The organism is Amycolatopsis sp. lyj-108 (assembly GCF_046549005.1).
Lineage (GTDB): Bacteria > Actinomycetota > Actinomycetes > Mycobacteriales > Pseudonocardiaceae > Amycolatopsis.
The window spans coordinates 1-57,537 of sequence record NZ_JAJPWQ010000019.1 but is presented as its reverse complement, the minus strand read 5'-3'; the positions used below and the strand labels follow the sequence as shown (position 1 = coordinate 57,537).

Sequence of the window (57,537 nt, the reverse complement as noted above, 5' to 3'; positions counted from 1 at the left end):
GTCGCGGATCAGCCGGTTGAGCAAGGCCTTGTCGCGCACGAGGTTCGTCACGACCATGTGCTTGAGGTCGAGCACGTCCTCGATGTTCTCGGCGATCTCGCCCATGATCTTCGTGATCGCGCGCGGCGCCTCGGCCTGCACACGTTTGAGCAGCAGGTGCTGGGCGGTGTTCGGCAGCACTTCCCACAGTCTGGGCTGGTACTGCTCCATGACCTCGCGGGTGACGTCCTCGACGACGCGGAGCAGCGGCTGTTCGATCTCCTTCGCCACCTGGGCCGGGTCGAGCCTGGCGAAGATCTCCTTCGGATCGACGAGGTTGCTCGTCAGCATCTCGGTGGCGGTGGCCGCCATCCGCTCGGCGTTCGCCGGCAGCACTCCCTGCCAGCCGAGGAACGGCTTGATCCCGACGAACTCCACCGGTTTGAACATCATCTCGATGGCGACGCGTTTGGTGACGTAACCGATCAGCGCCGCGATGAACGGCATGGTGACGTACACCGGCCAGTGCTCGCCGAGGTCGGCGATGACGGCGTCCACTTGAAGCCCCTCCCGCGTCTCGCTTGAGGGGAACCTAGCCGCCTGTCCTCAGTGGAGGAGTAGCAGGACCTGAAGTTCACCCACGAGCCCGCCGATCACCGCGCCGACCGCGATGAGCTTCCATTCGTCCTGCTGGAAGGCGGGCCGGAGGATCCCTTCGAACTCGAGCGGGGTCAGCTGCTGCATCTTCGTGACGATGGTGTTGCGGACGTCGAGCGCGTCAGTGGCGTAGCTCTCCACGTGTTTCACCGTTTCGGGGAGATACGCGATCGCCTTCTCGGCCGCGGCCTTCTTCATCTCCTGGTACTGCACGCCGCCGACGGTCAGCGCCACCAACGGTTTCGCGATGCTCGCCTGCGCGTCGATGGTCCGCTGCACCTCGCGGGTGATCATCGCGAACAGCTTGTCCGACTTGGGCCCGGTGAGTACGGCCTCCATCACGTTCCGCACGGTGAGGACCTCGTCCGCGATCAGCGCGCCGTAGTCCTTGGCGACCGCCTGGCGGCGTTTCTGGAACATGCCCTGCCAGCTGAAGAACAGGAACCGGCGCGGCTCACGGGGGTAGAAGATCATCTTCAGGGCCAGCCAGTCCGTGACGAAGCCGGTGACGAAACCGAAGATCGGCATGATCAACGGCTGTTTCGTCAGCGCCCACGCGACGAACTGGATCAGGCCGATGGCGAAGCCGAACCAGATGCCGGACCGGGCGATGAAGCGGAGCTCCGGGGTCGCGACCTCCTTGATCAGGCGGCAGGTCAGCGATTTGTCGCGGACCATCGCGTTGATCAGCATCTCGTTGACGTCGAGGACCTCGTCGATGTTCGTCGACACCTCGCGCATCAGCCGCGCGACGACCTTCGGGGCCTGCGCCCGCACCTGATCGACCAGCATGCGCTGCGCCCGGGCCGGCAGCAGTTCCCACAGTCTGGGCTGGTACTGCTCCATCACTTCGCGGGTGACGTCCTCGACGGCCTTGAGGAGCGGCTCTTCCAGTTCCTTGACGACCTCGTCGGGATCGAGCCGGGAGAAGATCTCCTGCGGATCGACGAGGTTCTTGGTCAGCAGGTCGACGGCGGTGGTCGCCATCCGGCGCGAGTTGGCCGGGATGACCCCCTGCCAGCCGAGGAAGGGTTTGATCCCGACGAACTCCAGCGGCCGGAACATCATCTCGATGGCGACGCGTTTCGTGATGTAGCCGATGAGCGCGGCGATGAAGGGCATCGTGGCGTAGACGTGCCAGTGCTCACGGATGTCTTCGAGGATCGCCGAGATGTCCAACCGGGCCTCCCCTGCTTACGACCTGTCAACAATGCAGGATGCCATGTGATCGCCCCGTCGCACTCCGAGTGCAGCCGTTTGGCGGTACTGCCTGACGGGCCCCTGCTCATTAAGGTGGCCGCCATGGTCGCTCCTGAGAAGACGGCGCCTCAGGCGCCCTCAGCGAAATCGCCCCAATTCGCGGGCTCCGTGCGTGGCTACGACAAGCGACAGGTCGACGAGCGGCTCGCCGAACTGTCGACCGAACTCAAGCAGCTCTCGCGCAACCGCGACGAGGCCGTCGTGACCGCCGCCGAACTCACCAAGGCGCTCGGCCACGCCCAGAAGGAACTGGACGAGACCAAGGCCGCGCTCGTGCGGATGAGCGCGAGCCCGTCCGGCGCCGGCGCGATGGCCGAACGCGTCCGCATGATGATGCAGCTCGCCGAGGAGGAGATCGCCGACCTCAAGGCCGCCGCGGTGGCCGACGCCAAGTCGACACGGGCCGAAGCGGACAAGTACGCCCACGAGACGCAGCGCGCGAGCGACAAGGCGGCCAAGGACGCGCAGGCGGAACGCGAGAAGCTGCTCGCGGACGCCAAGGCCGAGATCGAGCGGCTGAACTCCGAGGCGGCGCAGAAGCGCAAGGAGCTGGACCTGGAGAGCGTCCGCACCCGCGCCGCGGCGGACAAGAAGGCCGAGGAGGCTTCGGCGGCTCGTCGCGCGGAGGCGGAGAAGGCGTCCGCGGACAAGATCGCGGAAGCCGACCGGGTGTCGGCGGAAAAGCGTGCCGAAGCCGAGCGGATCTCCGCCGAGAAGATCGCCAAGGCGGAGAAGTCTTCGGCGGAGGACATCGCCGCGAAGCAGGAGCAGGTCGCGGAGGCGCTCACCGACGCGAAGACCCAGCAGGCCGACGCTCAGCAGGCTCGGAAGCTCTCGCTGGAACTCCGGTCGAAGGTCGCCGAGCGGCTTTCCGCCACGGACATCGCCGTCCAGGAGGCCATCCGGCTGCTGTCTCCCGCCCCCGAGACCACTGCTGCGCCCGAGGCCGCGAAGCCGGAAGCCGTCAAACCCGCGGCGTCCACGCCGAAGCCGGCTCCCAACAAGACCAATGGACCACGTCCTTCCTGATCTCTCAACGCCGGACGACGGCGAACAGTTCGTCGTCGATCCAGCCCCTGGTGTGCAGTTCGGTGCAGAACCTCAGGTAGGACTCGGCGAGCGCGGCACTTTCGCGCTCGTCGGGTTCGACCAGTGTTCCCTTGCCGAGCCCTTCGGACGCCTCGGTGAGCCCGCCCGGCAGGATTCCCGCCGCGGCGAGCAGGGCGGCGCCGTAACCCGTTTCGGCCTGCGGTGACACCCGCAGGCCGAGCCCGGTGACGGTCGCCCTGATCCGCGTCCACAAAGGACTCTTGCTGCCGCCGCCCGCCGCCAGCAGCGGTTCGGAGATCGTGACGCCGAGACGGCGCAGATGGTCCAGCGCCAGCCGCTCGAGGAAGGCGACTCCCTCCAGCCTGGCCCGGTGCAGCTCCACCTCGCCGACCTCGCCGGTTACGAAACCCTCGGCGTCCGCGCTGGCGAACGGGAAGCGCTCGCCCTTGCGCCGCAACGGATACGCGACCACCTTCGCCGGGCCCGCCGCGGCCGCCGCCGCGTCGAGTCCGGGTAGGCGGCCCTGCCCGGCGACGGCCTCGCCACCGGTGTTCGACGCGCCGCCGGGCAGCCACCAGCCGTCCGGATGGCGGTGGCTGTACATCGCCCCCGTCGGATCCGGCACCAGGTCTTCGGTGACTCCCTTGAGCACGTACGTCGTGCCGAGGATCCCGACGAAACTCCCGGGCGTGACCGCCCCGGCCGCGAGCTGGCCAGCGCAGCCGTCCGTCATCCCGGCCACGACCGGGCAGCCTGCCGGGAGCCCGGCGACCGGACGGGCCACCTTGCCCAGCACGGTGGCCGGCGCGACCACCGAGGGGAGCAAGCTCTCCGGTACCCGCAAGGCATCGAAGACCTCGTCCGGCCACTCCAGGGCGAGCGGGTCGTAACCGCTCTTCAAGGCATGCGACCAGTCGCTCGCCACCGGCCCGCCGGTGAGTTCTTCGGCGATCAGGTCGGGCGTGTGCCGGATCCCGGCGACGCCGGGGACGTGCTCGGCCAGCCAGGCGATGCGGCCGAGCGCGGCCGTGGCGGACACGCCGAAGCCGAGCCGCCGCCAGCGATCCGCGCCGAGTTCGGTGGCCTCGTTGTTGAGCTCGGCACCGCGCCTGTCGTCGTACATCAGCGCGGGCGTGACCGGCTCGCCCGAGCCGTCGACCCCGACGATCGTCCCCGACGTCGCGGCGACGGCCACCGCGGCGACCTCGCCGCCCCTGCCCGGCAGCTCGCCGGTGACCTTCGCCAGCACCGTCTTCACCGCGGGCCACCAGGACCGGGCGTCCTGCTCGCTGCGCCCGCGACCGTCGCGGACGGGCGCGGGCAGCGGCGCGGAGGCCGAAGCGAGGACGGTGCCGCCGCGCACCGCGAGGGCACGGACCCCCGCGGTGGCGACGTCGATGCCGATCGTGACGGGTTGGTTCACGTGGTGACGACCTTCTCTCCGACTTCTTGCAGACTCTTGTCCTCTTCGATCGCCTTCGCCGTCTCCTCGGGCAATTTCAGGTAGCGCACCATGACCGCCGCGACCAGGTACAGCGCGGCGAAGACGATCACCACTCCGGCCGCGCCCAGCGGACCGAGGAACAAGCTGACGATCGCCGGCCCGACGAACGCCGCCGCGCCCGCGCCCAGGTTCAGCAGGGCCATCGCGCCGCCCTTGTTCTCCGGGGCGAGGGAGGGGAGCAGCGCCGAGATCGGCACGAACCCGGCGAGCGTGGCGCCGTACAGCGCGCCGACGAGCAACGCGAGCCAGTAGTACTCCGCACCCATGGCGACCGGGACGAAGTAGAGCAGCAGGATCGAGATCGCACAGCCGATCGCGCCGAACCAGAAGATCGTGGTGCGCCAGCCGATCCGGTCGCTCAGCACGCCGAAGATCAGGTTGAAGAAGATGTTCGTGCCGTAGATGACCGAGACCAGCAGCAGCCAGCGGCTCTCCCCGAACCCGATGCCCTCGATGAAGATCGTCGGGAAGAACACCAGCATCCCGAACTCGGGGGCGGTGTTGATGACCCGGACGAGCATTCCGACCCCGACGCGGGGCTTCTTCCAGGCGATCGACACGCTGGAAACCAGGCTCTGCACCGGTTTCACGTCCGGAGGCGCGAGCCGCGTGTACCCCGTCCGCTGCCGGACGCCGAAGATCGCCAGCAATCCACCGAGCGCGAGCAGCACCACCGACACCCAAAGCGTGCCGTACTGGCCGAGAACCGGGTTCGTGAAGCTCGCGACCAGCGCACCCAGCGTCGGCAACCCGCCGGTGAAGGCGAAGTAGAACCAGCCGACGGCCGCGCCGAGCCTGGCGACCGGCGCCACCGCGGTGATCCAGACCAGGAAACCGAACGCGAACATCGGATAGCCGAAACCGCGAAGGCCGTAGAACACCAGCATCAACGGGTAGTTCTCACCGGAGACCGCGACCGCGAGGAACAGCACGTCGAACACCAGCCAGATGGCCAGGCCGATCATCATCACGCGACGCGGACCCCACAGGTCCGACAGCGCGCCCGACAGCCACGACGCCAGCATCACGGCGACGCCGTACACCGTGATCACGTACGAGGCCTTGATCTCGGTGCCCGCGCCGTTGTCCGCCATGAACGGAGCGATGAAGCCCGATTCGACCCCGTCGCCGATCATGAACAGCAGCAGGCCGGCATAGCCGAGGAACAGCGGAGCCGGTAGGCCCCAGCGGTTCAGTACGCGGGCGAACCCGCTCCCGGATCGCGATAACGGCGATGTTACCTGGTTCATGCACGCCTCCATGACGTCGTGTTCAGCGTATCATGGATCGTGTTAACTTAACTTTCAAGATGTTACATCGGTGGATTTTCGTGTTAGCCTCGCGCGCCCGGGTGGGGTCGTGGGGTGCCTTGGAGCGGCCTGTTCCGGCGCTGACGATGGAGGAATCGGGACGTTGAGTGTCCCGATTCCTCCATCGTCACGGGTCCTCCTGGCTCATCGGACACCTCGGTACTCGCCACCGGTCCCGTGGCTCGTGAGCCTTCCGGTCGCGGCCCAGGCCCGACGAGCCCCTCAGAGCTCCGCGATGTCCACTTCCACCTGGCTCCGCATCTCCTCGGCCAGGTGCTCCTCCACCCCGTCGTCGACGATCAGCACGTCGAAGTCGCTCAACGGCGCCAGCCGGTGCAGCGCCGCGCGTTCGGTCTTGCTGTGGTCCATCAGCAGCACCTTCGTCCGCGCGCTGGCCAGCATGGCGCGCTTCAGCATCACGATCTCCGGCTCCTGGTGGAAGGTCATCCGTGTGTTCATCGCCGAGGTCGAGACGAAGGTCGCGTCGACGTTGATCCGCTCGATCGCCTCGAGGCTCTGCATGCCGAGGAACGAGTCGTGGGTCGCCGAGTAGTCGCCGCCGATGCAGATGAGCCGCAGGTCGGGCACGCCTTTGAGGAGTTCGATGGCGCCGAGGTAGTTCGTCGCGACGGTCAGCGGCGTGACGCGGTGCAGCATCTTCGCCAGCGCGAGCGCGCTCGTGGAGTCGTCGAGCAGGATCGACATCCCCGGTTCGACGCGGGCGAGCGCGTGCGCGGCGATCGCCAGCTTCTCCTCGGAGTGCACGTTCATCCGGTAGTCGGCGTTGCTTTCGAAGACGGTCGACGGCATGGCCGACACGCCTCCCCGGTATTTCCGCAGCAGGCCGCGCCGGACCAGTTCGTCGACGTCCCGGTGCACGGTCATGGTGCTGACGCCGGTCAGTTCCACCAGGTCGGCGATGGTGGCGGAGCCGGATTCGAAGACGTGTTCGGTGATCTGCCGCTGACGCGTGTTACGAGAGTGTGCGCTGGCACCGGCCGTCTTCTCATCGCTCATGGTGTCCAGTATCGCGTGCGCGCCGGCTGATTGAGACGCAGCAGGCCGGTGCGCGTGCCGTCGATCGCGATCTCGGTGATGGCCGCGTTGTCGAGTCGCGGGAACACCGTGCGGTAGGTCTCGAGCGGGATGCCGAGCAGTTCGCACAGTGTCAGTCTGATCAGCGTGTTGTGCGCGACGACCAGCACCGTCTCGCCCGGGACCTCGGCGGCGATGCCGCGCAGTGCCCTCGCCCCGCGGGCGGCCGCTTCCCCCGGCGGCTCCGAGCCGGGGAAGGCGCCGGTCACCGGATCGGCGAGAAACCGCGCGACCACATCGGGATCCGAGGCGGCGAGCTCGTCGCGGGTGCGTCCTTCCATCAGTCCGAAGTGGACTTCACGCAGTTCGTCGACCACGCGCAAGGGGAGGTCCAGCGCCTCGGCCGACGGCTCCGCCGTACGACGCGCCCGGCTCTGCGGCGAGCAGAACACCGCGGACGGTTCGACCGCCGCGGCGAACCCGGCGAGTTCGCCCGCTTGCCTGACTCCCTCCTCGGTCAGCGCGACGTCGCTGCTGCCCGCGTACCGGTTCTCGGCGTGCCATTCGGTCTGGCCGTGCCGTGCCAATAACAACCGTGCGACCACGGGATCCCTCCTCAGGGCTTGTCCAGATCACATCTTCGATGTTAACTTAACAGCATCGATGTGAAAGGAGATGCCGGATGGCACTCGCCGCGGTGGTGTTCGACCTGGACGGTGTCCTCGTCGACAGTGAACACCTTTGGGAGGAGAACTGGGTGGCGTACGCCGCCCGGCACCGGACCGAATGGACCGCTGAGGACACCGCGTCCGTGCAGGGGATGAGCGCGCCCGAATGGGCCGCGTACCTCGCGAAGCGGTCCGGCACGACGGAAAGCGCGGTCGAGGTCGAGCGTGCCGTGGTGGACGGCATGATCGCCGCGATCGAAGCGGGAGAGGCGCCCCTGCTTCCCGGAGCGGGCGAGATGGTCCGTGAGGTGAGCGCGAAGGTGCCGGTCGCGCTGGCGTCGTCGGCCGCCCGCCGGGTGATCGACGCGGTACTCGACAAGCACGGTCTCACCGGCGAGTTCGCCGCGACCGTCTCCAGCGCCGAGGTCGCCAGGGGCAAGCCGAGTCCCGATGTCTATCTCGAAGCCGCGGCCAGGCTCGGCCGGTCCGGCGAGGAATGCCTTGGCGTCGAAGATTCCAGCAACGGTATCCGTGCCGCCGCCGCGGCCGGGCTCACCGTGATCGCGCTGCCGAACCCGGTGTACCCGCCGAAGCCGGACGCGCTCGAGCTGGCCGCCGAGGTGGCGGAGAACAACGACGACGTACGCCGCAAGCTGCTCGCGTACCTGTCCGGTGAACTCGCGGAAGCGAGCGGGCGATGACGGTCCTGGGTGCCGCGGAGACGTTCAAACGCGATTGGCTCGACGGGTTCGTCACCGCCTACGGGCGTTCGGTGCGCAAGGTCCCCGGCGCCTATGGCGTGCTGCGCCGGGAGGAATCCGAACCCAAGGTGGCGGTGGTGATCGGCGGCGGCTGCGGGCATTATCCCGCGTTCGCCGGGCTGGTCGGTCCCGGTCTCGCCGACGGTGCCGTGGTGGGCGACGTGTTCACCAGCCCGAGTGCCGAGCAGGTCTATCGCACGGCGAGGGCCGCGGAGAGCGGTGCCGGCGTCCTCTTCGGCTACGGCAATTACCAAGGCGACGTGCTGCACTTCGGGCTCGCCGCGCGCAGGCTGGCGGCCGAGGGCGTCGAGAGCCGCACGATCCTGGTCACCGACGACATCGCCAGCGGTCCCGCGGACGCGCCGGAACGGCGTCGCGGCGTGGCGGGCGACTTCCTGGTCTTCAAGATCGCCGGTGCCGCCGCCGAACGCGGTGACGACCTCGCCGCCGTGCACGCGGTGGCGGAGAAGGCGAACGCCGGCACCCGGACGTTCGGGGTGGCGTTCGGCGGGTGCACCCTGCCCGGCGCCTCCGCCCCGCTGTTCACCGTCGGCGAGAGCGAGATGGAGCTGGGGCTCGGCATCCACGGCGAGCCCGGCGTACGCACGGTCGGCAGGCTGAGCGCACGGGAACTGGCCGACGAACTGGTCGACGGTCTCCTCCCGGAACTGCCGGAGGGCGACGGTCGTGTGGTCGTCCTGCTGAACGGGCTGGGCCGCACCAAATACGAGGAGATGTTCGCGACCTACACCCGGGTCCACGAACGGCTCGCCGCGGCGGGGCTCAGCCCGCTGCACACCGAGGTCGGCGAGTTCGTCACGTCACTCGACATGGCGGGTGTCTCGCTGTCGATCCTGGTGCTCGACGACGAACTCGCCGAGCTCTACGCCGCCCCCTGCGACACCCCGGGTTACCGGAGCACCGGTGCCGCGCTGGCACAGGTTCCACTGGAGTCCACAGTGGACTCGCTGCTGGCGGAGACCGAACCGGGCGAGGGCATCGTGGACCGCGCGTTGACGGCGGCCCTCCAGGACATCGAGGCCAACGAAGCCGAACTCGGCAGGCTGGACGCGGTCGCGGCGGACGGCGACCATGGGCTGGGCATGACCAGAGGTATGCGGGCCGCGGTGGCCGCCGCGCGGCGCGACGGAGACTCGCCATCCACCGCCCTCCTGGCCGCCGGCACGGCGTTCGCGGACGCGGCGGGTGGTGCTTCCGGGGCGTTGTACGGGGTCCTTCTGGCCGAGACCGGCGCGGGTTTGCAAGGCCGGTCCGGAGATGAGGTCACCTCGGCGGTCCTCGCGGACGCCGTGGACGGAGCCGTGGCGGCCTTCGTCGAGCTGGGCAAGGCCGAGCCCGGTGAAAAGACCATGCTCGACGCCATCGAGCCGTTCCGGCTGGCGTTGCGCGAACAGGCCGAGACCGGCGCGGACGTGCCGCAGGCCTGGCAGAAGGCGGCCCAGGTCGCGGTGAGCGCGGCCGAGGCCACGGCGGACCTGCTGCCCGCCAAGGGACGGGCGGCGCGGTTGGCGCAGCGGAGCAAAGGGCACCCCGATCCCGGGGCCACCTCGTTCGCGCTGCTCGTCACCGCGGTCGGCCAGGCGCTGGGAAAGGAAGACTGAATGCGGATCGTGGTGGCGGCGGACAACGCCGGGGTGGCGCTCAAGGATCAGCTGCGTGACCTGCTCCTCGCCGACGCGAGGGTGGACGAGGTCACCGACCTCGGCGTGGCCGACGGATCGGACGACAAGGCATACCCGTTGCTCGGCCTCGCGGCGGCGGAGACGATCGCACGAGGCGAGGCGGATCGCGGCGTACTGGTCTGCGGGACCGGGATCGGCATGGCCATCTCGGCGAACAAGGTCCCGGGTGTCCGGGCCACGGTCGCGCACGACTCGTACTCCGCCGAGCGTTCGGTCAAGTCGAACGACTGCCAGGTGATCACCTTCGGCGCGCGGGCGATCGGCCCGGAGCTGGCGAAGAAGATCGTCGCCGAATGGGTCGGCTACCGCTTCGACCCGGCCTCGGCCAGCGCGAGCAAGGTCGCGCACATCACCGAATACGAGAAAGCCCACTGAACCGGCGTCGTTGCGTTCGCGGATTCACCGACAGACACTGAGAAGCGCCCGATGCGGGCACGGAGAGAGGACGCAGAGTTGCGGATACTCGCTGCGGGAGACCATTTCGTCGGCACCGGCCTGCTGGCCGAGGCCGTCCGTGCCGAGATCGGCGACGGGCACGAGTTCTCGGAACTGACCCTGCCGTGGCCGGTGGAGCCGTTCGGCCCGGTCGCGAACGTGCACGAGGCCAGCGGCACCGAGGAGCAGGTGATCGAGGCCTTGGCGGGAGCCGAGGTCGCGGTGACCCAGATGGCGCCGTTCACCAAGCAGGTGTTCGCCGCCGCGCCCGGCCTCAAGCTCGTGTCGGTGTGCCGAGGAGGCCCGGTCAACGTGGACCTCGCCGCGGCCACCGAGGCGGGTGTCGCGGTGACGTACGCGCCCGGCCGCAACGCCGGTGCCGCCGCCGAATTCGCGGTGGGGATGATCCTGGCCGCGATGCGCCGGATCTCGACGTCCTCGGCCGAATTGCTGGGCGGCACCTGGCGTGGCGACTACTACGCCTACGACCAGACCGGTCTCGAACTCGACGGGACCACCGTCGGCCTGGTCGGCTACGGCGCGATCGGCGGGCGGGTGGCCAAGGTCCTCGTCGCGTTCGGGGCGAAGGTGCTGGTGGCGGATCCGTTCGCCGACCCCGCCAAGATCAGCGCCGACGGCGCGGAGCCCGTCGAACTGGACGATCTGCTGCGCCGCAGTTTCGTGGTGAGCCTGCACGCCCGGCTCACCGAGGAGACCCGGCATCTGATCGACGCCGCCAAACTCGCCCTGCTGCCGGAAGGCGCCGTACTGGTCAACACCGCGCGCGGTGGCCTCCTGGACTACTCCCCGCTGCCGGAAGCCCTGCGCTCGGGACGGCTCGGCGCGCTCGCGCTGGACGTGTACGACGTCGAGCCGCCGCCCGCGGACTGGGCACTGCGGGACGCGCCGAACGTCATCGCGACCCCGCATCTCGCCGGAGCCAGCAGGCAGACGGCGGAGCGGGCGGCGAACATCGTCGCCGCCGAAGTCGGCCGGTACGCGCGCGGGGAGACGCTCGCGAATCTGGCGAACCCCGAGGTCCTGCGGCCATGATCATCGGCGTCGACATCGGCACGTCACTGACGAAGGCGGTCGTCTTCGACAAGGCCGGGATGTCCGTGGCGAGCGCCTGCACCACCTCCGAGGTGCACCACTTGCCGGGCGGGCTGGTCGAACAAGACCTCGACCAGGTGCTCGGCACCGTGGCGACGGTGGTGCGCGAGGTCGCCGCCGGGCTCGACGGCCCGGTCACCGCACTCGCCCTCACCGGTCAGGGCGACGGGTTGTGGCTGCGCGACGAATCCGGCGAGGCCGTGCGACCGGCGATCTCGTGGCTCGACGGACGGGCGAACTCGCTGCTCGCCAAATGGCAGGCCGACGGAGTGACCAGGGAAGTGTTCCGCCGTACCGCGTCGGGAATGTTCCCCGGCTGCGCCGCGGCGATCATGTCCTTTTTGGACACTCATGAACCGGAGTCGCTGGACAGGGCGGCGGTGGCGGGTTACTGCGTCGACGCGGTGCTCCAGCGGCTGACCGGCGAGATCACCGTCGACGCGTCCGATGCTTCGCTGCCTTTCCTGAATCCGGCCACCCGGCAGTACGACGAAGACGCCATCGCGGCCGTCGGGCTCTCTCACCGACGAAGCCTGTTCGTGGAGCCGGCGGCGCCGAAGACCGTGTTCCGCTTGGACGAGCGCGGGGCCGGGCTGCTCGGTCTTCCCGTCGGGCTGCCGGTCACCGCGGGGCCGTTCGACCTGCCCGCGAGCGCCATCGGCGCCGGAGTGCGACGTGCGGGCGACGGCATCCTCACCGCCGGCACCACACTCGCCTGCCAGGTCCTGACGGATTCGGCGGAGTTCGATCCGGAGGGCGAGCCCGCGGGCATGTTCCTCTGCACGCCGGAGGAAGGCGAGTTCCTGCGGGCGATGCCGGCGATGGTCGGCACCGCGGGAATCGACTGGGTGTGCCGCCTGTTCGGAATCGCGGTGGAGGAGATCGGCTCGTTGCTCGACTCGAGCAGGCCCGGCGCGGGCGGCGTTCGTGCGCTGCCGTTCCTCTCCGCGTCCGGTGAGCGGGCGCCGTTCGTCGACGCTTCGGCCAGGGCGCAGTTCTCCGGACTGAGCCTGGAGAGCGAGCGCGGCGACATCGTCCGGGCGCTGTGCGAGTCGATCGCTTACGCGGCAAGACATTGCTTCGAGGCGGCCGGACTGACCGGCACGTTGTACGCCTGCGGCGGCGGGGTCCGCTCGCTCGAGTGGACACGGGTTTTCGCCGACGTTCTCGGACGGCCCATCGTGATCCCCGGCGATCCCGGGGTCGGCGCTCGCGGCGCGGTGATCGTCGCCGCGGACGCCCTCGGCGAACCGGTCGACAGGGAGCTCTGGGCGGAGAGCGCACGCGTCGTCGAGGTCCGCCCCGAGAACGTAGGGTTCTACGAGCAGGGCTACGCCGACTACCAGGCCTCACTGGCCGCGGCCCGCGGACTTTGGAGGTTGTGACGGTGATCCTGGCCGAAGAACGCGCGGCGGTCTGCGAATTCGCCCGCCGGATGACCACCGACGGACTCGTGGTCGGCACCTCCGGGAACGTCTCCGCGAGGCAGGGCGAGCTGATCGCGGTGACCCCGACGGGCGTCGACTACGCCGGGCTGCGGCCGGAAGACGTGCCTGTGGTCGGCCTGGACGGTGAGGTCGTCGACGGCTCGCTCAAACCGACCAGCGAACTCCCGATGCACCTCACCGTGTACCGGCAGGCGACGGATCCGGACGGCAAACCGGTGTCGGCCGTGGTGCACACGCATTCCGTGCACGCCACGGCCGTTTCCACCCTCGTCACCGAGGTGCCGCCGATCCACTACATGCTCGCCGCGATCGGCCCGACGGCCCGCGTCGCGCCCTACGCGACGTACGGCACCGAGGAGCTCGCCAAGGCCATGCTGGAGGCCCTGGACGGCCGCCGAGGCTGTCTGCTGGCGAACCATGGCACCACCACCTACGGCGACAGCCTCGGCTCCGCGTACAGCCGGGCGCAGCAGCTCGAGTGGGTCTGCCAGGTCTGGCTGACTGCACGGTCGGCGGGAACGCCGAATCTCCTCCCGCCCGCCGAGATCGAGCACGTCGTGGAGAAACTCCGCGGTTACGGCCAGCGCTGACGGCGGATAGCGAACCAAACGGCAAGCAGCAGGCCCACATGAGCCTAGGAAGCGGCGGGCTCGGCTTCGAAATCCGTGGCATCGACGGCGTGCACCGCGTCGAGAAGCTCGACGACCGTCGGATCGTCGACGGCTTCCTTGATGCACTGCCACAACTGGAGATTCGCCAACGCCCATCGGGAGTAGTTCTCCGCGGCCTTGGGGTTGTAGAAGTAGTAGCCGCTGTCGTGGACGTCGCGTTGTTCGCCGACGATCTTGTGCGCCAGCTCGCGGAGGCTCAACCCGTTCTCCCGCAGATAGCGGTGGGCGAGGACGACAGGCGTCACCGGCAGCGCCTTGAACAGCGTATCGGCGTCGCTCAACGCCTGGGCCTCGAGCGAGATGTGCCGTCCTCTGGTCGCCATCTCGGCTTCGTCGACGATCTCGTCGACCCAACGGGCCATGCTCTCCTCGACACCGCATTCCCGCAGGATGTCCATCCGGAGGTCTCGTCCGGCGGCCGCGGGGGAGTTGCGGAGCACGATGTAGTTCACATCGTGCACCAGCGCCGCCACTTCGACGACGGTGCGGTCCGCCCCGTTGTGGTCGGCGAACCCCGCGGCCTTGGCTCGGACGAAACTCACGTGATGCCAGCCGTGGAACTGCAGTTTGTCGGCATAACGCCAGCACAGTCGCCGGACGCGATGCTCGACGGCGTCGATGGTCTGGGAAGGAATCGTGCTCTTTCGCGCGCGCATACACCTCTCCGATCCCGTTTACAGACGGGTGGAGTAAGCGTATGCGCCTTCGACGGCGGTGTGTAGTTAGATGCGGTCGGCGAGGTCCCCCAATCGGACCTCAACCGGAACGTGACGATGCCCTGTTCCGGTCTTCGGGTCATAGGAAAGACTGAACTCGCTTACCGGGCGTGATTTCACGAGAAACGTCATAGTCCCTTCGGTGGCCTCGGGAATCCGATGGAACTCGTCCGCGTACATGACGCCTACCGACCCCGTCTGACACAGCGTGCTACGTCGTAACCGAACCGATGTGATCAATCCGGAAACCTGGTCGCGCAGGGTCGAATACCGCTCGTGGACGTAGTTGCCACGGAGGAGCGTGGTGCAGAAGTGGTATCTGTGGTTGTGCACGGAATCGGCGTATCCCTCACGCCAGTCCTCCGGCGCCTTGTACTCGTGCAGCCAGACCGAAAAAGGGTCGGCCGGGCAATCGAGCAGGCACCAGGCGAAATGGGTGGTGGTCTCCCGCGACCGCGCGAGGATCGCGCTCGCCTCGTCCGGACTCAGCGAATCCAAGTGCCGCCGGAGATCGTCGCGCAGCTCTGGTCTCGATGTCCAGCCGCGGAAGATCTCGTCGACGACCTGCCAGTGCTGCGCCAGCGGCAGATCCGTGGTTCGGAGCAGCGCGGAGAGCTGGGTGAGGGGGGACAAGCGAGTGAGCAACTTCAGCTCCTCAAATCTAGTGCTCTGCGACGCCGAGCGGTCAGGGGTTCAACTCGGCGAGTGTGGTGAACTCCTTCCGGAAGGCGTGGAATTTTCCTTCCAGTTCGAGGAAGTTCTCTTCGGACAGGGGAGAGCCGGTGATCTTTTCGTACAGCGCGAGGAAATCCGCCCTCGTCGTCGTGGTGGAGATGCGGAAGTGCCGACCGGACCGGGATTGGGACACACGCAGGAATTCGGAGCGTTCCTTGTTGTACAGAAAGGAACCCTCGCTGAACCGCAGTGTCCGCGGATAAAGCGTGGTCGCGCCGCGGATGTCGCTGTACAAGGTCACCCAAACGCTCTCGTCGAAGACTTCGAGCCGGTCCAGCGGCGGGTCGGCGACGACGGTGATGTCCACCAGTGAGCATCGGCTACGGGCCAGGAACAGCCCGACCAGGCCGATGCTGATCTCGTCGTCGAGCCGCGTTTGGATCGTCTCGTAGTCCATGCCCGCTTCTTCGCTGCGCAGGAGATAGCGCGCCCTGCCGCTGATCGCCCCCTCGTCACGCGGGTCGGCGATGACCACGCGCAGCTCCCTTTCGGTTCGGGACAACAGCAATCGGGCCGCGGCGTGCCTGCCGGAGAAGCCGCGGAAGAAGTAGTGCCTGGTCACGTCGAGGTCTTCGGTCATGATCCGGTTGAACAACGGATCCGGATCGGTGGTCGCCTCGAAGACGTGGGTGGGGAAGAATTCCTTGTTGAGCGAACGGTATTCGGCGCTGAGCGCTTCCAGCGCGCGGCGGCTCTCCTCGATCACCGGGGTCACCATCGCGCGCTGTGACGCGGTGGCGGTGATCAAGGTCTGGCCGAAGCCGACCACCGCGGAGATCAGGGTGCCGGTGCCCAGTGAAGTGAGCAGCGTTTTACCGGCGCCGGGATCCATCATGCTGGAGATCCACAGGCTGAGGCCCGCGATGACGACCAGTACGGTGAGCAGCAGACTTGTCCTGGTCCAGAAGATCTCTTGCAACGTGGTACGGCGGAGCCGATCGGCTTCCGCGGGCACGGGGGTCACCTCCTTGATCAGCACTCGAACGGACGAACGCATTGCGTATCTGTTCGAGTGCGGGGAGTTACTCTACGCGCCTCGTGACAATGTCGAAATAAGAAATTCGGGGGAAAGGCACCAACAACGAATGTGACGCACGGCGATACCGGTTTCGCATCGGAGGTTTCGCCGGATCACGGAAAAACCACTCACGGAGCGTGCGGAAGGATTCCTTCGTACCACGCGGGTCCGGGCTTCGCCGACGACAAGGTTTCGACGACGGCCGAAGACGGTGTGGTGTAGACCGTGGGGAAGTCGATCTCGCCTCTGCCGGGGTCCAGTGTCCACGCGAGCCGCTCATCTTCCAGCAGAAAATGCGCGTCCGCACCATTTTTGTTGCCTCTGGGGTCGAGCCGGATCCACCGGCCGAGGACGGCGAGATACACGCCGTTGAGCCCGTGCAGGACGCCGATCCGCTGATAGCAGAACCCGGCCGGGATGCCTTGGCTGCGAAGCAAAGCGGCCAGTAGGTGGGCCTTCGCGTAGCAGAGCCCGACCCGCTCGCGCAGAACCTCGGAGGCCATAAGGGTGATCCGGGAATCGGCCGCGTCCACCGTATGGGCGATCTCGTCGCGCACGAAGTGAAACATCGAACGAATCACGTCGACTTCGGTGCCGCCGGTCGGTGACAGCCGGTCAGCCGTTTCGCGGATCAGTGGATGATCGTGGTCGACGACCGCGTCGGCGACGAGATAATCTTCGAGCCGCTCGGATTCGATCTTCAGTGCGATTTTCACGCGGCACCGCCCAGTACTGTGTCGACAGCCTCTTCGAGAAATTTCGGACCGGCTTCGCCGCCGCGCAGCAGTAGCCGGAACCAGATCGCCCCCGCGAGCAGATCCATCACCAGGACCGGATCGACGCCGTCGCGCAGTTCGCCTCTCGTGGCGGCGCGTTCGAAGATCGGCTCTTCGCGCGCCATGCGGTCGGCGAAGAAACTCCGTGACACGTCACCGAGTTCCGGACGTCGAGGGCCTGCCGTCAATGCCGCCGTGACGACCGGCGCGGTGCGCTCCGAAGTCAGCAGCCGGTGGATTTGTGTTGCCACGGCAAGGAGATCGCCGCGCAGGCTGCCGGTATCGGGGACGTCGACGGCGAACAGTCCCGAATCGCGCAGCGCGGCGGCCAGTAGCGCGTCCTTCGATGGCCACCATCGGTACAGCGTCGTCTTGTTGACGCCGGACCGCGCGGCGACGGCCTCGATGGCGAGCTTGTCGTATCCGTGCTCGGCCAGCAGTTCGAGGGTGGCGGCGAAGATCGCCTCGGCCTTGCGGGGGCCGTTCCGGGTGGTCACCGGAGAACAATACAACGCACCGTTGCGTTCCGGTGCGATCGCGCGTACTTTGCAACGCAACGGTGCGTTGCATTCAGGAGGTAGTCCATGGTTCCCCTCGTCTTCGTCCACGGCATCCGGCTCAGCGGTGCCGCCTGGTCCGAGCAGCTGGAACGCTCCGCGTGGCCGGCGAGAGCGGTCGACCTGCCGGGGCACGGCACCCGCCGGGGCGAGCGGTTCACCTTGGCCGCGGCAGCGGACGCGGTCGTCGAAGGCGTCGACGAGCCCGCACTGGTCGTCGGGCATTCCCTTGGTGGTTTCGTCGCGATCGCCGCGGCGGCACGGCATCCGGAGCGTGTCGCCGGTCTGCTCGTCGCGGACTCGACCTACCTGCCCGGCAAGACGCTGGAGGCACCGTTCCGCGTGGCGCACCGCTTGCTCATGCGGCTGCCGGACCACGGCGAAGGGCTGAGCCGACGGCAGTTCCGGAGCGTCCTGCCGCCGAAACTCGCCGAGGCCGTGATCGACGGCGGCATCGCGACCGAGGTGATCCCGGACGTCGCCGAGGCTTTCGCCGACTTCGACGTGCTCGGGGAACTCAGGACATACCCGGGCCCGACCTGGCTCATCAACGGCTCACGCGACCACTTCCGCCGCCACGAACGCCGCTTTCTCGACGCCTGCGCCGACGGCAGGCTGGTCAACGTCCCGAAGGCGGGGCACTACCTGCCGATGGTGCGCGGCAAGGAGTTCGCTCAGCTGGTGCTCGACGCGGCCCGCAGCCTGTCGATCTCGGGTACCCGATAAATCAGAGGTGTCCGGCGGCGCTTCTCGCTAAGGTGATCGGCATGTGTTCCGTCATCCACACTTGGCAGGCCATTCGCATCCGGCCGGCGCGCTGACCTGACGCCGCCCGTCGTCGGCGTCGAGGTCCACGTCCACTGTTCGCCAAAGGATGACAAGGATCTTGATCATGAGCGCACTTTCGCGCCCTGTTTTCGTTTTCGTTCACGGAGGCTCCAGTAACGCACGGGCCTGGGGTCCGCTGCAGAACGAACTGGCTCTGCTCGGATACCGTTCGCGCGCCGTCGACCTACCCGGCCACGGCGACCTCGCGGACAGCCCCGCCGCCTACTACCGGCAACCGCAGGACCTCGCGGCACTGGCGGCCGCTCCCTCCCCGATGCGCGGAGTCACGTTGCAGGACAACGTGCGGCAGGTGGTGGACACCCTCCGGCGGCTCGACGGCCAAGGACCGCCCGTCCTGGTCGGCAACAGCCTCGGCGGGCTGACGATCAGCGCCGTCGCCAACGCCGCGCCGGAACTGCTCGACCGCGTCGTCTACCTCTCCGCCCTCTGTCTCAGCGACCCGGCCATGCTCACCGAACCGTGGGATGTGGTCGACGAGAACCTGCTGGACGCGCTGTCGGCGCGGATCGCCGTGCCGGAGGTGAACGAACCCGGGGTGGCCCGGCTGAACTGGCGCAGTGCCCACGGCGACCCGGCCTTGTTCGCCGAACTGAAGGCCGCGATCATGGCCGACTCCACCGACCACCAGTTCCGGCTGTTGCTCGACTCCCTGGATCCGGACGAGAGCTACGCGGTTCTCGAGCCGGGCGCGCTGGTTCAGGCGGACGGGTGGGGGCGTGTCCCGCACACCTACGTCCGGCTCGCCGAGGACCTCAGCATCACTCCGGCGGTGCAGGATTACATGATCCGCAAGGCCGACGAGCTGACTCCGCACAACCCGTTCGAGGTGCACACCCTGGCCTCGTCGCACGTCGGCTACTTCAGCCGGCCGGAGATCTTCGCCGAACTGCTGGTCGATCTGGTCTGAGACAGCGCCCTCGCCGCCGGTTTCGGCGGCGGGGGTGCTCAGGCTCGCAGCCTGACGATCTCCGCGGTCAGCTCGGAACGGAGCGAGTCGTACCGAGGCCAGACATGCGGGTGCGGGAACGGATCCGTGTTGCCGAGGATCTCCAGTCGTCGGTCATGCGGCCAAGCTAGCCGACCGGCAGCAGCGAACCCTCCCCGTTGGACGGGAACTGAGCGGCCAGCCGGACCGGCGCCGCGTGGGGCGCGAGGACGATCGACGCGAACTGGGTCGACGTGTCTCCCGCGCGACCCGTGTAGTTGGTATGCAGGTGCACGCTGACGTGCACATTCCGGTCGGCGGGGATTTCGAACATGACGGCGCCCCATGAGACCACGTACTGCCTGCCGTCGATGCTCGCGAGAGGCGCGAAGATCTGGGCATGGCGGACGAGCGGAATGTCGATGGTGAGCAGCCGCCGCGGGCCGTCGTGGTTGTCGACGTAGGCGATCACGCCGGGCTGTGCGGCCAGGTCGGTCATGCTCGTGGCTCCCTCAGAACTGGTAGTAGAGGAACGGGCTGAACGTGCCGGTCGCGATCAGGATGGCCGCGTACACCAGCCCCACGGTCATCACCCCGATCCGCAGCGCGGTGGCCGGGCGGCTTCGCGACGACTCCAGCAGCGGCCCGGTCACCGGATGCGCGGGCAGGAACACGATCGCCAGCGCGCACAGCAGGATCAGCAGCCGCTGGTTGGTCACCGCGCTCTCGACGACGTCGGTGAGGCCCGTGAAGTCCGGCAGCACCATGTGCCCGATCATGCCGAGCGCGTGCGGCAGGTCCTTGGCGCGGAAGAACACCCAGCCGAAGACCACGAGCACGAGTGTCAGCGCGCGGCGGCCGATGCGGGCGGCCTGGGTCTTGGGGGTGACGTCGTAGCCGAAAGCGCGTTCCACGATCAGCAGCGCGCCGTGGTAGATGCCCCAGATCAGGAACGTCCACTGCGCGCCGTGCCAGAAGCCGGTCAGCACGAACACGATGCACAGGTTCCGGTACGTATGCCCGGCGCCGGTGCGGTTGCCGCCCAGCGGGATGTAGACGTAGTCGCGGAACCAGCGCGACAGCGACATGTGCCACCGCCGCCAGAACTCGGTGATGGTCACCGACGAGTACGGTCGCGCGAAGTTCTCCGGGAGCCGGAAGCCGAGCATGCGGCCGAGCCCGATCGCCATGTCGGAGTACCCGGAGAAGTCGAAGAACAGCTGAAGCGTGTATCCGATCGCGCCGAGCCAGGCGATCGCGAAGGTCATCTGATCCGGTGGCGTGTTGAAACACGCGTCGACCATCGGGCTGAGCGAGTCCGCGATGATCGTCTTCTTGCACAGTCCGAGCGCGAAACGCGGGAAGCCGGCGGCGATGTCGTCGAGGCGGTGCGACCGCTGTTGCGGCAGCTGGTCGGCGATCTCGCGGTACCGCACGATCGGCCCGGCCACCAGCTGCGGGAACATCGCGATGTACGCGGCGAACGACACCGGGTTGCGCAGCGCGCGGCGTTCACCGCGGTAGATGTCCACCACGTAGGAGATGTGGTGGAACGTGTAGAACGAGATGCCGATCGGGATGACGAGGTCGGCCACCGGGAAACCGCCGCCGAACCAGTGCGTCACGGCCGCGATCTGCTGCGTCGCGAAACCCGCGTACTTCCAGATCAGCAGCATGCCGACGTTGAGGCCGATGACCCCGAGCAGCAGCCGCTTGCGCCGTTTGTTCTGCAGATCCCACGCGTTCGGCTCCAGCGCGGGCCCGGCCAGGAAGTTGACCACCATGCAGCCGATCAGCACCAGCGTGTACGGCCCGGCGCCGGTGGCGTAGAAGATCAGGCTGCCGACCGCGACGATGCCGTTCCGCCAGCTGCGCGGGCACAGCAGCACGGCGAGCAGGACCGCCGGCATGAAGTACCACAGGAACAGCGGTGAAATGAACGACATCGGTGCGGGGTCCCCCAGGGCGGTTACGCGTTATCCGCTGGTGACCTTAGCCTGCGCGCCCCGCACCGTGTGACTGAAGTGCGGGGTCAGACACGTCCCGCGAGCCGGCGGCGGCGTGCCACCTCGGCCAGCAGCACCCCGGCCGCGACCGACGCGTTGAGCGACTCGACACCGGCGGCCATCGGGATCGACACGGTCGCGTCACAGGTCTCGCGCACCAGCCGGGAAAGGCCGCGGCCTTCCGAGCCGAGCACGATGACCAGCGGGTCCGACGCGACGTCCAGCTCGTCGATGTCGACCGAGCCGTCCGCGTCGAGGCCGACGACCATCAGGCCGTCGTCCTTCCACGCCTTCAGCTGACGGGTCAGGTTGGTCGCGACGGCGATCGGCAGCTTGGCGGCGGTGCCGGCGGAGGTCCGCCACGCGACCGCGGTCATCCCCGCGCTGCGCCGCTCCGGCAGGAGGACGCCCTGCGCGCCGAACGCGGCGGCCGAGCGGATCACCGCGCCGAGGTTGCGCGGGTCGGTGACGCCGTCGAGCGCGACGAACAGCGGGGTCTGACCCGAGTCCTTCGCCACCGCCATCAGGTCACGCGGGTCGGCGTACACGAACGGCGGGACCTGCAGGCCGAGGCCCTGGTGCATGGCCCGGTTCGTCTTGCGGTCGAGTTCCTCGCGCGGGATCTCCAGGATCGAGATGCCCTTGTCGCCGGCGAGCCGGACGGCCTCGTTGACGCGGTCGTCGATCTCGATGTTGATCGCGACGTACAGCGCGGTGGCGGGCACGTCGGCGCGCAACGCCTCGACGACCGGGTTGCGGCCGGCGATCAGTTCCGGCTTGTCGGCCTTCTTCTGCCGGGCCTGCTCCTTGCGGTCACGCGCGTTCGACATGCGATACGCCTTGTGCCCCGGACGGTCCTCGGCCTTGGGCGTCGGGCCCTTGCCTTCGAGGCCCTTCCGGCGCTGGCCGCCGGAGCCGACGACCTGACCCTTCTTCGTGCCGGGCTTGCGAATAGCGCCCTGGCGCCGGGAGTTGCCTGCCATCAGTGAGAATCCTTGAGCTAGAGACCGAGTAAGTGTCAGACGTCCTTGACGGTCCACTGTGGACCGTTCGGGGTGTCTTCCACCACGATGCCCGCCTGCTGGAGGCGGTCACGCGCGGCGTCCGCACGGGCGAAGTCCTTCTCGGCGCGGGCCTGCTGCCGTTCGGCGAGCAGCCCTTCCACGAGTTCGGACAGCGCCTGCCGGGTGGGCGTTTCGTTGCCGCCCGCCTCGGACCAGCGCGCGGAGAGCGGGTCGAGGCCGAGCACGTCGGTCATCGCGCGCACGGAGGCGGCGATTTCGAGTGCCTTGGAATTGTCGGCCGCGTCGAGTGCTGCGTTACCGTCGCGGACCGTGTTGTGCAGCACTGCGAAGGCCTGCGGAGTGGCCAGGTCGTCGTCGAGCGCGGCGGCGAACTCCTTCGGGACCTCGCCGAGGTGGACCGCGCCGGCGATGCCCGCCGTGCGGCGAAGGAACTGCTCGATCCGGCGGTAGCCCTGCGCGGCCTCGCCGACCGCCCCGTCGGAGTACTCGATCGTCGACCGGTAGTGCGGCTGGACCAGGTAGTACCGCAGTTCGGGCGCCCGGTAGTTCTCGAGCATCGCCGGGATCGAGACCGTGTTGCCCAGCGACTTCGACATCTTCTCGCCGGACATGGTCACCCAGGCGTTGTGCAGCCAGAACCGCGCGAACCCGTCGCCCGCCGCGTTGGACTGCGCGCGCTCGTTCTCGTGGTGCGGGAACACCAGGTCGACGCCGCCGCCGTGGATGTCGAACTCCGCGCCGAGGTACGCCGTCGCCATCGCCGAGCATTCGAGGTGCCAGCCGGGACGGCCGGAACCCCACGGCGTCGGCCACGACGGCTCGCCCGGCTTCGCGGCCTTCCACAGCGTGAAGTCGCGCGGGTCGCGCTTGCCCTCGCCGAGGCTCTCGCCCTGCTGGACCTCGTCGAGTTTCTGGCCGGACAGATCGCCGTAGCCGTCGAACGCCTTGACCGAGAAGTACACGTCGCCGCCCGAGGCGTAGGCGTGCCCGCCGTCGATCAGCCGCTGCATCAGCTCGACCATCTGCGTGACGTGCCCCGTCGCCCGGGGGGCGATCGAAGGCGGCAGGCAGCCCAGCGACTCGTACGCCGATTCGAAGGCGCGTTCGTGCGTGGCCGCCCACTCCCACCAGGGACGATCCGCGTCCGCGGCCTTGGTGAGGATCTTGTCGTCGATGTCGGTGACGTTGCGGACCATCAGCACGTCGAGTCCACTGTGGACGAGCCAGCGACGCAGGACGTCGTAGTTCAGCGCGCCGCGGACGTGACCGATATGGGGAACGCCCTGCACGGTGGCACCACACACGTACATGGACGCCGTTCCGCTACGGGCGGGGTGGAATTCCCGCACGCTCCGGGTCGCGGTGTCGTAGAGGTGTAGTGCCACCCTAAAAGGGTACGGGGTCGGCGTGAGCGGTGTCGCAGTGACCGTATTACAGCAGGTTATGGGTGCGCATGACGCTGAGCAGGGCGTCCGGCCGCTCGGTCGTCGGCAGGGGCTCCACCAGCGCGAACGCGCAGCCGATCTCCCGCGCGGCGCCGTCCGCCTCCTCGCTGTCGCCGACCATGAGCGTTTCCGCGGGGTCGACGCCGAGCCGCTCGACGGCCGTGCGGAAGATCTCCGGCTCCGGCTTCACCGCTCCGACCTCGAACGACAGGATGAACTCGTCGACGAACGAGTCCCAGCCGCGGCGGCTGAACGCCGGCCGGATGTCGAAGGCGATGTTGCTCAGCACCCCGAGCTTCACACCCTTGCCGGAGACACCCTTGAGGACGGCTTCGGTGTCCGGGTACGGCGTCCACTGGCTGGGATCGATCAGCCGGGTGTAGAGCGCGACGGCCTGGTCGGCGTGCGGCACCCCGGACTGCTTGAGCACCTCGAGGTACACCTTCCGGTGCAGCACCGGGTCGCGGTCGCGGTGGATCCAGGCGTGCAGATGCTCCTCGTCGAGATCGACGACCTGGCCGACCGGCGCGGTCATCCGGCGCATCAGCTCGGTCTGGGCCTCGATGTCGAGGTTTTCCCCCTCGTGATCGGTGAGGTCGGCGAGCCAGGTCTCGTCCTGTTCGAGGCGGAAGACCGTGCCGGAGAAGTCGAACAACACAGCGCGAAAGGTCACGAGCCCCACATTAGCCACGATCGTGGGGTGTTCGCCGCTCCCCGCGCGTGAGATGAAAGGTCCTTTCCTTGCAAATTTTGCAAGGAAAGGACCTTTCATGGCGCGTGTCAGGCGGCGTTGCCGGTGATCCGGGTCGGCGTGATCCGGACCAGCACGCGGACGACGTCCGCCGGCTCCTCCGGGTAGTCCTTGCCGAGGTACTTGTGCGAGAGCTCGTTGATCAGCTCGCGCCCGCCTTCGTCGGTCATCTCCACGGTCCCGCGGATCTCGACGTAGTCGTACGGGTTCTCCTGGTCGAAGACCGAGACGGACACCCGCGGGTCCCTGGCCATGTTCCGCTCCTTGAGACGGCCGCGGACGGTCGCGAAGAGCACCGTGTCGCCGTCCCGCTTCGCCCACAGCACGGACGTCTGCGCGGAGCCGTCGGCGTTGATGGTCGCCAGCACCGGGAAGTTGTTGCCGTCGAGGAGTTTCTTGGTCGCGTCGTTGAAGGTCACACCCATGATCGCGAGCCTAAGCCACGTTCCCGGCGACCCTGTCCACCCGCAGGCGGACGATCACCCGCTCGACCTCCGGGCCCTCCGGCGGCGGGTCCTGGCCGAGGTACTTGTGGCTGAGCGCCTTCGGGAGCACCTTTTCGGGGTCCGGGGTGATCGTGACCGTGCCGCGCAGTTGCGTGTGCCGGTACGGGTTCTCCGCGTCGGTGATCGACACGCTCGCGCGAGGGTCGCGACGGAGGTTTCGCACCTTCAGCCTGTCTTCGGTGGCGCTGAAGACCAGATCGCCGTCGTCGAGGCCCACCCAGATGACCGAGGTCTGCGGGCCGCCGTCGGCGTCCAGCGTGGCCACGGTCGCGAAGTTCCTGCCGTCCACCAGTTCGCGGACCGGTTCGGGAAGTGTGACTGCCATGACAGCCCGAACCGGCTTCCGGCGGCGGCTATTCCTGCGAGGGCAGGAGCAGTGCCGTCGCGAACGCCGCGATGCCCTCGCCACGTCCGGTCAGGCCCAGCCCGTCGGTCGTCGTCCCGGAGACGCTCACCGGCCCGCCGACGGCCTCGCTCAACACCTTCTGGGCCTCTTCGCGGCGCTTCCCGACGCGCGGCGCGTTGCCCACGATCTGGACGGTCGCGTTCCCGACGGTCCAGCCACCCGCCTCGACCAGCCGCCGCGCCTCCGCGAGGAACTCGACACCGTGCTTGCCCGCCCACCGCGGATCGCCGGTGCCGAACACCGCGCCGAGATCACCGAGCCCGGCCGCGGACAGCAGCGCGTCACACAACGCGTGCGCCGCGACGTCGCCGTCGGAATGTCCCGCGCAGCCGTCGACGCCGGGCCAGAGAAGCCCGGCGATCCAGCATTCGCGGCCCGCCTCGACGGGGTGGACGTCGACGCCGTTCCCGATCCTCACAGGGTTTCCTCTTTCCCGGCCACCGCGATCGCTTCGGCCAGTTGCAGTTCGAACGCGTTGGTGACGCGCATCGCATCGGGATGCCCGGCGACGGTGTGCGCGCCGTCGAGAGACGGCTTGTCGGCATACGAGAGAAAAGTCTCACGAGTGAAGCCGAGCGGGGTTTGGGCCGTGCGCAGATATGCGCGGTCCTCGGTGCCGGTGATCACCTTCGCCGCGTCGGTCACCTTCACGGTGTCCGCCATCGGAAGTACGGGAACCACGAAAGGTGAGCCCGCACGGACCGCGTCCGCGACGGCACGGACCGTGTCCGCGGGAGTGAACGCACGCAAAGCGTCGTGCACGAGAAAGACGGGGTTTCCGGCGATTTCGTTTTCGACGGTGTCGAAAACGTGCTTGAGCGACGAGCCGGGTACTATCCGGCAACGGTTCCCGAAGCCACTCAAAGCGGCCGAAAACAAATCAGCACACCGCTCGGGGGCCGCTACGACCACCAGATCGAGATCCGGCAGCGCGAGCAGCCCCCGCACAGTGTGCGTGAGTAACGCTTCACCATTGACCGGCGCGAGAGCGAGCTCCGCGTCGGAGGCATGGTGTCTGACGACAGTGACGAACACGATCGTGCTCATATGGACGGTGCTCATATGTGCACGATCGTAGAGGTATCCCCCGCAGCCTCACCTGGCGTGGGACACCCGCCGGTTCAGACTGCCGCGGTTTCCAGAACTTCGTCGAGGAGGACTTCAGCCTTGTCCTCGTCGGTGCCCTCCGCGAGCGCCAGCTCGCTGACCAGAATTTGCCGCGCCTTCGCCAGCATGCGCTTCTCACCGGCTGAAAGTCCGCGGTCCTTCTCTCGCCGCCAGAGGTCGCGCACCACTTCGGCCACCTTGTTCACATCGCCGGAGGCGAGCTTCTCGAGGTTGGCCTTGTACCGACGAGACCAGTTCGTGGGCTCTTCGGTGTGCGGAGCACGCAGAACGTCGAAAACCTTGTCCAGTCCTTCTTGCCCGACGACATCACGAACACCGACGATCTCGGCGTTGTCAGCGGGCACGCGAACCGTAAGATCCCCTTGCGCGACTTTGAGGACGAGGTACTTCTTCTCCTCGCCCTTGATCACGCGGGTCTCGATGGCTTCGATGAGTGCGGCACCGTGGTGCGGGTAGACGACGGTCTCTCCGACCTTGAAAACCATGTGTCCTCTGCCCCTTTCGCTGAATTCATCTTAGCACGTGCCGACGAGGCCCACCTAGCGGCCCGCGATCGTCGTCGCAGGTCAGCGGCCTGATGGTGGTCCGCCCGGGGGTTGACAAACCCAATTCGCCCATGCTCACGCTGGTGAGAAGCGAACGATTTCCAAATCCTTTGTGGACGGTTGATCTTGGGCACGCCACCGCATTGGTGGCGTGTCAACACGCACCGGGTTCTCCGGTCGCGAAGGCGCCCGGCTAGTCTTCGCGGTGAAGAGGCCGTGAGATGGAAGGACTCCGACGTGAGGCTGCAGAATCGTCGCGTGTTCGGCGCAGGTGTGCTGGCGCTCGGCGCCGCGCTCGTGCTCGCCGGCTGCGGTGCTGGTCAGATCACCCAGACCGACTCGCAGCAGCCCGCGGTCAACGGGACGTACGCGCAGGCGAAGGACCTGGTGCTGCGGAACGCCGCGCTCCAGTTCCCCACCGAGGGCCAGGCGTACCCGGCCGGTGCCGCCGTGCCGCTGACGCTGACCATCGTGAACCAGGGCAAGCAGGACGACGAGCTCGTCTCGGTGTCCTCCGAGGCCGCCACGGGCGACGCCAAGATCACCGGGGCCAAGGCCATCGTCGCGAGCCACGCGCTCGTGATCGGCCCGTCCGACCCGGTCGAGTCGACCAAGGAGGTCGCTCCGACGAGCGCCCCGTCCTCCGCGCCGGCTTCGTCCTCGGGCGCGCCGTCGTCTTCGGGTGCCCCGTCGTCGAGTGTCGCCGGGACGGTCACGCCGTCCGCGGGCCCGGAGACGACCAACGCGCCGGATCAGGTGGGCAAGGCCACGGTCGTGCTGCAGGGGCTGAAGCAGCCGGTGTGGGCCGGCCAGACGATCAAGGTCACCTTCGTCTTCAAGAACTCCGGTTCGGTCACGCTGGACCTGCCGGTCGCGGCGCCGTCGCACCCGGGCAGCCGGGCGCCCGCGCCGGAAAAGGAAGCCAAGGGCGGCGGACACTAAGTCTCCGTAGCCAGCCGAAGGGGCCCTTCACCGCATCTCATGCGGTGAAGGGCCCCTTCGCTGCGTCACATGCGGTGAAAGTCCCCTTCAGCCCGTCGTTGCCCGGGTTTGTCGGTGGCGGCCGCTAGCCTCGCGGAGTGGTCAAGAAAGGCAGTACCTACCGCTGCGGCGAATGCGGGTACGAGGCGCCGAAGTGGGTCGGGCGCTGCCCGGAGTGTCAGGCGTGGGGAACGCTCGAGGAGCGCGGCGACGCCCGTCCCGCGATAGCCAGGGTCGCGGCGGGCGCGCCCAGTGCCCCGGCGCGCCCGATCGGCGAGGTCGACGTCGAGACGGCGCGCGCCAAGCCCACCGGCGTCTCCGAACTTGACCGGGTGCTCGGCGGCGGATTCGTGCCGGGCGCGGTGATCCTGCTCGCCGGTGAGCCCGGTGTCGGCAAGTCGACCCTCCTGCTGGAGGTCGCCTATCAATGGGCGTCCACCGCGGGCCGTGCGCTGTACGTCACCGGCGAGGAGTCGGCGGGGCAGGTGCGCCTGCGCGCCGAGCGCACCGGCAACGTCCACGACGAGATGTTCCTCGCGGCCGAAAGTGATCTCTCCGCGATCCTCGGCCACGTCGACGCGGTCAAGCCGGGGGTGCTGATCGTCGACTCGGTCCAGACCATGGCCTCGCCGCAGGTGGAAGGCGCGCCGGGCGGGGTCACGCAGGTCCGCGCGGTCACCGCCGGGCTGGTCGCGCTCGCCAAGGAGCGCGGGCTGCCGATCGTGCTGGTCGGTCACGTCACGAAGGACGGCTCGGTCGCCGGGCCGCGCGTGCTGGAGCACCTGGTCGACGTCGTCCTGCAGTTCGAGGGCGACAAGCATTCGACGCTGCGGATGCTGCGCGGGATCAAGAACCGGTTCGGCGCCGCCGACGAGATCGGCTGCTTCGAGCTCGTCGAGGAGGGCATCGTCGGCGTCCCCGACCCGTCGGGGCTGTTCCTCAGCCATACGGCGGAGCCGGTCGCGGGCACCGCGGTCACGGTGACGATGGAGGGCAAGCGGCCACTGCTCGGCGAGGTGCAGGCGCTGGTGTCGGCGACCCAGTCGCCGCAGCCGCGGCGCGCGGTGAGCGGTCTCGATTCGGCGCGTGTCGCGATGGTGCTGGCCGTGGTCGAGAAGCGGGCGAACATCAAGGTCGGCGACAAGGACGTCTACGTGGCGACGGTCGGCGGTATGAAGATCACCGAACCCGGCATCGACCTCGCGGTGGTGCTGGCCCTGATCTCCTCGGCGAGGGACACCCCGCTCTCGCCCAAACTCGTCGCGATGGGCGAGGTCGGGCTGTCGGGCGAGGTCCGGCGGGTGCCGAGCGTCGGGCGGCGGCTCGCGGAGGCCGCCCGGCTCGGCTTCACCTACGCGCTGGTGCCGCCGGACTCCGGCAAGATCCCGCCGGGGATCCGGGTGCTGGAGGTCTCGGACGTCGGAAGCGCGCTCAACGCCGCCAAGCACGCGCGCTAGCCGGGCGGGGGGCCGCCGTCGTCGGTGATCACCACCGAGATCGTCGTGTCGAACAAGGTCAGCCCCGGCCAGCCCTCGTCCTGGCCGGTGGACCGGACGGCGCGGTTCCCGACGACGGCCGCCGTGCCCCTGTCGACGACGAACGTGCGTGTCTGGTTCGGCAACGCGACCGTGAAGGACACCGCGGGCCGCCCGCCGGGAGTGGCCACACTCTCCACGGCGATGCCGGGCATTTTCGCGAGCGCTTTGCACAATGCCACCCGCAGCGCGCCGAAGCCCTGGGAAGACCGGAGGACGTTGAAGGCCATCTCGAACATCTCGGGCGCCGAGTTCGGCTGCTCCGGTGAGCGGCCGTCCGGCCAGAGGCCGTCGCGGCGGAGCCGCTCGGACAGCTTGGCCGGGTCGGTGGGCAGTTCCGAGAGGAACTCCGGGGTGGGGTGGGTCCACCCGCTTTTCGACGGCAGCCGATCCTGGGACGGGACGGGCGGCTGGGCCTCGGAGGTCTTCAACGGCGGAGGCACCGGTGACGTGGTGGTGGTTCGAGGCGGCTTCGCCTCGTCCACGGTGACGTGGGACGACGGGCCCGGAAGCGCTTCGCCGTAGGACATGGCCGTCTGGTAGTCGCCCTTGACCCATCGGATCTCGCCGGTTCCGGTGAAGCGCGTCTTGATCGGCTTCGAGCCGTGCGGCGGCAGCCATCGGTCGAGGATCTCGTGGGTTTGGTAGACGAGCCCGGTCTTGGTGACGTGCGTGGTCCAAGTGGATTCGGTGACGAGCCGGTACTGGTCGTCCCGGATCGGGAAGTCGTCGCCGTGGAGGGCTTCGAGCGCGTTTTCGCCCCGGGTGAGGGCCGAGTGGGCCGCGGGGTCCGGGCCGTCGTCGGCGGTGAAGACGTTCGTCGCCACGATCCCGCCGCCGGACACCAGCGCCGCGGCGGCCGCGGCCGCGATCCACCGCCACGAGCCCGGCCGCTTCTTCCTCGGGGGCGCGGTCGCGGGGAGGAGTTCGTCGTCGACGTCGCCGGCGGCCCGCAGGAGCGCCGCCCTGGCGCGGGACAGTTCGTCCTGCCGGGTTTCCGGTTCCGCGTGGAGGCCGGCCAGCGCCTCGTCGAGTTCGGCCTCGGACCACACCTTCCTGATGCTACCGCCGTGCACTTTCACCCTCCTCCTCGTTACCTGAACCGTCCTTTGTGGACTCCGGTGCGTTGGCGCGCAGCCATCTCCGGATCCGGTGCAGCCGCGATCTGACCGTCCCGGCGGGAATCCCCAGCGCCTCGGCGACCTCGCCGGGGTCCAGCCCCGCCCAGGAGACCAGCAGCAGGGTGTCCCGGTCGGCGACGCTCAATTCGGCCAGCGCGCCCGCCAGCTGGGCCGCGCGGGACTGCGCGTCGACCCGCTCGGCGACCCGGCCGTCGTGCCCGGCCGAGACCGTCTGGCCGGCGGCCGCGAGCCGGGCCGTCGCGGTGAGCGCCCGGGTCTCCGTGCGGACGTGGTGCCGCAGCAGATTCGTCGCGATGCCGTACAGCCAGGCCCGCGCCGTCCCGGCGTCCGGGCGGTACGTCTCCCGCCTCCGGAGCGCCACGAGGAACGTCTCGGCGACGAGGTCGTGCGCGGTCTCGGTGCCGACGCGGCGCGCGAGGTAGCGCTGCAGCGGGGCCGCGTGGGCGTCGAAGAGCATGCCGAAGACGGGCGCGGGGTCGGGACCACCGAGATCCGGCCTGTCCAGTCCACGCGTGCCGGCCTGCTCGTGATCGTCTTTCATCACCTGCACGATCGCTATTGCCCGATGAGCCCATGAGCGTTCATTCGATCCTACTTTCGTCGTGGGCCGATCGGGGACGACGCAGGTGAGGTGGCAGACAAAAGCCTCGGTACCGGCGATCCTGTTCACTATTCACCGATCTGAAGTGAAACTGGGGAAGGATTACCATGCGTCGACTCAGGACCGCGGTCGTCGCCGCGCTCGCGGTGTCCGCACTGATCACCGCTCCGGCGGTGGCCGTCGCCCAAGGTGAGAACGTCGTACCCGCGCCCGGCTTCGTGAATTCGATGGCGCCGCCCGCCAAGGTCGAAGGGGTCAGGGCAGCCGCCGAGCTCAACATCCAGTACCAGATCCAGGAGACCGGGTACTGGTGCGGCCCGGCCGCCACCCGCATCGCCATCTCGGCGAAGAACGGCAACCCGCCGAGCCAGCAGCAGCTCGCGAACGAGCTCCCGACCAGCACCAACGGCACCGACTGGATCGGGCAGGTCACCCGCGTCCTCAACAACCACGTCGCCGGTGGCTGGTACGAGACCAAGGAGATGCCGAACGATCCGCCGACCCAGGCGCAGCGCGACCTCCTGTGGCGCGACATCGTGCTGGACGTCGACAAGGGTTACGCGATCGTGGCGAACATCGTCGCCCCGGCGAACAACCACCCGCCGGGCTACCCGAACTACACGATCTACCACTACTTCACGATCATCGGCTACAACAGCGACAACATGACGGTGAAGATCGCCGACCCGGCCAACTTCGGCGGCAACCAGATCTACTGGCTCACCTTCAACCAGCTCGCCACCCTGATCCCGCCGAAGGGCTACTCGGCCTGACCCCTTCGCCATTCGGCACCTGCTTGCGGCACTTCGCGCCGCAAGCAGGTGCCGAATGGCCGGGTTGTACGAATCTTGTACGGGCGGGCTCGAAGCTGGTGATCATGCGCATCAAGACGCTCGGCCTGGTGGCCGCCTCGTTGCTGGCCCTTATCGCCGCACCGGCCCACGCCGCCGACGGCAACCCCCTTGAGAAGACCAACGGCTTCTACGTCGACCCGAACTCCAACCCCGCGACCTGGGTGAAGAACAACCCGGGCAGCACCGCCGACAAGATCAAGGCCGCCATCTCCACGAAGGCGGGCGCGCGCTGGTTCGGCAACTGGAGCGGGAACATCAAGACGGCCGTCGACGGCTACACCTACGCCGCCGACGTCGCGGACAAGCTGCCGATCCTGGTCGCCTACAACATCCCCGGCCGCGACTGCGGCGGTCACTCCGGTGGCGGCGCGGGCAGCCCGGAGGCGTACCGCACCTGGATCTCGAACTTCGCCGACGGCATCGGCGGCAAGCCCGCGGTCGTCGTCATCGAGCCGGACGCGCTCGCGCAGGTCGACTGCCTGCCCACCGGTGAGCGCCAGACCCGCCTCGACCTGCTCAAGTACGCCGCGGAGCAGTTCGCCGCGAAGGCCCCGAACACCTGGGCGTACATGGACGGCGGCAACTCGACCTGGATCCCGGCCGCGACCATGGCCGACCGGCTCAACGCCGTCGGCGTGAAGTCGATCCGCGGTCTCGCGATCAACGTGTCGAACTACAAGACCACCACCGACTCGGCGAACTACGGCAAGGCCGTCAGCGCGGCGCTGTCGAGCAAGTACGGCTACACCAAGCCGTTCGTGATCGACACGAGCCGCAACGGCAACGGCCCGCTGGGCTCCGAGTGGTGCAACCCGGCCGGGCGCAAGCTCGGGGCGACCTCGCAGACCGGCGGCGGCGCCGAGATGCTGCTGTGGGTCAAGGTGCCGGGTGACTCCGACGGCAAATGCGGCATCGCGCCGAACGTCGAAGCCGGTCAGTTCAGCCCCGATCTGGCCCTGCGCCTGATCAGCGGGACCTGACCGCTCCCTCAAGACCCGTCGCGCCGGCTGTTCGTCTGTGACTTTCGTTCTCCCGAGAAGGCGAAGGCCACGACCCCTTGGACAGCAGCCGGCGCGACGCCTCCAACTTCCCGTGAAGGGGGCCTTCGCACGCTCCCGGTAGTACGGTGCGAGGTGACCTGAGTCACAGTACCGACCGAGGAGGCGGCGTCGTGGAGTTCCAGCTGGGGATCGGCACCAGGAAGGGTCTTTTCCTCGCCCGCAGTGAGGACAGGGCGAGCTGGGAACTGTCCACACCGAAGTTCCCGATGGAGGCCGTGCGGGCCGTGGCGCTGACGCCGTCCAAGGTCTACGCCGCCGCGGTCAACGAACACTTCGGTCCCACGATCGCGACGTCCGGCGACTTCGGCGAGACCTGGTCCGAACCCGATCACGCCCCGGTGGCCTTCCCCGCGGACACGGAGACGGCGCTCGAAGGCATCTGGCAGATCGTCATCGCCGGTGACGTCGTCTACGCGGGTGTCGAACCGTCGGCGTTGTTCCGGTCCGAAGACGGCGGCGAGACCTTCGAGCTCGTCCGCGGCCTGTGGGACCACGAGCACCGTCCACACTGGACTCCCGGTGGAGGCGGGCAGATGATCCACACGATCCTGCCGCATCCCGCGGACCCCGGCCGGATCACCGTCGCCATGTCGACGGGCGGGGTCTACCGCACCGAGGACGGCGGCAAGAGCTGGACGGCGGCCAACCGCGGGATCAGCGCGGGTTTCCTGCCCGGCGAGGAGCCCGAATTCGGGCAGTGCGTGCACAAGGTCGCGATGCATCCGTCGCGTCCCGAGCGGTTCTTCCTGCAGAACCACGGCGGTGTCTACCGCAGCGACGACGACGCGAAGACGTGGAAGTCCATCGCCGACGGGCTGCCGAACGACTTCGGGTTCGCGATGGTCGTCCATCCGTCCGAACCGGACACCGTCTACAACTTCCCTTTGGTGGCCGACGTACTCCGCTTCCCGCCGGAGGGCCGCTGCCGTGTCTACCGCAGCGAGGACGCGGGCGAGACCTGGACAGGACTCGGGAACGGCTTGCCGGACAAGGGTTTCTACGCGGGCGTCCTGCGGGACGGGATGTGCGTCGACTCGCGGGGCGGCGTGTACTTCGGCACCCGGTCCGGTGAAGTGTGGGCAAGCCCCGACGAAGGCGACACCTGGCATCAGGTGGCCGCGCATCTGCCGGACGTGCTGTGCGTGCGGGCTCAGGTGGTCTAGGTGGTCCGGGTCCTGCTGCCCGCGATGCTGCGGCCGCTCGCGGGCGACGTGGGTGCGCTGGAGGTCGACGCCCCGACGCTCGACGCGGTCCTGGACTCGCTCGGCGTCGAGTATCCGGCGCTGGAACGCCGTCTGCGCGACGAAACCGGCGCGCTGCGGCGCTACGTGAACTTCTATGTGGACGGTGAGGAATGCCGCCGTCTCGACGGCGCCAAGACCTCCCTCGCCGACGCGAAGGAGGTCCAGATCATCCCGTCCGTCGCCGGGGGCTGACCCCGCGATTCGGCACCTGCTTGCGGTTCTTGCGTATGCGACTACCGCAAGCAGGTGACGAATTGCGTGGGCCGGTTACCGGGAAAGCAGGTTCGCGCAGCGGATCAGCCCGATGTGCGAGTACGCCTGCGGGTGGTTGCCCAGCGAGCGTTCCGCGATCGGGTCGAACTGCTCGGGCAGCAGACCGGTCGGGCCCGCGGCGTCGACGATCTGCGTGAACAGTTCCTCGGCCTCGGTGCGCCGCCCGGTGAGCAGGTACGCCTCGATGAGCCAGGCCGCGCAGATGTGGAAGCCACCCTCGCCGCCGGGGAGGCCGTCGTCGCGGCGGTAACGGTACACAGTGGACCCACTGCGCAGTTCCGCCTCGATCGCGGTCACCGTGGACTGGAAGCGCGGGTCGGCCGGGTCGATCAGCCCGGTCAGCCCGACGAACAGCGAAGCGGCGTCGAGGTCCGTTCCGTCGTAGGCGGTGGTGAAGGCCTGGACCTCTTCGTTCCAGCCCTTGTCCAGCACGTCCGCGGCGATCTCGTCACGCAGCGAAGGCCACGCGCCCGGCACCGCCCGGCCGTAGACCTCGCCCAGTTTGATCGCCCTGTCGATGGTCACCCAGCACATCACCCGCGAGTACACCCGGTGGCGCGGCACGTGCCGCTCCTCCCAGATGCCGTGGTCCGGCTCGTTCCAGCGCCGCGTGACGGCCTCGGCCATCGCGCGCACCATCTGCCAGTCCTCGTCGCGCAGTTCGCCGCGCGCCTCCGCCAGTGTCTGCACGAGTTCGACGACCGGGCCGAAAACGTCCAGCTGCACCTGGTGGTTCGCCAGGTTGCCGACGCGGACCGGCCGCGAACCGGCGTATCCCGGCAGCGATTCGATGACCGCTTCGGCGCCGATCACGCTGCCCGCCAAGGTGTACAACGGGTGCAGTCGTTCCGGACCGGCCAAAGTGGACAGCACGCCGTGCAGCCAGCGGAGGTAGCCTTCCGCCTCGTCGGTCGAGCCGAGGTGGACCAGTTCGCGCACGGTCATGGCCGCGTCGCGGATCCAGCAGTAGCGGTAGTCCCAGTTGCGGACGCCGCCGATCTCCTCCGGCAGCGAAGACGTCGCCGCCGCGAGCACACCGCCGGTGTCGGCGTTGACCAGGCCGCGCAAGGTCAGCGCCGAACGGCCGACGAGGTCGGTCTGGACGCTGGGCAGTTTGAGCGTCTGCGCCCAGGTGCTCCAGTAGTCGCCCGCACGCGAGCGTCGCTCCACTTCGGACAGTTCGTGCGCGCCGAGATCCGAGGTGCCGCAACGGAGTTCGAGCACCACCGGGTTCTCCGGGGAGGGAGTGACGAGCGCCGTCGCGGTGTCGTTCATTCCATCGGAGGTGATCTCCCACTCCACGCCCGGCGAACGCAGCGCGAACGGTTCCGAGGTGCCCTGCACCAGGATCCCGTCCTCGTCGGCGACCAGCTTCACCGGCACGCCACCGAATTCGGGCCGCGGCGCGAAAACGATCTCCGCGGCCGCCTCGCCCGAGATCACCCGGACGAGATCCGTGCGGTGCGCGGGGCTCTCCGGCTCGAGGTAGTCGGTGACGAGCAGCCGCGACCAGCGGGTCTCGACCGTCATCGTGTTCGGCAGGTAACGCTGCCCGAGCGGCAGGCCGTTGCGGTGCGGCTTGATCGAGAAGTGACCGGCGCCGGCGCCGCCGAGCAGATCCGCGAAGATCGCGGGCGCGTCGGGGCCGGGGTGGCACAGCCAGGTCAGCCGGGCGTCCGGAGTGACGAGCGCGACCGAGCGTTCGTTGGCCAGCATGGAAAGCCGCTCGATCGGCGGGGCCTGCTCACCGTAGAGCCAGTTGCGCCGCTCTTCGAGGAGGAAGGCGAGTGCCATCGCGACGTCGACGGTGTCCGGAACGCGGTACTGCGCGAGGCTTTCCCCGTCGCCGACCTTAACGCCGAGGTCCGGGCCGGAGATCCGGGCGAACGCCTTCTCGTCGGTGACGTCGTCGCCGAGGAAGATCGCCGCCGTCGCGCCGACCTGGTGACGCAGGGTGTCCAGCGCGCGACCCTTGTCCGTCTGGACGACCGCGAGCTCGACGACCTCCTTGCCGTCGGTCGTCGACACGCCCTCCCACTTCGACGGTCCATTGTGGACGTCACGGAGGACCCGGCGGCCCGCCTCGTGCTCGGCGCGGCGGACGTGCACCGCGATGCTCGCGGGCTTGACCTCGAGCGAGACGCCCGGCACGTCGAGCACCAGGTTCTCCAGCTCGGCCTCAAGCCGCCTGTGGAGCTCGCGGGCCTTGTCGTCGAGCGCGTGGATGAAGCCGATGTCGAACTCGGATCCGTGGCTGCCGACCAGGTTCACCTCGGCCGGGAGACGGGACAGGGTGGCGAGATCGCGCAGCGCACGGCCGGAGATGACCGCGGTGGTCGTCTCGTGCAGGCCGGCCAGCGACCTGAGCGCGCCTACCGATTCGGGCAGCGGCCGGGCTTCGTCCGGATTGGCCGTGATCGGAGCGAGCGTGCCGTCGTAGTCGCAGGCGACCAGCAGCCGCGGCGTGCGCGCGACCTGGACAATCGCGCGCCTCAGCTCGGCGGGCAGTGCCTCGGCGGTCAACGATTTCTCCTCGGGAGCGTAGCGGGGGATGGGGATCAGTCGGCCGGTTCGGCACCAAGCGCCTGGAGGAACGAGCGCGCCCAGCGGTCGACATCATGCGTGAGGACCTGTCGACGCATGGCGCGCATACGGCGGCGTCCCTCTGCGGGGTCGAGCGTAATGGCAGTCTCCAAGGCGTTCTTCACCCCGTCCAGGTCATGGGGGTTGACCAGGAGTGCACTGGTCAGCTCCGCCGCGGCGCCGGCGAACTCCGAGAGCACGAGCGCGCCACCCAGTTCGTGGCGGCAGGCGACGTACTCCTTGCAGACGAGGTTCATCCCGTCACGCAGGGGAGTGACCACCATGACGTCGGCCGCGGAGAAGAACGCGGCCAGCTCCGTCCGGTTCACGGACTGATGCAGATAGTGCACGACCGGGTGACCCACGCGGGCGAATTCGCCGTTGATCCTGCCGACCATCTGCTCGATGTCGCCGCGCATCCGCTGGTAGTGCTCGACGCGCTCGCGGCTCGGCGTGGCCAGCTGGACGAACGTGACGTCCTCCGGGCGGACGCGGCCTTCGTGCAGCAACTCGTGCAGCGCCTGCAACCGCAGGTCGATGCCCTTCGTGTAGTCGAGCCTGTCGACGCCGAGCAGGACCTTCTTCGGATTGCCCAGGTCGCGCCGCAGCTGGGCGGCGCGTTCGGCGACGCCCTTGGTCTTGGCGAGTTTGTCGAGGCCGATGGCGTCGATGGAGATCGGGAACGCGCCGACCCGCACGGTGCGGTCGCCGACCTGCATCAGACCGGGGCGGGTGCGGATGCCGACCGCGCCGCGGCTGGATTCGAGACCGGCCAGCTGCCGCGCCAGCCAGAGGAAGTTCTGCGCGCCACCCGGCCGGTGGAAGCCGACGAGGTCGGCCCCCACCAGGCCGCGGACGATCTCGGTCCGCCACGGCATCTGCATGAACAACTCGACCGGGGGAAACGGAATGTGCAGGAAGAAGCCGATCCGCAGGTCGGGGCGCAGTTCGCGGAGCATCGCCGGTACCAGCTGCAACTGGTAGTCCTGGATCCACACGGTCGCGCCCTCGGCGGCGACCTTCGCGCTCGCCTCGGCGAAGCGCCGGTTCACCCGGACGTAGGACTCCCACCAGCTCCGGTCGAACACCGGCCTGGCCACCACGTCGTGGTACAGCGGCCAGAGCGTCGCGTTGGAGAAGCCCTCGTAGTAGTCGCGGACGTCGTCCGAGGTCAGGGAGACCGGGTGGAGGACCAAGCCGTCGTCGTCGAACTCCTCGACCTCGACGTCGGGCACGCCAGGCCAGCCGACCCAGGCACCCTTGCGTGAGCGCAGGAACGGTTCGAGCGCCGACACCAGCCCGCCAGGGCTCGCCGTCCAGCGCCTGCTCCCGTCGGCGGTCCGTTCGAGGTCCACCGGGAGCCTGTTCGCCACCACCACGAAATCCGCGGAGGCCGTTCTGCTCGTCTCGGCAATCACTTCGTCCACCAGCCGCTCCCTCGATTTGCGGGTCGCTGCCCTAAGCGGAAACCCTATCGCGCGAGGAGGCCGCGGCCCGTCGGCGAGCGATCACTCCAAGCGTCGTTCGGCGGGTTCCATCGGACCCGCCATCCGCGGCCCGGCGAACTTGCGTTCGAGCCTGCCGAGCCCCGTCCGCACCGGTTGCGCGAGGTATTCGCCGAGTACCACGCCCGCTGCCAGGGCAAGCCCGATCGCGACCGCGGTCATCAGCGTCGAGATGTTCCCGCCGGGCTCGACGCCCAATTGGTATAGACCACGATAGGTGGAGAGACCGGGGAGGAGGGGCGTGATGCCGGACACAGCCACCACGAGCGGCGTCACCTTGAGCCGCCTGGCGAGCACGCCACCGCAGAACCCGACCAGCGTGGCGGCGACGGCGGAAGAGCTGACCGCCTGGAAGTCGGTCAGCATCAAGGCGCCGTACACCGCGCCGCCGATGGCGCCCGCCGCACCCGCGACGATCATCGCGCGCAGCGTCGAATACGAGGCGAGCGCGAAGCAGGCGGAGGCGCCGACGCTGCCGAGGATGATGATCGGCAGGTCCTGCGGTGTCGACGAGACGACCTCGGGCAACGGCGTGAGCGGCATTTTGAGCAGCACCGCGATCTTCAGAGCCAGCACCACCCCCGCGATCAGCCCGGCACTCATCAACGCGGTTTCCATCGTGCGCCCGGCCGCCGTGACGTAGTAGCCAGTGATGGCGTCCTGCACGGCGGAAACCGTGGAGAGACCGGACAGCAGCACCGTGACGGCCGCCGCGACGACCAGTGTGGGTTTGTCCGTGGTGAGCAGATCGCTGCTGACTATCGCCATCGCGGAAAGCGTCGCCACCAGGCCGCCGATCACCTGCTGGAAGAAGAACGGCAGCGCGAAGCGGTTCAGGAAGCGGCCGAGCCGGTCGATCACCGCGCTGATCACCAGCGCGACCAGAGCGACGTCGATGCTGCCGCCGAGGATCAGGGTAATGAACGCGGCCAGCCCACCCCAGGCGGCGGTGGCCACCCAGCGGGGGTACGGGTGCGGCGCGGTCGTGAACCGCTGGAGTTCCTGCTGCGCCTCTTCGGCGCCGATGTTCCCGCGGACGATCCGGCGGACCAGCGTCTCCGTCTGGGTGAGCCGCGTGTAGTCGAGGCTGCGCGAACGGACCACGCGCAGCGCCGTCACCGGTGCCATGTCGGTGCCGCGGTGGCAGGTCACCGTGATCGACGTGAAGATCACGTCGACCTCGCAGTGCGGAAGGCCGAGCGCGGAGGTCAGCGCGATGATCGTCGCGGTGACGTCGGAGGCGCCGGCGCCGCTCGACATCTGGACCTCGCCGATGCGCAGGGCGAGGTCCAGGACGAAGTTGACCGTCGAGTCGTCGGGCGGCTTCGGGCCCATCGCCTCGTCGCTCTCGACGGCGGGCTGCTCGGCCGTCGGGGCTTCGAGGATCTGCCAGGCGCGGCGGCGCAGCAGATTCGGCCGGTGCGATCGGGTTTGGTGGATCGATCGCTCTCCGTCACGCTGGCGCGGGGCCTCCAGCAGCCATTCGCCACGTTCGGGTGTTTCGTCCTGGTTCTTTTCGGCACTGTGTCCACTGCGTTCGCCGCGCTGGGCTCCCTTGGTGTGCTCGTTGATCTTCATGATCGATCCACCTCCTTACCTTCATTGCCGGTACATTCCCGAGGAGCATCGGGGACGGTGGCCCGACCGTTGCAGGAAACCCGAAGTGGCGTCCACCACGTCTGAGGAAGATCATCGTCACTCGGTCGGTTTGCGGCACACTGCATGCCATGGCGTCCTCCGTGAGCAGGCGATCCGTCCTTCGCGCGGCCGGTTTCACCGTGGCCGGGACAGCGGCGACTTTCACCCTTTCGGGGGCATCTAGCGGGGCGGAGGCCCCGGTTTTCGCGCACGGCGTGGCCTCCGGCGACCCGATGCCCGATTCGGTGCTCCTCTGGACCAGGGTCACGCCCTCGGCCGAGGCGGTTCCGGGATCCGGAAAAGGGGTGCCGGTGGACGTCCGGTGGGAGGTGGCGAAGGACGCCGGATTCGCCGACGTCGTCGCTCGCGGTCACCTCCGGACCGGGCCGGAACGTGATCACACGGTGAAGGTGACGGCGGAGGGGCTGTGCGCGTCGACGGCGTACTGGTATCGCTTCACGGCTCAAGGGAAGGTCTCGCAGACCGGGCGGACGCGTACCGCGCCTTCGCACGACGAAGACGTCGCGAGCCTGCGGTTCGGCGTGGTCTCGTGTGCGAACTGGGCTGTCGGTCACTTCGCCCCCTACGGCTATTTGGCCGACCGCGACGACCTGGACGCCTTCATTCACCTGGGTGACTACCTCTACGAAGGGAATCCCAACCCTGCGGGTGATCTTCGGCCCTCGGTACCGCCCAACGAGTTGATCACCCTGGCGGACTACCGGCAACGCCACGCGATGTACAAGACCGACGAGCACCTCCGGCGGCTCCACGCCCGCCACCCGATGGTCGCGACCTGGGACGACCACGAGGCTGCCGACAACGCCTGGTCCGGCGGGTCGCCGTCACACGATCCGGCGACCGAGGGTGACTGGCGCGACCGGATGCGGGCCGCGCACCGGGCGTACTTCGAATGGATGCCGGTGCGGCATCGCGGCGATCGGCTGTACCGGCGGCTGAAGTTCGGGAGGCTGGCCGACCTCACCATGCTGGACCTGCGGACGTACCGGACCCGGCAGCCCGGCCCGGCTTCGGTGGAGGGCACCATCCTCGGCGCCGAACAGCGGCAGTGGTTCCTGGACGGCCTCGCGCGCGGGACCGCGTCCTGGAACCTGATCGGGAACTCGGTGATGGTCACGCCGATCAAGGTCCCCGCACTGCCGACCCGCGAACGGCTCGCGCTCGGCGACCTGCTCGACGGCCAGCCGACCACGGTCAACACCGACCAGTGGGACGGCTACACCGAAGACCGCCGCCGGGTCCTCGACACGATCGCCGCGCAGGGCCGGGGCAACACGGTGTTCCTGACCGGCGACGTCCACTCGTCGTGGGCGAACGACGTGCCGCGGGACGGGGCGAGCGTCGCGGTCGAGTTCGTCTGCCCGTCGGTCACCTCGGACAACATCGACGAGCAACTCGGTGTCCCGCCACGGACCGGCTCGCTGAAGGTCGAGGCCGCGATCCGCGCGCTGAACCCGCACGTGCGCTTCGTGGAACTCGACTCGCACGGCCCCGGCGTCCTCGAAGTGACACCGGACGCCGTCCGGATGAACTGGTACTACGTCACCGACCGCCGCGACCCGGCGACCGCCGTGACGTTCGCGCACGCCTTCGGGACCGTCGCCGGCGAACCCCGGGTGCGCCCTGCGAAGAGCTGAACGGGCGCCGATATACTGGCCTCGCCCGGGCTGCCCTGGGCAAGGCCGCTATAGCTCAGCTGGTAGAGCATCTGTCTTGTAAACAGAAGGTCAGGGGTTCGAGCCCCCTTGGCGGCTCAAGATCAACATAGCCTTTGACCTGCTGATATGGCGTGTTTCGCGAGGCTTGTTCGCGTTTTCCTTGGCCCCATTGGGCTCCGTTTCGTCTCCGTTTTCACAGCCGTGCTGATTTCCGGGGCTTGTCAGGTCCTCGCATCGTGGAACCGGGCGGCGACTTCCGAACGGAACTTGCCGTGACTCACGGTCGTTTGGTTGGAGGGCCTGGACCATGGTGCTCGACCTGGATGACTCCTGCTTCCGGACTGCGTTGCGGTCCTCACTGCGGGCGCGGTGATCCAAACTGCGGCGGATATGGCCTACAAGATGTTCCGGCTCATCTGAGGCGTCAACTTGCTTAGAGGGCTGGCCATCGTGGGCAGGAGGGTGCGGCCCGAGGGGTCTTCGCAGACCCTGGCTGGCACGCCCTGTCGTACTGTTCCGGCGCCGGGCAAGTGAGTCATCCGCGCAAACCCGCTGGTAAGAAGGGTCGCCCCTGTGTAGATCGACGCCGTGCCGGAGCAGGCCCACTTCCCGGGCTTCGCTGTGGTCGGCGGTAGAGCGCATGCGGCTGTTGACCTGCCTGAGCCAGAACTCGTACCGGCGCCACATGCAGCTACTGGCGGTCTCACGATTTCACCGGCCTTAGGGGGAGGGAACGTCAGCGACCACATGCCCGCGAAGAGTGGGGCCCAACGCGAACCGACGACCCGCTTCGCGTTGGGCGGCGTGATCGTCAACAAAGCTCACTATTTGCCATTGAGTCGACAGCTGGCTGTGCCCTAGGTCACATGGACGGCGAGAGTGTGGTGAAAGCGGAGCCGGGGCCGGAATCCGATGTCGGAAATATTCGGTGGGCTTGTAAGCGTGAGCCGAGATCTGGCGCGGTGTATTCGACGGTTGCGATTTCCAGGTCGTCCAGGGCGACGCTCCGCTGATCTGGAGGAGGCCGTCGGTGATGGGGCTTTACCTCTACGTCACTGTGGGCATCGCTAGGGAGTGCCGGCGAGTAGTCCGGTAGCGAGCTCGGGCACGAACTGCCCCGGTTGGCTGGCCGGGGCAGTCCCGCAGGGGCCATCGGAGATTCCTGGTGTCGTCAACCAGAGATGCTGTGTCGTTTCGGGATTGTCGCTAAGTACCTCGTAGCTGCCGATTCGAGCGTCCGGCGGATTACAGCCGTCAGCGCTCGCTACCCCCCCTCGGCTGCTGTCGGCGACCACGTACAGGTCCCGACGCCCGGTGGCGGCGGCCAACGTTCGGTGAAGTTCGATCCCGTAGCGGTCGGTCACCGTCTGAGATGTGTGTTCGCCGACGTTGATCGCTACGCCTGTGGTGTCCTTGACCGACCAGGCCGCCAGTGCCCTGGCCACTCCGGGAGGGTCTTGTTTTCGCGCTAGCTGTGTGGCATCCAGGAGGACCATCGCCTGCGGAGCGGACGCGCGTAGGTTGCGGACTCCAGCGGTCATCATGGTCGTTCGGGGTGATGCTGTCTCACATTCCTTGTCTTTCAGGACCAGGAGAGCTCGGTGGGCCGCGATGCCTTCTGCCACTTCGGTGAACCACTCAGCGTAGCCCGCTTCCGAACAGTCGAGGGCGGCGAGAGGGTCCAGGACGAGAACGGGTTGCCGGTTCAGCCTCGCGGCGTCGGCGACATACTCGCGGACCTCGGCGCGCACAGCGGCGCTCCCAGCTGAAATACGCCGAGCGGCCGGACGTTCGGCGATCTGGCGGCGGATCCGATCAACTGCCTGATTGGAAGGGTTGGCCGCCACCCAACGGGCCGCAGGACCGGCCGGATCGACGTAGAACCCGACGGCACCAGTGAGAAGGGCCGGCGGGCCGGACCGGCTCGCCGGGTCACGCCCGTCCTCCGACGGTGTGCAGGCCGCGGACACCATGACGACTATCGCTACGACCAGGGCGAGGTGATCTCTACTCGGCATGAAACGGACCACTGTGCTCGTACACCACTCGGTAATCTCCGATCGTTGCTGGCCGTTCCGAACGATCTTCCGGCGCCAGCGCCACCCAGACGACCCATTCACCATCACGATGGGCGAAGCCGAATCCGTGCACAGCGGGATCGGGTCGCAGCTCACGAGCAAGCTGCGCCCGGTCCTCGTCGGTCGGCGACCTCTGCTGCGCCATGCCGGCTAGTTTCCCCTGATCACGCCCTGCGTCGCAATGGTCGGTACTCGGATGAGACGGTCGAGGACCTGCTGATAGACAGCGTCGTTGTTCATATGCGTGAGCAACTGGTCGTAGCGCATGCCGAGGGTCGGCTCGAGAGCCGCGCGGTAGATGTCGCCGAGCGCGTTCGACTCGTCGGTGGTCATATGGAGGGCGGCGCCGTTGATGGCCTGTGCGATGTCGGACAGATTCTCCTGGGTCATCACGAAAGCCGGATCCCGAGGGTTGTTGAGCGCGGACTCCACGAAGTTGCGGTACTTGTCGTAGAGGCTACGTGCCGAGGCCTTCTCATAGGCCGACGTAGTGGATTGCCGAGCACGGCTCATCACGGTTTCGGCATTGATGTAGAACAAATGTGTCAGCAGACCACCCAAGCGGGTCTGCGACAGGAATTCGTCCCGGATCCGGTCGCCGAGCGCCGTGTCACCTTGCACGGGGAGGTCGTACATCCGGCCGACCGCGGTGAACATGGCGCAGCCTTCCTCCTCGACGTGCTCGAGCGGCACCAAGGTGTTGCCGTCGCCACCCAGACACACGATCGACCCGGAGTCCCCACCCCAGCCCATCCGCTCGGTTCCGATGATGTTCTCGAAGTTGTAGACCTTTCCGTTGCTCATCGTCACCTTGACCTCAGCGTCGACGTCGACGATCTGCGTCGAGCTGTAGCCGGTGCGTGCGCCCACCTTTTCGATCGGGTCGAACATGTTGTAACCGTCGACCTCGTGGGTGGCCTCAGGCCCGAGGCTTACACCGAACCGGCTCAAGATCGGGTTGATCCGGCAGATCCAGCCCCGCTGATGACTCGAGTTACCGGCGAAGAACAGGCCGATCGCCCGGTGTGACGAATTGATCGGAATCATCCGATTGCCGGGGAAGGACTCGTCTATGGCGCTCTGGTCATCTATCGAGCACAGTGCGGCGTCGACGATGTTCGACGCTCCTACACCGCGTCGCAACTCGATATAGCTGTAGTTCCTCCCGATGACCGCCGTGTCCGCATCGGTGTCCGGCTGGATCACGTCCTGGTTCAGGACGGGAATGTCCGTTCCCATGTTCATCAGTACGTGATGATTGGAGAGAATGTACTTCTTGCCTTCTTTATCCGTCACGAAGCCGCCGAGTGTCCCACTGTAGAAGTTGCCGTTCGCGGCCCGGTTGGTACGGTTGGCGATCTTGATACCCGGCTGCAGTGGCCGGTAGCGGGAACTGAGCGTCCACCCCGGCGGCACATACTCTTGTTTTCCCGCAAACGTGATTTCCCCGGTCTCGACGACGTCGACCCGGTGTGTGACCCCGTCGATGTCCACCTGAGCGGGCAGGATCTGGTCCGAGCGAAGGTATCCCGGCTTGCGTTTCTTCACCACGCCGACAGTGATCGCGGGCTCGTCGGTCCATTCTTCCCGGCGTTGACGCGCACCGACACCTATGCTGACGACGTTGTACTGACTCCAGAATGCTTCCCGTATCTTGCGTCTACCCAATGCAAGCCGACGCTGCACATCACGTTCGATGATCATCGTGCCCCATTTCTCAGGCCATGAGCCGGTATTGACCCCATCCAGTGCCGAGTGTGATCTGCTTCGAACTGTCGAAAAGCCGGGACGGATGTGCGGGATCCCAGTCGCGCGGATGAGGCCGGACAACAAGGTTCCCGTTCGCGAGCCGGATCACCAGATCGGCCCAGCCGTCGCCGGTCGCGTCGAGAAGAAGCCTTCGCTCAGTGGCGTCTGCTCCGCTTGTCTGCAGGACATACCATTTCCCGTAGTAGGCCCCGTTCGAGTCCATTTCCGCGAACATGTCGAAGATCCGTGCGCTGCCGTCGGTGAACGTCATGTAGAAGTCGGGGAAGTCGTCACCTGTCAGGTCTGCGAGCGCGAGACCGGTCACCGCCTGGGTGTTGCCGAACAGGGTGCCGAGGTTCGAGAAGGTCGGCCGCCCGTTGACCGGTCCTTGGTTGCGGTACAGGTACATCGAGTTGTCTCCGCTGAAGCGGAAGATCAAGTCAGCCAGCCCGTCCAGTACCCAGCGCTGGCTGTCGTCCCTGCCGAAGAAGTCGACGAAGGTCGGGATCTGAGCGGCTGCCCAGCCGGTCGTGAAGACCGTCTCGGGGCTATAGGTACTTTGCCCCGCAAAAGTGCCGGTGTGCAAGGCGAAGCTCAGTGAACCGCCGCTGTCGATCGACGCGATGTCGGGATCACCGTCCCCGTCCACGTCACCTTGCCCGATCCACGTTCGCGTCGTGGGCCGGGTGCCGACCTTGACGCTCGTCGTGAAAGCGCCGGTGCCGGCGCCCAAGTGTGCGGTGAGATCCGTGCTCGTGCCGTGCACGGTCAGCAGGTCCGGCCGGCCGTCCCGGCTGATGTCGGCAGCGCTGGTGCGAATGCCGGCACCACGGTCGGCCGCGGTCGCGGCCGGATGGGCCAAGGTCGAGAAGACGCCATCCGGGTCGAAGACGGGCAGCGGTAGCGGTCCATCCGTCATGCGGGCGCTCGCGACGAAATTCGCGGCGAGCAGACAAGTAGCCACCGCGAAGGCGACGATTCCTGATCGGGCTCCTCTGATCATTTGGTCTCCTGGCTCGGATGGGTTGCGGGAGCGAAGCTTGGTGCCGCAAGGACGTCGAGGAAGGCGTCGAGCACGCGCTTGGACAATCCTTCGCCCACACGTAGTCGTGCGTCCTCGTAGGCGCGGACGCTTGCGGCGGTGGTGGCCTCGATCGACACCGCTCGGTCATCGGATTCGGGAATCAGGGAAGGCAGAGAGGACAGTCTGGTCGCCAGTAAACTGTCCAGAGTGGCGTCAAGACGTGTCCGTCTCCTGCGGAGCGCCAGCAAGTCTTCGACGTGGATGAAGACGCGGCCGGACGCATTGCCGAACTCGCGAAGCCGTGTCACGACATCCTCCGGGCAGTCGGCGAGTTGCGCGGCAATGCGAGCCGGGAACTCGAAGAGGCACCCGAAGAAGTCGACGCTCGCGGCCGGATCAGGTGGCTCGCTGATCCTTCGGGCCCGGATGGCCACCAGATCCGCCATCCAGTCGGCGAAGGGCCCCGAAAGTTCCGGTTCGTGCCGTGCGACGAGCCGGGCAGCCTGGGCCAGCAGGAAGTCTCCGGCCAGGATGGCGGTCGCGGACGGCCAATCGACTCCCCTCCCGGCCAAAGTCCCCGAGGGCTCCGAAGCAGTGAGGGCAAGCATGCCGAGCATCGCCAGTTCGATCGCGGCGGCGATTCCCGCCCACTCGCTCTTCGGTGGTTTGCCACTCGCCAACGCCGCACCGGCGAAGAGCAGCGCGGGTCGGACGTCATGCTGGTCCGCGTCCGTCTCCAGCCGGATCAGCGACGCCACAAACGGCCACTCCCTGCGTACCGCGGCGACCGCGATCTCGGAAGTCGAGAGAAGGAAGGGCGCGACCGCGACCCCCGCATCGGCCCGCCTCCGTTCACCGAGTCGCCGGATGCCGTCCGGCAGCAGGATCGCCTTGCGGCCCTTGGCGAAGAACGGGTGGTCCATGCCCGAGGTATCCGCCAGAATTCGCCACGCGAGCCGATAGCGCCGGGCGGCCTGCGTAGGTGGCCCGGCGTGACCGAGCACGTCCCTGTTGAGCAGTTGGAGATAGGTCCGTGCCGAGAGTGCCGGATCGGTCGCCTGCTCGACGATCGCGGCGGCGGCCAGTTTGCCGGTCGTGATCGCTGTCCCCGCGCCGGTACCGGTGAACGGATTCACCACCCCGAGCGCGTCACCGACAACGAGTGCGCCGTCCTGGACTCCCGCCGACGGCGTAAATCCGGTATGCACCGTTCCCGAATGGACGGGGCCCGCCGGGCGCAACCCGGCGAGCTCGGGACGGCTCTGAACGAGAAGTCCGAAGGCCGTCTCGATCGAGCCGCCGAACACGCTGATCGTGGCCTGCCCATCGATACCGGACGGCGTCAGGCGCACCGGTGTGGGTTGTCCGGTACGCCCCGTGGACGCAGGGGCGGGCAAATGCAGGAACACCTGGTCACCAGAGGACCAACCCGAACAGCGTTGGGCGTAGGCGGACAATGACCCGTCACCGGAGGTCCCAGTGGCACGGATGAGATGCCGTGCACGGACCGTCCGATCCCCAACCCGGACTTGCCAGCCGTCATCGATCCGCTCGGCGGCACCCAATTCGGTGTACCGCGCGATACCGAAGTCCTCGGCCTTTTGCATGAGGGTGTTCACCAGGTGGTCGTGGAAGCACGATGCCAACCCGGTGTCGGTCAGCTCCGTGCGGCGACCTTGATCGAATGCCAGTTCGAGCAGGTCCACGGAGCGATGGTCGACGCCCGCGTAAACCGCGGTCTCCTTCGACACCAAGGTGTCCGTAGCGGTCGCATCCGGCGGCGGGCCGACCAGGGCGACGTCGAGACCCGCACGTGCGAGCTCCGCCGCCGCCACTGACCCCGCCGGGCCAGCGCCGAGGACGACAACGGTCACGTCCACTGACGCCACAAGGCCTCCCCTGTCGCCACCAGCGCCGCGCCGGCGGCAGTTCCGGTCAGATCGCCGAGTGATGTGACGGCATCCCGATAAACAGTCCGCGCGATCTCCATCGCCTGGTCCAGCCCACCCGAGGCGAGGACGATGGCGCGGATCGCCGGCAGATCGGCCAGCCCCAGGTCGGGCTTCATCAGCAGTTCCCGTAAGTCATCGGCTCCGCTACGCAGGGCACACAGTGTCGGCAAACCGAACAAACCCAGAAGATGATCGGTGCCAAGGGGCTTGTTCCCCGCCTCCGTGCGGAAATCCAGGCAATCGTCGGCTATCTGGAATGCCACGCCAAGCCCCGCGCCGTACCCCGCCACCGCCAGGACGGTGTCCTCGTCGACACCTGCGGCACCGGCTCCGAGCACGCATGACAAGCGAAACAAAGCAGAAGTCTTGTGACGCGCGACCTCGATGTAGCTGTCGGATTCGAAACCGACGTCGAAGGCACGCTCGACGTCGAGGAGTTCGCCGTGGGCCAGGTCGGCCACGGTCGTGGCGAACAGGCGACTGACACCTGTCCCGAGCTCCGCGGCTTCCTGCCCGGCGGCCGCGAGGAGCGCGGCACCGGCGAGCACGGCGAATTCGTGTCCGACGACGGTGTGCGCGGAGGGTCTGCCGCGCCGAATCGCCGCTCGGTCGATAACGTCGTCATGCAGCAGGGTCGCTGCATGAAGAACCTCGACCAGCGTGCCGAGACGGACCGTCCTGCGCCAGTCTCTTTCTCCGAACCGTGAGCTCACCTCCACCAGATGCGAACGCAGACATTTACCCGGATCAGCCGCGAGAATGGAGACCGACGGCCGCAACATCGGAGTTAATTTGCTCGGGAACTCGGCCAGGCTCGACCGAATATCTGCGGCGAAGACTTCATCACGCGGCAGCGTGAATGTCATCGAGTGCCGCGCCTCCGCAGATGATAGTTGCGTGTGAAATCAAGCCACAATGCCGCCGCGGCATCGTCATCGGGAGCGTAATGAGACGATACAGTCGAAATGGCCAAGGCCGTCAAAGCGCGAAGTTCCGCTCGCGCCAAGCCGTCATCTCCCGCCATGACCGCGCCAATGGCGTCCACCTGCGCCTCGGGCGGACCGCCGAAACCCACTTCGACCAGGCGGGCAGCCCCGTCAGTCGCAGACCGGACACGCTCACGGGAAGCGGTCATCAACACACTGTCCAAGCGCTTGGCATCCGCCCGCCGCCAGGCGGGGCCCTGCTCTCCGAACGCGGGAAAGGCGACAGGCGTCGTGGCCACCAATCGTGCCATCGAAAGCACGACGTCACGATATGAAGATTTCTCTAATGGAGAATTTTCCGCCGCGCGTGCCGTTGACGTCACTAGCATCGGTGAAACAGCTGTCACCGTTCCCGTCAAAGCCGCCGACAGTACGAAACTGCGCCGTCCCACCAGTCTGTCCGAAGTATCCGCACCGTCCACGGAACCCACGCCGAACCCCCAGTCCGCCGAACCCAGAACTTGCACAGTCAACATTTTCATCGCCGAAGCTATCATTCACGTTACAGTTCAGGTTTATCGAACACAAGCAGCGGTTTTTCGCAATTCTGGCCTTCCCGGTCACAGGATTGCGTATAGGTCGGGCATGTCTCCTGCGTATTCTTGAACGTCGCTGGTGCGGCGACCGTCAGAGATGTCGGAAACCGACCAGTCTGCCCGATCGGCCGGTGAGTCAAAGGCCGGCCACCACGCCCCGCGGACGTCCTCACGTCAATTCGGGAACTATCGCCCGATCGGCCGCTGCGGAATCGGTGATGCGGGCGGTAGCGAGGCCCGCCGCTCGATCGAGCAGGCCCTGCCCGCCACCGTAGCCACCCCCGGAGCCGGCGACCGGTCCGCGGGCCGCTCGACCGCCGAAACAACGCGTGCTTCCGACGTGGGTGAAGGAACGCTTGTGTCAGGACTCGGCGCGTGGATCCTGAGTGACAACTATCTTTCCCGGCAATCGTCGTCGCGTTCTGTCACTGCCGGTCACGCTCGCCGGTCTGAGAGCTTGGTACGGCCTGACACACCCTGGCACTCCGACAGGTCAGGAGGTGTGCGTTGGCCTGCACGAACGGTCAAAAATTGACACCACGCGACACTCGCTGACACGGCGGCGGAGGGGACTTGTAAACAGAAGGTCAGGGGTACGAGCCCCCTTGGCGGCTCAAGATCAACATGGTCCCTGACGTGCAGCCGATGTGACGCGTTACCGCCCCGCATTCATGAGCGGGTGGGAACCAACGTGCGGGGGTTCACGGCGGCATGCAGCCGCGCGCGCAGGCCGCGCCGGGCAAGGCCGCGCCGGACTTCCCGCACCGCTGCCCACGCCTGCGGGCCGGAGTGCGGACCGGTGCCCACGCCCGACCACAGTGCGACGTCCACCGTGGACGCCAAAAGGAGCAGTCCGTCTACTGTGGACTGATCGCCGGTGCCGTGCGCGGCCGCCGCCAGGTCGCGGACCGTCATGCCGGCGGTACACGGGACGCGGTGCTCGCGCAGCCGGTCTTTGACCTCCCGGCAGGCACCGAGCACCGCGCCGATGCCAGGCTGACGTCTCCGTCGCCACGCTCGTGCGCCCTTGGCCAGCGGGACCCCGGCGAACCATGCCACCAGCAGCGCCGCGAGCGCGATCAAGACCGGGCCGAACGGGAACGTCCAGCCGCCGTCTCCGGTGCCGCCTTCTCCGGGCCCGGTATCGCTGCCGGGCAACGGCCGGTCCTGGAGCTGCTCGGCCGGTGGGAGCTGCGTGCGAGCCTCCGCTGTCACCGCCGCGAGGCTGTTCGCACTGCCGGTTCCGGTGCGCGCCGCGCCTGTCGGATCCAGCGCCACCCAGCCGACGCCGGAGACCGCGACCTCGGGCCAGGCCACGGCATCGCCGTTGCGGACGGTGTAGCCGCCGCCGGCATCGGCTTTGTCCGGCGTCCGGAAGCCGACGACCAGCCGGGCCGGGATGGCGAGCGTCCGCGCGAGGGCGACATACGCGCTCGCGAACTGCTCACTTGTGCCTAGTTTGGACTCGAAGAGGAACTTCCGCAGCTGTGGCCAGCTGTGCCCGGCCGGCAGGTCGGCTCCGGTGGCCAGCCGGTAGCGCTCGCGCAAGAACCGCTCCAGCGCGAGCGCGGTCCGGAAGCTGGGGCGCAGCCCGCCGACGGCTTCACGTGCCAGCTGGCCGACCTCCGGTGGCACGTCTCCGATTCCCGCGAGACCGCCGGGCGCGGACGAGTCGAGTGCCGCGTCGAGCAGGTCCGCGGGGTGGATCTCCGGCGACCACCAGCTCAGGGTGTACTGCTGTCGGCCGTCGCCGGGGCGCGGCAGCCAGAGGGTGCCCTGCGATTCCTCGACCAGCGGCGCGATCCCGCCGACCGCGGCCGGCCAGGTCTGGCTGGGCAGCCACGGTCCGGTCAGGCCGCTCGTGGTGATCGTCGCCGATCGCCGGTGCGTGGGCACGGCCACTGCCGGACCGGGCGCGAGTTCGGTGCCGAGCCGCCGGTAGCGGCTGCCGGGGGTCCAGTTGACGCCGTCGAAGTCGTCGAGCACGACGAGCGGCCAGCGGTCGGTGTCGGCGTCGCCTCGGAAGGAGAACACCGGTGTGCCCGGATGTTCCAGCCGGTAGGCCAGGTCGTCGAGCGGACTCGCGACTCGCGCGTCGAGTTCGGCGAGCTGATCCTGCTTGAGCGAGTACGCCGGACCGGGCGCGGGTACGAGCAGGTTCGCGACGAGCGCGCCGGCGACGCCGAGCACGAACGCGGGCGCGGCCAGCGCCAGAGCGGGCACCTTGCCTCGGTGACCTTCGGCGTCCGCCTGCGGCATCAGGACGAACACCCCGCCCGCGACGGCCGCGTATCCGAGCCCACAGAACAGGGCCGGGAATCCGGACATCGCCTGGAAAAGTTGGCTCACGACCACGACTGCGAAGCTCGGAAGGAGCGCCAGGATCGGCCGCCTCAGCTTCAACAGCTCCACACCGAGCACCCCGGCCAGCAACACCAGCAGCGGGACGAACAGCAGCCCGGACGGCTCCGGTCGTGCCGGCCAGGTCGACTGCAGCGCGAGCCGCCAGGATTCGGTGACGCCGTCAGCGAGCGCGGAAAACGTCGCCCCGGTGGGAAAACCGGAGGCTGTCGTCGAGTAGAGCACGGTCTCCGCAACACCGGCCAGCCCGACGATCAGCAGCAGCAATGCCCGCCACGGCACCAAGGATTCCCAGCGCGAGCACAGCTCGGTGACGCCGAACGCCAGTATCAACGGAACGCCGATGGGGATGAGCAACGCCGTCACGCCGAACACCGGGGCGAAGAACAGTCCTGCGACCATGGCGGCCAGCAGGATCAGCGCGGCGGTGAGCCGGTTCATCCCGCCACCTCGTTCCATTTGCGGACCGCGTGCGCGGCGTCGGCGGCGTTGATCACGCGGACACCCGGAATGGCGATCGGTCCGGTCGCGGCGAGATCGACGAGGAACAGCGAGGAATAGCGAGGCCGCAGGGCGGTCAGTCCGTCCAGCCTGCCGGTGGTGACGGCCATCAGACAGCCGCCTTGGTCGCGAGCGGCCGCCAGTTCGCGCGTCACGAGCGTCTCCCCGGTGTCCTGGGCGATCTGGCACAGCTCGTCGAGCAGAAGCCGCGAACCGAGCGGGCCGCCGGCGGTGGCGAGGTCGAGACCGCCGGAAGCGACGAGCCGGGTGTGGTGCCCGGCCATCGCGGACGCGTGCAGCAGTGACGCGGCGACGTCGACGGCTTCTTCGAAAACCTCGGGCGTGAAGGACGAGCGGCGGGTGTCGAGCAGGAGCGTGAACCGCGGCTGCTGCGGATCGGTGTAGTCACGGACCATCATCCGGCCGGTCCGCGCGGTGGCTTTCCAGTGCAGGTGCCGGACTTCGTCGCCCGGCTGATATTCACGGACGTCGCGTATGTCGAGCGAGCCTCGCAGCGAGTCGGTCGTGCTGCCGTCGTGGTGATGGCGCGGGTACCCGCCGGTCAGCGCACGCGCGGGATGCCGACGCGGATGCACCCAGAGCTCTGCGGTCTCCCCGGCTGAAAGCCGGTTCCTGGCCAGACCGAACGGGTCGACGCGGTGCAGCGTCAGCGGCCCGACCGGGAGCCTGCCTCGGTGCCCGGTCGGCAGTTCGTAGCGGTAGGTGGCTTCGGTGTCCTGGGCGAGCGACCTGACCCGGACGGTCTGGACGGCGAGGCCCGCCTTGTCCCTGGCGTCGAACCCGCGCTGACGACGCCCGGCGAGATTGCGGATCGTCAGCTTCGCCAGCGCCGGGCGTCCGCGTTCGACACGTTCCGGATAGATCTCGCGGGTGACATCGACGCGCAGACCGCGTGCGGTGACGACGACCGCGGCGGCCACCGCGGCGAGCCCGACCGCGCCCAGCACGCGGAACAACGGGTAGCCCGCCCACTCGGCGATCGTGAGCAGCAGTACCGACACCACGAGCAGGATCACGCCGCGGGCGGTCAGCCGCATGGTCAGCGGCCCGCGTGGTTCATCGCCGGCGCCGGGACGGACGCGAGCACTTCGGCCACGATGTCCGCGGGACCGCGCTGGTTGAGCTCGGCCTCCGCGGTGAGCCCGAGCCGGTGCGCGAGAACCGGGACGGCGACTTCCTTGATGTCGTCGGGGGTGACGAACTGGCGGCTTCCGGTCGAGGCGATCGCCTGCGCGGCCCGGACGAGCGCGATGCTGCCGCGCGGGCTCGCGCCGAACCGTACGGCGGGATGAACTCGGGTGGCCGCGGCGATGCGGGCGGCGTACTCGCAGACAGCCTGATCGAGATGACCGGCGCGGACCTCGGCGATGGCGGCCAGCAACATCGGGATGTCGACCACGGGCGGCAAGTCGTCGGCCGAGACACCGGCGCAGTCGCCCATGATCACCATGACCTCGGACTGCAGATCCGGGTAGCCGACCGAAATCCGCATCAGGAACCGGTCGAGCTGGGCCTCGGGCAGGCGGTAGGTGCCCTCCATCTCGATCGGGTTCTGGGTGGCGATGACGAGGAACGGCCGCGGTACCTCATGCCCGACGGCGTCGACCGTGACCCGTCGCTCGGCCATCACCTCGAGCAGCGCGGACTGCGTTTTCGGGGTACCACGGTTGATTTCGTCGGCGACCACGATATTGGAGAAGACTCCGCCGGGATGGAACGCGAACTGCTCTTCCTTCTGGTGATAGACGGTGACGCCGGTGATGTCGCCTGGAAGCAGGTCCGGGGTGAACTGGATCCGGCTCCAGCTTCCGCCGATACTGCGAGCGAGACAGCGGGCCAAGGTGGTCTTGCCGAGGCCGGGGACGTCCTCGATGAGCAGGTGCCCCTCGGCGAAGAGCGCGGCCACGGCAAGCCGGACGATCTCCGGCTTGCCGCGGATCACGCCCTGGATGTTCGCCGCGATCAGTTCAAAGGCCTCCCCGGCCCTGGACTTGCTCACTTTGCCCCCTGCGAAGTCGATCCCGCTGGACCGTACGGCTCATCATGCCACCTGCTCAACGTAACCGGCTAGGTACAGGAACGGTCTTCCCGCAGTACATCGGTGGATCAAGACCCTGGTGACGGCTCGTGAAGACCGGCGCAAGGAGTCGACTGCTTGAGTGAGGCCACTCCCTCGGAACCGCAGGATGAAAAGGGTTCACTGCATTCTCTTCTTGGCGACTCCGATCGCCCAGATGACAAACGAAACCGGAACGTCATTTCTGCGAGGATTGACGCTCGCAACCGCATCGCTCCAGGATCCGCCGTCGGGGATCGAAATTGCGATGACCGCTTCATTCGAACGCCAGGAAGGATCGCGAAATTCAATCACATGCTCTCCTGATGTGGCATCGTCAAAATCGATCACTTCAATTTCGCTACCGTTGAAGACTTCTTTCATCTCAGTCACCCTTCGATCAGTCCAGAAAACCAGAGAACTCGCCGCCCACCGAGAATCGGACACCCTGGCCGTCGGGGAGGCGAACGTCGATGGTCTCCCCAAAGATCCCGTTGATCCTTCCATGACCACTGGAAACGCGCGCGTCAGGGTGAGTCAATATTTCGTCCAAGACGTCCCGGCCGAGCGCGTTCCAGGCTGCCGGATTCTGCTTGCCGGAAGGGATGGGCCACTGTCCAGTGTTCGTTTTGCGCCCCGCATGCTTCGCAAGTGCATTGCCGGCCATCTCGAACTCGCCTCTGGCATCTTTGGGGTCCAGCTCCCGGCCCGAGCTGGAAGCGCGGTCCAGGTCCAGTTTGGCGCAGCTCTCATCATCCGCGTTGTGGGTGAGAACGTCTTGGCCGCCGACGTTGACGTAGTACGTGTGGAGGCCTTCGACGGTGAGGTTGTGCACCTGCTGCTGTTGTGTCCACTCGTGCACGGCGACGACTTCCAGCAAGCGGCCGTCGGGGGCGCGGAGCAGGTTGCCGCGGTCCAGGTCTTCGGCGTCGGTCCAGCGGCCGGTGTCGGCGACCCAGAACGGGTGTTCGTCGGTGGCGGTGACAGTGCCGGTGGCGTTGCCCTGGTCGCCGTCGGTGTCGACGGTGATCCGTACCAGTTCCTTCAGGCCCTGGCCGGGAATGAGGTTGATCACCGGTCGGGCCTGGGTGAGACCGGTGACGGGGTCGGTGGAGAGTACGCGGTCGCCGAGGGTGACTTGTTCGATCGGTTTGTAGGTGCCATCGGCCAGCAGGACGGGGGTGCCGGGTACGAAGCTGTTCGGCCTAGGACACCGGTCCGCCGCGTCTGCTTTGTCCCGTGCCGAGGGGGTGACCTTTTCGGCTTCCGGCGTGCGGTCGCCCGGCCGCTGCCTGGATTCGCCGCCGCCGGACGTCCGCGAGGACGGGGTGCCGGTGTCCCGCCGGGAGGTGTCGGCTGGGCGGCGGGCAGGGGAGTCACCACGGTTTGCGCGGGGCAACGTGGGTAGTTGCGTCACTGGGTTCGGGAGCACCCTGCTACCGCGCCGGTCACCATCGTTCGGTGAACGGGAAGTTGTCCCTGGTGCGGCGGTGTCTGCCTTGGAACCCTGAGTGCTGGCCGACGGCGCACTGTCAGCTCGATCGGGCGGATTCTGGTGGTTCGGTGTCGCGGGGACACTGTCCGGACGGGCAGAGGGGTCGCCGGGCGCGGGGCTTGCCGTCGCCGATCCTTTGCCAGGCTCACTGTCCGGGCGCGGCCTGGCGATAGTGCCCACATCGGGTCCCCGCCCTCCGGGCACCGCCTCGGTCGCGTTGAGCACTCTCTTGCCGACGCCGGCACCAGGGAGGAATATGGTGCCGATGTCGACCGCCGCCCGGCCGACGACACGTTCCGGCTTGTCGCTGTTCCAGTCCTCCTTGTAAGGACGGACGACTTCTTCCACCACTTTGCCGGGATCTCGCACTACCGCGGCGACCGCCTCACCGCGTTTCTTGATGCGTTCGTTGGCCGCGCGCCACTCCTCACTGTCCGGATTGGCCTCGGACCACGTCGTGGCGTCGTGGTTCGCGTCTACGAAGCCCTTGATAGCGGGCGGAATCGACTCCAAACCCTCCACGATGGTTTCCCGGGCCTCGTCGAGCACGTTTCCGACGACATGGTCCTTCGGGTCTTTGTTTTTGTTCATGATTTTGCGTAGGTCGACGGGTTGGCCGGAGCCTCCTTTGCCGCCTACGGGGATGTTGTGGCGCGGTGCGGGTTTTTCTTGTGGCTTCTCTGTCTTGGGTTCTTGGGTT

Annotated in this window: 54 protein-coding genes and 1 tRNA gene (1 of these 55 only partly in view); 17 read left to right on the top strand and 38 right to left on the bottom strand. The window is 67.9% G+C overall.

All coding sequences use genetic code 11. From position 1 onward, the window contains the following. A protein-coding gene (locus ACLJO0_RS42845; RefSeq protein WP_125786131.1) for a DUF445 domain-containing protein crosses the window boundary here: on the bottom strand, positions 1-537 show its start. It extends 690 nt beyond the left edge of the window; 537 of the gene's 1,227 nt are visible here — the first part of the coding sequence; its start codon is at positions 535-537; its stop codon lies off the left edge, out of view. Positions 538-585: 48 nt separating this feature from the next. Next, complete coding sequence (locus tag ACLJO0_RS42840; protein ID WP_410585624.1) at positions 586-1,815, bottom strand: DUF445 family protein; 1,230 nt, start codon at positions 1,813-1,815, stop codon at positions 586-588. 123 nt (positions 1,816-1,938) lie between these two features. Between ACLJO0_RS42840 and ACLJO0_RS42835 the strand changes: the two genes are divergently transcribed. After that, entirely contained in the window at positions 1,939-2,925 is a 987-nt protein-coding gene (locus ACLJO0_RS42835) for a hypothetical protein (RefSeq protein ID WP_410585623.1), read from the top strand. Between the two features lie 4 nt (positions 2,926-2,929). On the opposite strand, the gene ACLJO0_RS42830 is transcribed toward ACLJO0_RS42835, so the two are convergent. The 4 genes from ACLJO0_RS42830 to ACLJO0_RS42815 all read right to left on the bottom strand — a co-directional run bounded on the left by ACLJO0_RS42830 (position 2,930) and on the right by ACLJO0_RS42815 (position 7,400). Beyond that, complete coding sequence (locus ACLJO0_RS42830) at positions 2,930-4,369, bottom strand: FGGY-family carbohydrate kinase (RefSeq protein ID WP_410585622.1); 1,440 nt, start codon at positions 4,367-4,369, stop codon at positions 2,930-2,932. Continuing rightward, positions 4,366-5,700, bottom strand: a complete 1,335-nt coding sequence (locus tag ACLJO0_RS42825) for an MFS transporter (protein ID WP_396560045.1) — start codon at positions 5,698-5,700, stop codon at positions 4,366-4,368. The genes ACLJO0_RS42830 and ACLJO0_RS42825 overlap by 4 nt, the downstream gene beginning before the upstream one ends. Positions 5,701-5,982: 282 nt before the next feature. After that, entirely contained in the window at positions 5,983-6,777 is a 795-nt protein-coding gene (locus ACLJO0_RS42820) for a DeoR/GlpR family DNA-binding transcription regulator (RefSeq protein ID WP_410585621.1), read from the bottom strand. Further along, on the bottom strand, positions 6,774-7,400 hold the full coding sequence (locus ACLJO0_RS42815; protein ID WP_410585620.1) for a histidine phosphatase family protein: 627 nt from the start codon (positions 7,398-7,400) through the stop codon (positions 6,774-6,776). The genes ACLJO0_RS42820 and ACLJO0_RS42815 overlap by 4 nt, the downstream gene beginning before the upstream one ends. A 77-nt stretch (positions 7,401-7,477) precedes the next feature. Between ACLJO0_RS42815 and ACLJO0_RS42810 the strand changes: the two genes are divergently transcribed. From ACLJO0_RS42810 to ACLJO0_RS42785, 6 genes are all read left to right on the top strand, one after another. After that, positions 7,478-8,164: an HAD family hydrolase gene (locus tag ACLJO0_RS42810; RefSeq protein ID WP_125791244.1), complete on the top strand. Its 687-nt coding sequence runs from the start codon at positions 7,478-7,480 to the stop codon at positions 8,162-8,164. Continuing rightward, positions 8,161-9,846 carry a dihydroxyacetone kinase family protein gene (locus ACLJO0_RS42805; RefSeq protein WP_410585619.1) on the top strand — a complete coding sequence of 562 codons (1,686 nt, stop codon included), beginning with the start codon at positions 8,161-8,163 and terminating at the stop codon, positions 9,844-9,846. The genes ACLJO0_RS42810 and ACLJO0_RS42805 overlap by 4 nt, the downstream gene beginning before the upstream one ends. Then, a complete protein-coding gene (locus tag ACLJO0_RS42800) occupies positions 9,847-10,302 on the top strand; it encodes a ribose-5-phosphate isomerase (protein ID WP_410585618.1) in 456 nt (151 codons plus the stop codon). Between the two features lie 78 nt (positions 10,303-10,380). Further along, the gene (locus ACLJO0_RS42795) at positions 10,381-11,415 is read left to right on the top strand and encodes a 2-hydroxyacid dehydrogenase (RefSeq protein WP_410585639.1); all 1,035 of its coding nucleotides are present in this window, start codon (positions 10,381-10,383) and stop codon (positions 11,413-11,415) included. Then, on the top strand, positions 11,412-12,860 hold the full coding sequence (locus ACLJO0_RS42790) for an FGGY family carbohydrate kinase (protein ID WP_410585617.1): 1,449 nt from the start codon (positions 11,412-11,414) through the stop codon (positions 12,858-12,860). Before ACLJO0_RS42795 ends, ACLJO0_RS42790 begins: the two co-directional genes overlap by 4 nt. Before the next feature lie 2 nt (positions 12,861-12,862). Beyond that, positions 12,863-13,513 (top strand): class II aldolase/adducin family protein, encoded by a 651-nt coding sequence (locus tag ACLJO0_RS42785; protein ID WP_125786252.1) that lies wholly within the window; start codon positions 12,863-12,865, stop codon positions 13,511-13,513. Between the two features lie 44 nt (positions 13,514-13,557). On the opposite strand, the gene ACLJO0_RS42780 is transcribed toward ACLJO0_RS42785, so the two are convergent. The 5 genes from ACLJO0_RS42780 to ACLJO0_RS42760 all read right to left on the bottom strand — a co-directional run bounded on the left by ACLJO0_RS42780 (position 13,558) and on the right by ACLJO0_RS42760 (position 17,336). Next, positions 13,558-14,250 (bottom strand): HD family phosphohydrolase, encoded by a 693-nt coding sequence (locus tag ACLJO0_RS42780; protein ID WP_125791248.1) that lies wholly within the window; start codon positions 14,248-14,250, stop codon positions 13,558-13,560. A 66-nt stretch (positions 14,251-14,316) separates the two neighbouring features. Beyond that, entirely contained in the window at positions 14,317-14,955 is a 639-nt protein-coding gene (locus ACLJO0_RS42775) for a hypothetical protein (protein ID WP_410585616.1), read from the bottom strand. A 40-nt stretch (positions 14,956-14,995) separates the two neighbouring features. Further along, positions 14,996-16,042 carry a hypothetical protein gene (locus ACLJO0_RS42770; protein ID WP_410585615.1) on the bottom strand — a complete coding sequence of 349 codons (1,047 nt, stop codon included), beginning with the start codon at positions 16,040-16,042 and terminating at the stop codon, positions 14,996-14,998. 149 nt (positions 16,043-16,191) lie between these two features. Then, on the bottom strand, positions 16,192-16,779 hold the full coding sequence (locus tag ACLJO0_RS42765) for a transglutaminase-like domain-containing protein (protein ID WP_410585614.1): 588 nt from the start codon (positions 16,777-16,779) through the stop codon (positions 16,192-16,194). Continuing rightward, positions 16,776-17,336 carry a TetR/AcrR family transcriptional regulator gene (locus tag ACLJO0_RS42760; protein WP_410585613.1) on the bottom strand — a complete coding sequence of 187 codons (561 nt, stop codon included), beginning with the start codon at positions 17,334-17,336 and terminating at the stop codon, positions 16,776-16,778. The genes ACLJO0_RS42765 and ACLJO0_RS42760 overlap by 4 nt, the downstream gene beginning before the upstream one ends. Before the next feature lie 87 nt (positions 17,337-17,423). Here ACLJO0_RS42760 and ACLJO0_RS42755 point away from each other — a divergent pair, with 87 nt between their 5' ends. After that, on the top strand, positions 17,424-18,122 hold the full coding sequence (locus ACLJO0_RS42755) for an alpha/beta fold hydrolase (RefSeq protein WP_410585612.1): 699 nt from the start codon (positions 17,424-17,426) through the stop codon (positions 18,120-18,122). Between the two features lie 166 nt (positions 18,123-18,288). Next, the gene (locus ACLJO0_RS42750; protein ID WP_410585611.1) at positions 18,289-19,152 is read left to right on the top strand and encodes an alpha/beta hydrolase; all 864 of its coding nucleotides are present in this window, start codon (positions 18,289-18,291) and stop codon (positions 19,150-19,152) included. Positions 19,153-19,318: 166 nt separating this feature from the next. Here the strand turns inward: ACLJO0_RS42750 and ACLJO0_RS42745 are convergent, their stop codons facing one another. From ACLJO0_RS42745 to ACLJO0_RS42700, 10 genes are all read right to left on the bottom strand, one after another. After that, the gene (locus ACLJO0_RS42745) at positions 19,319-19,669 is read right to left on the bottom strand and encodes a hypothetical protein (protein WP_125791254.1); all 351 of its coding nucleotides are present in this window, start codon (positions 19,667-19,669) and stop codon (positions 19,319-19,321) included. Positions 19,670-19,682: 13 nt separating this feature from the next. Further along, positions 19,683-21,116, bottom strand: a complete 1,434-nt coding sequence (locus ACLJO0_RS42740; protein ID WP_125791255.1) for an MBOAT family O-acyltransferase — start codon at positions 21,114-21,116, stop codon at positions 19,683-19,685. Between the two features lie 86 nt (positions 21,117-21,202). Then, a complete protein-coding gene (gene rlmB, locus ACLJO0_RS42735) occupies positions 21,203-22,159 on the bottom strand; it encodes a 23S rRNA (guanosine(2251)-2'-O)-methyltransferase RlmB (protein WP_410585610.1) in 957 nt (318 codons plus the stop codon). 35 nt (positions 22,160-22,194) lie between these two features. Beyond that, positions 22,195-23,586: a cysteine--tRNA ligase gene (cysS, locus tag ACLJO0_RS42730; protein WP_410585609.1), complete on the bottom strand. Its 1,392-nt coding sequence runs from the start codon at positions 23,584-23,586 to the stop codon at positions 22,195-22,197. 46 nt (positions 23,587-23,632) lie between these two features. Further along, the gene (locus ACLJO0_RS42725; RefSeq protein ID WP_410585608.1) at positions 23,633-24,319 is read right to left on the bottom strand and encodes an HAD family hydrolase; all 687 of its coding nucleotides are present in this window, start codon (positions 24,317-24,319) and stop codon (positions 23,633-23,635) included. Between the two features lie 107 nt (positions 24,320-24,426). Continuing rightward, on the bottom strand, positions 24,427-24,822 hold the full coding sequence (locus ACLJO0_RS42720; protein ID WP_125791259.1) for a PPOX class F420-dependent oxidoreductase: 396 nt from the start codon (positions 24,820-24,822) through the stop codon (positions 24,427-24,429). 10 nt (positions 24,823-24,832) lie between these two features. Continuing rightward, positions 24,833-25,228: a PPOX class F420-dependent oxidoreductase gene (locus ACLJO0_RS42715; RefSeq protein ID WP_410585607.1), complete on the bottom strand. Its 396-nt coding sequence runs from the start codon at positions 25,226-25,228 to the stop codon at positions 24,833-24,835. 28 nt (positions 25,229-25,256) lie between these two features. Beyond that, positions 25,257-25,727, bottom strand: coding sequence for a 2-C-methyl-D-erythritol 2,4-cyclodiphosphate synthase (ispF, locus tag ACLJO0_RS42710; RefSeq protein WP_034310203.1), 471 nt, complete (start codon positions 25,725-25,727; stop codon positions 25,257-25,259). Next, positions 25,724-26,371, bottom strand: a complete 648-nt coding sequence (locus ACLJO0_RS42705) for a 2-C-methyl-D-erythritol 4-phosphate cytidylyltransferase (protein WP_410585606.1) — start codon at positions 26,369-26,371, stop codon at positions 25,724-25,726. Before ACLJO0_RS42705 ends, ispF begins: the two co-directional genes overlap by 4 nt. 59 nt (positions 26,372-26,430) lie before the next feature. Beyond that, complete coding sequence (locus ACLJO0_RS42700; protein ID WP_005165253.1) at positions 26,431-26,922, bottom strand: CarD family transcriptional regulator; 492 nt, start codon at positions 26,920-26,922, stop codon at positions 26,431-26,433. 297 nt (positions 26,923-27,219) lie between these two features. Between ACLJO0_RS42700 and ACLJO0_RS42695 the strand changes: the two genes are divergently transcribed. Further along, positions 27,220-27,924, top strand: coding sequence for a hypothetical protein (locus tag ACLJO0_RS42695; RefSeq protein WP_410585605.1), 705 nt, complete (start codon positions 27,220-27,222; stop codon positions 27,922-27,924). A gap of 137 nt (positions 27,925-28,061) precedes the next feature. Beyond that, positions 28,062-29,420 carry a DNA repair protein RadA gene (gene radA, locus ACLJO0_RS42690; RefSeq protein ID WP_125786106.1) on the top strand — a complete coding sequence of 453 codons (1,359 nt, stop codon included), beginning with the start codon at positions 28,062-28,064 and terminating at the stop codon, positions 29,418-29,420. Here the strand turns inward: radA and ACLJO0_RS42685 are convergent. After that, the gene (locus ACLJO0_RS42685) at positions 29,417-30,574 is read right to left on the bottom strand and encodes a CU044_5270 family protein (RefSeq protein WP_410585604.1); all 1,158 of its coding nucleotides are present in this window, start codon (positions 30,572-30,574) and stop codon (positions 29,417-29,419) included. The genes radA and ACLJO0_RS42685 overlap by 4 nt on opposite strands. Continuing rightward, positions 30,561-31,190: an RNA polymerase sigma factor gene (locus tag ACLJO0_RS42680; RefSeq protein ID WP_410585603.1), complete on the bottom strand. Its 630-nt coding sequence runs from the start codon at positions 31,188-31,190 to the stop codon at positions 30,561-30,563. The genes ACLJO0_RS42685 and ACLJO0_RS42680 overlap by 14 nt, the downstream gene beginning before the upstream one ends. Before the next feature lie 158 nt (positions 31,191-31,348). On the opposite strand from ACLJO0_RS42680, the gene ACLJO0_RS42675 reads away from it, so the two are divergent. The 4 genes from ACLJO0_RS42675 (at position 31,349) to ACLJO0_RS42660 (ending at position 34,592) form a co-directional block, all read left to right on the top strand. Further along, a complete protein-coding gene (locus ACLJO0_RS42675) occupies positions 31,349-32,014 on the top strand; it encodes a C39 family peptidase (protein WP_125786103.1) in 666 nt (221 codons plus the stop codon). A gap of 104 nt (positions 32,015-32,118) precedes the next feature. Next, on the top strand, positions 32,119-33,075 hold the full coding sequence (locus ACLJO0_RS42670; RefSeq protein ID WP_410585602.1) for a glycoside hydrolase family 6 protein: 957 nt from the start codon (positions 32,119-32,121) through the stop codon (positions 33,073-33,075). Positions 33,076-33,266: 191 nt separating this feature from the next. Further along, the gene (locus ACLJO0_RS42665; RefSeq protein ID WP_410585601.1) at positions 33,267-34,319 is read left to right on the top strand and encodes a WD40/YVTN/BNR-like repeat-containing protein; all 1,053 of its coding nucleotides are present in this window, start codon (positions 33,267-33,269) and stop codon (positions 34,317-34,319) included. Beyond that, the gene (locus ACLJO0_RS42660; RefSeq protein ID WP_410585600.1) at positions 34,320-34,592 is read left to right on the top strand and encodes a MoaD/ThiS family protein; all 273 of its coding nucleotides are present in this window, start codon (positions 34,320-34,322) and stop codon (positions 34,590-34,592) included. 75 nt (positions 34,593-34,667) lie between these two features. Here the strand turns inward: ACLJO0_RS42660 and otsB are convergent, their stop codons facing one another. The 3 genes from otsB to ACLJO0_RS42645 form a co-directional block, all read right to left on the bottom strand. Then, entirely contained in the window at positions 34,668-37,196 is a 2,529-nt protein-coding gene (gene otsB / locus ACLJO0_RS42655) for a trehalose-phosphatase (RefSeq protein WP_410585599.1), read from the bottom strand. Between the two features lie 35 nt (positions 37,197-37,231). After that, a complete protein-coding gene (locus ACLJO0_RS42650) occupies positions 37,232-38,683 on the bottom strand; it encodes a trehalose-6-phosphate synthase (RefSeq protein ID WP_125786100.1) in 1,452 nt (483 codons plus the stop codon). A gap of 81 nt (positions 38,684-38,764) precedes the next feature. Beyond that, positions 38,765-40,339, bottom strand: coding sequence for a threonine/serine exporter ThrE family protein (locus tag ACLJO0_RS42645; RefSeq protein WP_410585598.1), 1,575 nt, complete (start codon positions 40,337-40,339; stop codon positions 38,765-38,767). A gap of 149 nt (positions 40,340-40,488) precedes the next feature. On the opposite strand from ACLJO0_RS42645, the gene ACLJO0_RS42640 reads away from it, so the two are divergent. Continuing rightward, positions 40,489-42,057 carry an alkaline phosphatase D family protein gene (locus ACLJO0_RS42640; RefSeq protein WP_410585597.1) on the top strand — a complete coding sequence of 523 codons (1,569 nt, stop codon included), beginning with the start codon at positions 40,489-40,491 and terminating at the stop codon, positions 42,055-42,057. A gap of 44 nt (positions 42,058-42,101) precedes the next feature. Then, positions 42,102-42,174: transfer RNA gene (locus tag ACLJO0_RS42635), tRNA-Thr, on the top strand. Between the two features lie 971 nt (positions 42,175-43,145). On the opposite strand, the gene ACLJO0_RS42630 is transcribed toward ACLJO0_RS42635, so the two are convergent. The 12 genes from ACLJO0_RS42630 to ACLJO0_RS42575 form a co-directional block, all read right to left on the bottom strand. After that, positions 43,146-43,829, bottom strand: coding sequence for a glycoside hydrolase family 6 protein (locus ACLJO0_RS42630; RefSeq protein WP_410585596.1), 684 nt, complete (start codon positions 43,827-43,829; stop codon positions 43,146-43,148). 256 nt (positions 43,830-44,085) lie between these two features. Beyond that, entirely contained in the window at positions 44,086-44,301 is a 216-nt protein-coding gene (locus ACLJO0_RS42625; protein WP_410585595.1) for a hypothetical protein, read from the bottom strand. 5 nt (positions 44,302-44,306) lie between these two features. Then, positions 44,307-45,860: a hypothetical protein gene (locus ACLJO0_RS42620; protein ID WP_410585594.1), complete on the bottom strand. Its 1,554-nt coding sequence runs from the start codon at positions 45,858-45,860 to the stop codon at positions 44,307-44,309. Between the two features lie 13 nt (positions 45,861-45,873). Then, positions 45,874-46,908: an FG-GAP-like repeat-containing protein gene (locus ACLJO0_RS42615; RefSeq protein ID WP_410585593.1), complete on the bottom strand. Its 1,035-nt coding sequence runs from the start codon at positions 46,906-46,908 to the stop codon at positions 45,874-45,876. Further along, positions 46,905-48,818, bottom strand: a complete 1,914-nt coding sequence (locus ACLJO0_RS42610; protein WP_410585592.1) for an FAD-dependent oxidoreductase — start codon at positions 48,816-48,818, stop codon at positions 46,905-46,907. Before ACLJO0_RS42610 ends, ACLJO0_RS42615 begins: the two co-directional genes overlap by 4 nt. Continuing rightward, positions 48,800-49,747 carry a polyprenyl synthetase family protein gene (locus tag ACLJO0_RS42605; protein ID WP_410585591.1) on the bottom strand — a complete coding sequence of 316 codons (948 nt, stop codon included), beginning with the start codon at positions 49,745-49,747 and terminating at the stop codon, positions 48,800-48,802. The genes ACLJO0_RS42610 and ACLJO0_RS42605 overlap by 19 nt, the downstream gene beginning before the upstream one ends. After that, complete coding sequence (locus ACLJO0_RS42600) at positions 49,744-50,127, bottom strand: hypothetical protein (RefSeq protein ID WP_410585590.1); 384 nt, start codon at positions 50,125-50,127, stop codon at positions 49,744-49,746. Before ACLJO0_RS42600 ends, ACLJO0_RS42605 begins: the two co-directional genes overlap by 4 nt. A 945-nt stretch (positions 50,128-51,072) precedes the next feature. Beyond that, positions 51,073-53,205, bottom strand: a complete 2,133-nt coding sequence (locus tag ACLJO0_RS42595) for a transglutaminaseTgpA domain-containing protein (RefSeq protein WP_410585589.1) — start codon at positions 53,203-53,205, stop codon at positions 51,073-51,075. Then, complete coding sequence (locus ACLJO0_RS42590) at positions 53,202-54,323, bottom strand: DUF58 domain-containing protein (RefSeq protein ID WP_410585588.1); 1,122 nt, start codon at positions 54,321-54,323, stop codon at positions 53,202-53,204. Before ACLJO0_RS42590 ends, ACLJO0_RS42595 begins: the two co-directional genes overlap by 4 nt. Before the next feature lie 2 nt (positions 54,324-54,325). Next, entirely contained in the window at positions 54,326-55,285 is a 960-nt protein-coding gene (locus ACLJO0_RS42585; RefSeq protein WP_410585587.1) for an AAA family ATPase, read from the bottom strand. A gap of 198 nt (positions 55,286-55,483) precedes the next feature. Next, positions 55,484-55,726: a hypothetical protein gene (locus tag ACLJO0_RS42580; protein ID WP_410585586.1), complete on the bottom strand. Its 243-nt coding sequence runs from the start codon at positions 55,724-55,726 to the stop codon at positions 55,484-55,486. A gap of 16 nt (positions 55,727-55,742) precedes the next feature. Then, positions 55,743-57,537 (bottom strand): polymorphic toxin-type HINT domain-containing protein (locus tag ACLJO0_RS42575; protein ID WP_410585585.1); only part of this gene is annotated, 1,795 nt, incomplete at its 5' end.

Coding starts and splice junctions, on each gene's coding strand:
- ACLJO0_RS42810 (WP_125791244.1), top strand. CDS start 7,478: ATGGCACTCGCCGCGGTGGTGTTCGACCTGGACGGTGTCCTCGTCGAC.
- ACLJO0_RS42800 (WP_410585618.1), top strand. CDS start 9,847: ATGCGGATCGTGGTGGCGGCGGACAACGCCGGGGTGGCGCTCAAGGAT.
- ACLJO0_RS42750 (WP_410585611.1), top strand. CDS start 18,289: ATGAGCGCACTTTCGCGCCCTGTTTTCGTTTTCGTTCACGGAGGCTCC.
- ACLJO0_RS42715 (WP_410585607.1), bottom strand. CDS start 25,228: ATGGCAGTCACACTTCCCGAACCGGTCCGCGAACTGGTGGACGGCAGG.
- ACLJO0_RS42745 (WP_125791254.1), bottom strand. CDS start 19,669: ATGACCGACCTGGCCGCACAGCCCGGCGTGATCGCCTACGTCGACAAC.
- ACLJO0_RS42780 (WP_125791248.1), bottom strand. CDS start 14,250: ATGCGCGCGCGAAAGAGCACGATTCCTTCCCAGACCATCGACGCCGTC.
- ACLJO0_RS42605 (WP_410585591.1), bottom strand. CDS start 49,747: ATGACATTCACGCTGCCGCGTGATGAAGTCTTCGCCGCAGATATTCGG.
- ACLJO0_RS42705 (WP_410585606.1), bottom strand. CDS start 26,371: ATGAGCACCGTCCATATGAGCACGATCGTGTTCGTCACTGTCGTCAGA.
- ACLJO0_RS42590 (WP_410585588.1), bottom strand. CDS start 54,323: ATGCGGCTGACCGCCCGCGGCGTGATCCTGCTCGTGGTGTCGGTACTG.
- ACLJO0_RS42720 (WP_125791259.1), bottom strand. CDS start 24,822: ATGGGTGTGACCTTCAACGACGCGACCAAGAAACTCCTCGACGGCAAC.
- ACLJO0_RS42790 (WP_410585617.1), top strand. CDS start 11,412: ATGATCATCGGCGTCGACATCGGCACGTCACTGACGAAGGCGGTCGTC.
- ACLJO0_RS42740 (WP_125791255.1), bottom strand. CDS start 21,116: ATGTCGTTCATTTCACCGCTGTTCCTGTGGTACTTCATGCCGGCGGTC.
- ACLJO0_RS42620 (WP_410585594.1), bottom strand. CDS start 45,860: ATGATCATCGAACGTGATGTGCAGCGTCGGCTTGCATTGGGTAGACGC.
- ACLJO0_RS42670 (WP_410585602.1), top strand. CDS start 32,119: ATGCGCATCAAGACGCTCGGCCTGGTGGCCGCCTCGTTGCTGGCCCTT.
- ACLJO0_RS42805 (WP_410585619.1), top strand. CDS start 8,161: ATGACGGTCCTGGGTGCCGCGGAGACGTTCAAACGCGATTGGCTCGAC.
- ACLJO0_RS42700 (WP_005165253.1), bottom strand. CDS start 26,922: ATGGTTTTCAAGGTCGGAGAGACCGTCGTCTACCCGCACCACGGTGCC.
- ACLJO0_RS42825 (WP_396560045.1), bottom strand. CDS start 5,700: ATGAACCAGGTAACATCGCCGTTATCGCGATCCGGGAGCGGGTTCGCC.
- ACLJO0_RS42835 (WP_410585623.1), top strand. CDS start 1,939: ATGGTCGCTCCTGAGAAGACGGCGCCTCAGGCGCCCTCAGCGAAATCG.
- ACLJO0_RS42755 (WP_410585612.1), top strand. CDS start 17,424: ATGGTTCCCCTCGTCTTCGTCCACGGCATCCGGCTCAGCGGTGCCGCC.
- ACLJO0_RS42615 (WP_410585593.1), bottom strand. CDS start 46,908: ATGATCAGAGGAGCCCGATCAGGAATCGTCGCCTTCGCGGTGGCTACT.
- ACLJO0_RS42820 (WP_410585621.1), bottom strand. CDS start 6,777: ATGAGCGATGAGAAGACGGCCGGTGCCAGCGCACACTCTCGTAACACG.
- ACLJO0_RS42580 (WP_410585586.1), bottom strand. CDS start 55,726: ATGAAAGAAGTCTTCAACGGTAGCGAAATTGAAGTGATCGATTTTGAC.
- ACLJO0_RS42625 (WP_410585595.1), bottom strand. CDS start 44,301: ATGGCGCAGCAGAGGTCGCCGACCGACGAGGACCGGGCGCAGCTTGCT.
- ACLJO0_RS42595 (WP_410585589.1), bottom strand. CDS start 53,205: ATGAACCGGCTCACCGCCGCGCTGATCCTGCTGGCCGCCATGGTCGCA.
- rlmB (WP_410585610.1), bottom strand. CDS start 22,159: ATGGCAGGCAACTCCCGGCGCCAGGGCGCTATTCGCAAGCCCGGCACG.
- ACLJO0_RS42770 (WP_410585615.1), bottom strand. CDS start 16,042: ATGCGTTCGTCCGTTCGAGTGCTGATCAAGGAGGTGACCCCCGTGCCC.
- ACLJO0_RS42675 (WP_125786103.1), top strand. CDS start 31,349: ATGCGTCGACTCAGGACCGCGGTCGTCGCCGCGCTCGCGGTGTCCGCA.
- ACLJO0_RS42645 (WP_410585598.1), bottom strand. CDS start 40,339: ATGAAGATCAACGAGCACACCAAGGGAGCCCAGCGCGGCGAACGCAGT.
- ACLJO0_RS42640 (WP_410585597.1), top strand. CDS start 40,489: ATGGCGTCCTCCGTGAGCAGGCGATCCGTCCTTCGCGCGGCCGGTTTC.